This window comes from Turicibacter sp. GALT-G1, from assembly GCF_025594995.1.
Lineage (GTDB): Bacteria > Bacillota_I > Bacilli_A > MOL361 > Turicibacteraceae > Turicibacter > Turicibacter bilis.
Genome location: NZ_JAMQUS010000075.1, coordinates 1 through 46,070, shown reverse-complemented (window position 1 = coordinate 46,070; position 46,070 = coordinate 1). Strand labels below are relative to the sequence as shown.

Annotated in this window: 48 protein-coding genes; 39 read left to right on the top strand and 9 right to left on the bottom strand. The window is 32.7% G+C overall.

Annotated elements, in window-relative coordinates; all coding sequences use genetic code 11:
• The first annotated feature begins 307 nt into the window (after positions 1-307).
• From NEH74_RS12275 to NEH74_RS12250, 6 genes are all read left to right on the top strand, one after another.
• A complete protein-coding gene (locus NEH74_RS12275; protein ID WP_055305440.1) occupies positions 308-1,039 on the top strand; it encodes an ABC transporter ATP-binding protein in 732 nt (243 codons plus the stop codon).
• A gap of 13 nt (positions 1,040-1,052) precedes the next feature.
• Positions 1,053-1,877 (top strand): ABC transporter permease, encoded by an 825-nt coding sequence (locus tag NEH74_RS12270; RefSeq protein ID WP_055305439.1) that lies wholly within the window; start codon positions 1,053-1,055, stop codon positions 1,875-1,877.
• Positions 1,878-1,889: 12 nt separating this feature from the next.
• On the top strand, positions 1,890-2,663 hold the full coding sequence (locus NEH74_RS12265; protein WP_055305438.1) for an ABC transporter permease: 774 nt from the start codon (positions 1,890-1,892) through the stop codon (positions 2,661-2,663).
• Between the two features lie 15 nt (positions 2,664-2,678).
• A complete protein-coding gene (locus NEH74_RS12260; protein WP_055305437.1) occupies positions 2,679-3,377 on the top strand; it encodes a response regulator transcription factor in 699 nt (232 codons plus the stop codon).
• A 2-nt stretch (positions 3,378-3,379) separates the two neighbouring features.
• Entirely contained in the window at positions 3,380-4,795 is a 1,416-nt protein-coding gene (locus NEH74_RS12255; RefSeq protein ID WP_055305436.1) for a sensor histidine kinase, read from the top strand.
• Between the two features lie 127 nt (positions 4,796-4,922).
• Entirely contained in the window at positions 4,923-5,513 is a 591-nt protein-coding gene (locus NEH74_RS12250; RefSeq protein ID WP_055305435.1) for an HD domain-containing protein, read from the top strand.
• Between the two features lie 18 nt (positions 5,514-5,531).
• On the opposite strand, the gene NEH74_RS12245 is transcribed toward NEH74_RS12250, so the two are convergent.
• Together NEH74_RS12245 and NEH74_RS12240 are read right to left on the bottom strand one after the other, a co-directional pair.
• Positions 5,532-5,987, bottom strand: coding sequence for a threonine/serine exporter family protein (locus NEH74_RS12245; protein ID WP_055277194.1), 456 nt, complete (start codon positions 5,985-5,987; stop codon positions 5,532-5,534).
• 10 nt (positions 5,988-5,997) lie between these two features.
• Positions 5,998-6,753 carry a threonine/serine exporter ThrE family protein gene (locus NEH74_RS12240; protein ID WP_055241852.1) on the bottom strand — a complete coding sequence of 252 codons (756 nt, stop codon included), beginning with the start codon at positions 6,751-6,753 and terminating at the stop codon, positions 5,998-6,000.
• Positions 6,754-6,892: 139 nt separating this feature from the next.
• On the opposite strand from NEH74_RS12240, the gene NEH74_RS12235 reads away from it, so the two are divergent.
• The 5 genes from NEH74_RS12235 to NEH74_RS12215 all read left to right on the top strand — a co-directional run bounded on the left by NEH74_RS12235 (position 6,893) and on the right by NEH74_RS12215 (position 10,853).
• Positions 6,893-7,351: a MarR family winged helix-turn-helix transcriptional regulator gene (locus NEH74_RS12235; RefSeq protein WP_055305434.1), complete on the top strand. Its 459-nt coding sequence runs from the start codon at positions 6,893-6,895 to the stop codon at positions 7,349-7,351.
• 2 nt (positions 7,352-7,353) lie between these two features.
• On the top strand, positions 7,354-8,715 hold the full coding sequence (locus NEH74_RS12230; protein WP_055305433.1) for an MATE family efflux transporter: 1,362 nt from the start codon (positions 7,354-7,356) through the stop codon (positions 8,713-8,715).
• 298 nt (positions 8,716-9,013) lie between these two features.
• Positions 9,014-9,214 (top strand): cold-shock protein, encoded by a 201-nt coding sequence (locus tag NEH74_RS12225; RefSeq protein ID WP_055241847.1) that lies wholly within the window; start codon positions 9,014-9,016, stop codon positions 9,212-9,214.
• A 340-nt stretch (positions 9,215-9,554) separates the two neighbouring features.
• On the top strand, positions 9,555-10,025 hold the full coding sequence (locus tag NEH74_RS12220) for a nucleoside deaminase (RefSeq protein WP_172676269.1): 471 nt from the start codon (positions 9,555-9,557) through the stop codon (positions 10,023-10,025).
• A 27-nt stretch (positions 10,026-10,052) separates the two neighbouring features.
• Positions 10,053-10,853, top strand: coding sequence for a sugar phosphate isomerase/epimerase family protein (locus tag NEH74_RS12215; protein ID WP_055305432.1), 801 nt, complete (start codon positions 10,053-10,055; stop codon positions 10,851-10,853).
• A 26-nt stretch (positions 10,854-10,879) separates the two neighbouring features.
• On the opposite strand, the gene NEH74_RS12210 is transcribed toward NEH74_RS12215, so the two are convergent.
• Complete coding sequence (locus NEH74_RS12210) at positions 10,880-11,140, bottom strand: hypothetical protein (RefSeq protein WP_055277182.1); 261 nt, start codon at positions 11,138-11,140, stop codon at positions 10,880-10,882.
• Positions 11,141-11,298: 158 nt separating this feature from the next.
• On the opposite strand from NEH74_RS12210, the gene NEH74_RS12205 reads away from it, so the two are divergent.
• The 10 genes from NEH74_RS12205 to NEH74_RS12160 all read left to right on the top strand — a co-directional run bounded on the left by NEH74_RS12205 (position 11,299) and on the right by NEH74_RS12160 (position 23,127).
• Positions 11,299-11,478 (top strand): hypothetical protein, encoded by a 180-nt coding sequence (locus NEH74_RS12205; protein ID WP_055277181.1) that lies wholly within the window; start codon positions 11,299-11,301, stop codon positions 11,476-11,478.
• A gap of 12 nt (positions 11,479-11,490) precedes the next feature.
• Positions 11,491-11,754 carry a spore coat protein gene (locus NEH74_RS12200; protein WP_055241839.1) on the top strand — a complete coding sequence of 88 codons (264 nt, stop codon included), beginning with the start codon at positions 11,491-11,493 and terminating at the stop codon, positions 11,752-11,754.
• 203 nt (positions 11,755-11,957) lie between these two features.
• The gene (locus tag NEH74_RS12195; protein WP_055305431.1) at positions 11,958-13,220 is read left to right on the top strand and encodes a tetratricopeptide repeat protein; all 1,263 of its coding nucleotides are present in this window, start codon (positions 11,958-11,960) and stop codon (positions 13,218-13,220) included.
• A gap of 352 nt (positions 13,221-13,572) precedes the next feature.
• Complete coding sequence (locus NEH74_RS12190; RefSeq protein WP_055305430.1) at positions 13,573-14,496, top strand: ribonuclease Z; 924 nt, start codon at positions 13,573-13,575, stop codon at positions 14,494-14,496.
• 71 nt (positions 14,497-14,567) lie between these two features.
• Positions 14,568-14,945, top strand: a complete 378-nt coding sequence (locus NEH74_RS12185; protein ID WP_055305429.1) for a VOC family protein — start codon at positions 14,568-14,570, stop codon at positions 14,943-14,945.
• 279 nt (positions 14,946-15,224) lie between these two features.
• Entirely contained in the window at positions 15,225-15,812 is a 588-nt protein-coding gene (locus NEH74_RS12180) for a hypothetical protein (RefSeq protein WP_055241831.1), read from the top strand.
• Positions 15,813-15,996: 184 nt separating this feature from the next.
• A complete protein-coding gene (locus NEH74_RS12175; protein WP_055241829.1) occupies positions 15,997-16,443 on the top strand; it encodes a Dps family protein in 447 nt (148 codons plus the stop codon).
• Between the two features lie 616 nt (positions 16,444-17,059).
• Positions 17,060-19,489 (top strand): glycoside hydrolase family 31 protein, encoded by a 2,430-nt coding sequence (locus NEH74_RS12170; protein ID WP_055305428.1) that lies wholly within the window; start codon positions 17,060-17,062, stop codon positions 19,487-19,489.
• Between the two features lie 224 nt (positions 19,490-19,713).
• Positions 19,714-20,505 (top strand): HAD family hydrolase, encoded by a 792-nt coding sequence (locus NEH74_RS12165; RefSeq protein ID WP_070099787.1) that lies wholly within the window; start codon positions 19,714-19,716, stop codon positions 20,503-20,505.
• Between the two features lie 390 nt (positions 20,506-20,895).
• Entirely contained in the window at positions 20,896-23,127 is a 2,232-nt protein-coding gene (locus NEH74_RS12160) for an alpha-galactosidase (protein ID WP_055277393.1), read from the top strand.
• Positions 23,128-23,153: 26 nt separating this feature from the next.
• Here the strand turns inward: NEH74_RS12160 and NEH74_RS12155 are convergent, their stop codons facing one another.
• On the bottom strand, positions 23,154-24,029 hold the full coding sequence (locus tag NEH74_RS12155; RefSeq protein WP_055305427.1) for an AraC family transcriptional regulator: 876 nt from the start codon (positions 24,027-24,029) through the stop codon (positions 23,154-23,156).
• A gap of 353 nt (positions 24,030-24,382) precedes the next feature.
• On the opposite strand from NEH74_RS12155, the gene NEH74_RS12150 reads away from it, so the two are divergent.
• From NEH74_RS12150 to NEH74_RS12125, 6 genes are all read left to right on the top strand, one after another.
• Positions 24,383-25,711, top strand: a complete 1,329-nt coding sequence (locus NEH74_RS12150) for an FAD-binding oxidoreductase (RefSeq protein ID WP_262941416.1) — start codon at positions 24,383-24,385, stop codon at positions 25,709-25,711.
• A gap of 157 nt (positions 25,712-25,868) precedes the next feature.
• Positions 25,869-27,248 carry an MATE family efflux transporter gene (locus NEH74_RS12145; RefSeq protein ID WP_055305425.1) on the top strand — a complete coding sequence of 460 codons (1,380 nt, stop codon included), beginning with the start codon at positions 25,869-25,871 and terminating at the stop codon, positions 27,246-27,248.
• Between the two features lie 286 nt (positions 27,249-27,534).
• Complete coding sequence (locus NEH74_RS12140; RefSeq protein WP_055241815.1) at positions 27,535-27,915, top strand: desulfoferrodoxin family protein; 381 nt, start codon at positions 27,535-27,537, stop codon at positions 27,913-27,915.
• Positions 27,916-28,016: 101 nt separating this feature from the next.
• Positions 28,017-28,355, top strand: a complete 339-nt coding sequence (locus NEH74_RS12135; RefSeq protein ID WP_237252623.1) for an RpiB/LacA/LacB family sugar-phosphate isomerase — start codon at positions 28,017-28,019, stop codon at positions 28,353-28,355.
• A gap of 155 nt (positions 28,356-28,510) precedes the next feature.
• Entirely contained in the window at positions 28,511-28,993 is a 483-nt protein-coding gene (locus NEH74_RS12130) for a HugZ family protein (protein WP_070099786.1), read from the top strand.
• A gap of 164 nt (positions 28,994-29,157) precedes the next feature.
• Positions 29,158-29,952 carry an aminoglycoside N(3)-acetyltransferase gene (locus tag NEH74_RS12125; RefSeq protein ID WP_238581287.1) on the top strand — a complete coding sequence of 265 codons (795 nt, stop codon included), beginning with the start codon at positions 29,158-29,160 and terminating at the stop codon, positions 29,950-29,952.
• Positions 29,953-29,978: 26 nt separating this feature from the next.
• Here NEH74_RS12125 and NEH74_RS12120 read toward each other — a convergent pair whose 3' ends face one another.
• The gene (locus NEH74_RS12120) at positions 29,979-30,539 is read right to left on the bottom strand and encodes a 5-formyltetrahydrofolate cyclo-ligase (RefSeq protein WP_055241810.1); all 561 of its coding nucleotides are present in this window, start codon (positions 30,537-30,539) and stop codon (positions 29,979-29,981) included.
• A 73-nt stretch (positions 30,540-30,612) separates the two neighbouring features.
• Between NEH74_RS12120 and NEH74_RS12115 the strand changes: the two genes are divergently transcribed.
• On the top strand, positions 30,613-31,425 hold the full coding sequence (locus NEH74_RS12115; RefSeq protein WP_055277405.1) for a DUF4037 domain-containing protein: 813 nt from the start codon (positions 30,613-30,615) through the stop codon (positions 31,423-31,425).
• Positions 31,426-31,451: 26 nt separating this feature from the next.
• On the opposite strand, the gene NEH74_RS12110 is transcribed toward NEH74_RS12115, so the two are convergent.
• Complete coding sequence (locus tag NEH74_RS12110) at positions 31,452-32,177, bottom strand: helix-turn-helix transcriptional regulator (protein WP_055305423.1); 726 nt, start codon at positions 32,175-32,177, stop codon at positions 31,452-31,454.
• Between the two features lie 166 nt (positions 32,178-32,343).
• Here NEH74_RS12110 and NEH74_RS12105 point away from each other — a divergent pair, with 166 nt between their 5' ends.
• The 9 genes from NEH74_RS12105 to NEH74_RS12065 all read left to right on the top strand — a co-directional run bounded on the left by NEH74_RS12105 (position 32,344) and on the right by NEH74_RS12065 (position 40,346).
• Positions 32,344-33,087, top strand: a complete 744-nt coding sequence (locus NEH74_RS12105; RefSeq protein ID WP_055305422.1) for an AAA family ATPase — start codon at positions 32,344-32,346, stop codon at positions 33,085-33,087.
• 29 nt (positions 33,088-33,116) lie between these two features.
• Positions 33,117-34,040, top strand: a complete 924-nt coding sequence (locus NEH74_RS12100; RefSeq protein ID WP_055305421.1) for an ABC transporter substrate-binding protein — start codon at positions 33,117-33,119, stop codon at positions 34,038-34,040.
• A 2-nt stretch (positions 34,041-34,042) separates the two neighbouring features.
• Positions 34,043-35,023 (top strand): FecCD family ABC transporter permease, encoded by a 981-nt coding sequence (locus NEH74_RS12095; RefSeq protein ID WP_055305420.1) that lies wholly within the window; start codon positions 34,043-34,045, stop codon positions 35,021-35,023.
• Positions 35,024-35,025: 2 nt separating this feature from the next.
• Positions 35,026-35,811 (top strand): ABC transporter ATP-binding protein, encoded by a 786-nt coding sequence (locus tag NEH74_RS12090; RefSeq protein WP_055305419.1) that lies wholly within the window; start codon positions 35,026-35,028, stop codon positions 35,809-35,811.
• Between the two features lie 10 nt (positions 35,812-35,821).
• Positions 35,822-37,111 (top strand): nitrogenase component 1, encoded by a 1,290-nt coding sequence (locus NEH74_RS12085; protein WP_262941414.1) that lies wholly within the window; start codon positions 35,822-35,824, stop codon positions 37,109-37,111.
• Positions 37,098-38,306: a nitrogenase component 1 gene (locus NEH74_RS12080; RefSeq protein WP_055305417.1), complete on the top strand. Its 1,209-nt coding sequence runs from the start codon at positions 37,098-37,100 to the stop codon at positions 38,304-38,306. The genes NEH74_RS12085 and NEH74_RS12080 overlap by 14 nt, the downstream gene beginning before the upstream one ends.
• 9 nt (positions 38,307-38,315) lie before the next feature.
• Complete coding sequence (locus NEH74_RS12075; RefSeq protein ID WP_055305416.1) at positions 38,316-38,780, top strand: HugZ family protein; 465 nt, start codon at positions 38,316-38,318, stop codon at positions 38,778-38,780.
• Between the two features lie 127 nt (positions 38,781-38,907).
• Positions 38,908-39,663, top strand: coding sequence for a polyphosphate polymerase domain-containing protein (locus NEH74_RS12070; protein ID WP_055305415.1), 756 nt, complete (start codon positions 38,908-38,910; stop codon positions 39,661-39,663).
• Positions 39,657-40,346: a DUF4956 domain-containing protein gene (locus NEH74_RS12065; RefSeq protein ID WP_055305414.1), complete on the top strand. Its 690-nt coding sequence runs from the start codon at positions 39,657-39,659 to the stop codon at positions 40,344-40,346. Before NEH74_RS12070 ends, NEH74_RS12065 begins: the two co-directional genes overlap by 7 nt.
• A 699-nt stretch (positions 40,347-41,045) precedes the next feature.
• On the opposite strand, the gene NEH74_RS12060 is transcribed toward NEH74_RS12065, so the two are convergent.
• Complete coding sequence (locus NEH74_RS12060) at positions 41,046-42,860, bottom strand: carbohydrate-binding domain-containing protein (protein ID WP_055305413.1); 1,815 nt, start codon at positions 42,858-42,860, stop codon at positions 41,046-41,048.
• Positions 42,861-43,185: 325 nt separating this feature from the next.
• Between NEH74_RS12060 and NEH74_RS12055 the strand changes: the two genes are divergently transcribed.
• Positions 43,186-43,806 (top strand): YczE/YyaS/YitT family protein, encoded by a 621-nt coding sequence (locus tag NEH74_RS12055; RefSeq protein WP_055277411.1) that lies wholly within the window; start codon positions 43,186-43,188, stop codon positions 43,804-43,806.
• Here the strand turns inward: NEH74_RS12055 and NEH74_RS12050 are convergent, their stop codons facing one another.
• Positions 43,807-44,634, bottom strand: coding sequence for an AraC family transcriptional regulator (locus NEH74_RS12050; RefSeq protein ID WP_055245165.1), 828 nt, complete (start codon positions 44,632-44,634; stop codon positions 43,807-43,809).
• Between the two features lie 63 nt (positions 44,635-44,697).
• A complete protein-coding gene (locus tag NEH74_RS12045) occupies positions 44,698-45,237 on the bottom strand; it encodes a DNA-3-methyladenine glycosylase I (protein ID WP_055245167.1) in 540 nt (179 codons plus the stop codon).
• Between the two features lie 248 nt (positions 45,238-45,485).
• Between NEH74_RS12045 and NEH74_RS12040 the strand changes: the two genes are divergently transcribed.
• Positions 45,486-45,959: a hypothetical protein gene (locus NEH74_RS12040; RefSeq protein ID WP_055277460.1), complete on the top strand. Its 474-nt coding sequence runs from the start codon at positions 45,486-45,488 to the stop codon at positions 45,957-45,959.
• Positions 45,960-46,070 lie beyond the last annotated feature (111 nt).

Here is a 46,070-nt window from a genome sequence, read left to right as displayed (position 1 = left end):
AATTAATTGTAACCTATCCATTATTTATAATAATTTGAAGTAAGTGTATATATGATTTACCTTTGAATAAATTCACCTTTTTTAAATTTAGATAACCATTTGATTTAACTATTTGGAAACGATTAGATTCTCTATTTAGTATTGTGTTATGTTAAATAATGACTGCTTCTTATATAAACCATAAAAAAGATGTAACTTTACGGTTCATAGTAAAGTTACATCTTTTTTATGTGAAAGTTTCTTTATAAAATCTTTAAAATTTTATTATAAGATCCGCTCAGTTAAGAAGTTAAAGGAGTGATTATTAATGAATGAAGTGTTAGTTGTTCAAGACTTAAGTAAAAAGATTAGACGACGTGAGATTATTAAGGATGTTAATTTTCAAGTATCTAAAGGAGATATTTGTGGATTTATCGGACCAAATGGAGCTGGGAAAACAACGATCATTCGAATGCTGACGTCGCTTGTGAAACCAACATCAGGAGAGATTTGTTTAAATGGATACGATGTGATAAAAAATCGAAAAGAAGCACTAAAGCATTTAGGTGCCATTGTAGAGTCCCCTATTTTCTTTTCTCATATGAGTGGAGAAGAAGCTTTAATGAATTTAGCATTATTGATTCCCAATCAATCTAAAGTAAAGCGTCAGCAAAAAGTATCTGAAGTACTTGAGATTGTAGGGTTAAGTGAACGAAAAAAAGATAAGATTTCAACGTATTCTCTTGGAATGAAGCAACGTTTAGGTATTGCACAGGCGTTACTAAATGATCCAACAGTTATTATTTTAGATGAACCGGCTAATGGATTGGATCCAATCGGAATAGTTCAGTTAAGAGAGTTAATTTTGAAATTAAATCAGGAACATAACATTACTTTCTTTATTTCAAGTCACCTTCTAGATGAACTTCAGAAAATTTGTAATCGACTCGTCATTATTAAAAAGGGTGAGATTGCTTGGAAAGGAACAAAAGAGGATTTTTTAAACTTAGGTCAAGAAGGTGCCTCACTAGAGGAAGTATTTATTCAGCTCATTCAATGAGGAGGGACGAAAGATGAAATTACTCATAAAAAATGAAGCCATGCGCTATTTTAAAAAGAAGTCATTATGGGGCTTATATTTATCCATCCCTTTAATGGTAGCACTCATGGTGTCACAAGCAGTAAAGGCAAATGAAATAGTCTCAGTTGAAAAAGTCGCAACCTTTCATACATTTGCTTTATATATGCCGTTACATAAGATTTTTACGTTTTATCTATTTGCAATTCCTGTTATTATGACGGGAATGAGTATTGCTTCTGAGTATGAAAATAGTGAAATTCGGATGATTTTAATTAGAGGATATAGTACGAGACAAGTATATTTGGTTAAGCTTTTGATTCTCCTACTTAGCTTATTTCTTTTCATTGTAGCTTATCTGATTTGTTCTTATATTATTGGTTTTATCATGTTTCCTAAAGAAAATCAGATCATTAGTTTTTTAAGTCATGAAGCATTAAATCCAACTCAATGTTTATTATTAACGGTTAAATATTATATAGCGGTTTTACTGATTTTATCGGTTTTTACATTGGGAATCTCCTTGCTAGCGATAATGGTTTGTTCTGTTGTGACAACGACCGTGTTTGGAATGTTATTTATTTTAGGTGGCTTTGGGTTTTATTTAATTCTTCAAGTGATACAACCTTATCTATTCAGTTTAGACGTCAGTCTATTTAGTTTGTGGTCACTACCTATGATGCAATTAAAAGGAATTTACTCAATGATTACCGGACATCAAGAGATGTTACGTGAGAGTGTCATCGTTTTAAGTGTTTATTTAAGTGTTTTTTTAGGATTAAGTTATTACTTAACAGGAAAGCAAGATCAATTTATTTAATGAGGTGATAGTTTGAAAATATTAATACAAAGTGAATTGTCGCGTTTAGTTATGAGGCGACGAACAATTATTATTTTAATTTTAAGTGTTTTAGCCTTTTTATTTTTAGCCTTTTTTAATAGTTCCTTTGGGATTGGATTTTATGATCCTAACCAAACGGCAAAATTAGATGCATTAAATTTTGCCCCCTTTGTTCTAAGAGATTATCATTTTTATCTCGTGTTAGTCCTTTGTCCATTGTTAGTCGTTGAATCATTTAATCGCGAGCGTACAAGTGGTGAATATCGAATAGTCATGATTCGCCCTTACTCAAGAACACAGTTTTATAGTGCAAAGATCATTAGTTTAGCCATCATCATGGGAATCTTAATGTTCATACTATGGATCTTAGCGATGATTTTAGGAGGTGTATTATTGCCACAGACTCCGGCTACTTCCTTTTTTAACCCAGAGGTTTCGTATACGATGTCTGAAGCTATCTTTTTTAATTTCAAGTTTTATTTAGTCGAATATTTTATGTTGCTTGCAATAATTAGTGTGATTAGTAGCATTAGTTTATTGTTATCAAGTCCGTTATTAAGTTATGTAGCATCTATTTTCTTATTGTATGGAATAGGGTTTTCAATAGTACCATTTGAATTTTTAGCAACTTCGACACGTTCAATTTTTGATTTGTTATTAGGCATAGAAGCAGGAGGTCATGTTATACTAAGTTTAATAGTTATTTTAGGACTAGGCATGGGAAGTTCATATGTCATGTTTAAACGAAACGATTATTTATCTTAGGAAAGAGGGAGAACAATGAGTCAAAAGCTATTAGTCGTTGATGATGATTTAGAAATTTTACAGATGTTATATGATGCTTTAAGTGATGAGGGCTATCTTGTTTATCGAGCTCAAAATAGTAGCGAAGCTATCAAGCAATTAAAACAGCATCCTGATTTAATCATTTTAGATGTCATGATGCCTGGACAGAATGGGTTTGAGTTATGCAAAGCTATTCGAGACTCTGTGACATGTCCTATTTTATTTTTAACGGCTAAAGTTTTAGAATCAGATTTGATTGAAGGGTTAGCGATAGGAGGAGATGACTACATTAAGAAGCCATTTAGTTTAAGAGAATTAAAAGCAAGAATTACTGCTCATCTTCGTCAAGTGAATCGTCGTTCAGAAGTTGAACCAAGCTATTTAATGTTTCAAGATATTAAAATTAATTTAAAAAGTAAAGAAATTTTATATAAGGAAGAGTTGATTTCATTTACAAAGCGAGAATATGAAATTATCGAATTATTAGCACTTAATCGAAACCAAGTTTTTTCAAAAGAAAAAATTTATGAGAAAATTTGGGGATTAGAGGCAGAAGGGGATTCACAAACGATTGCGGAACACGTTAAAAAAATAAGAGCTAAATTTTTAAAAGTAGACCAACACTTTAATTATTTAAAAACGGTATGGGGAATTGGCTATAAGTGGAGTGAGGATCAAGAAGGGAAGTTTTAATATTGTTTAAAAAATATTCGTTATCAAAACAAATTAATTTAAGCTTTCTTGCCATTATTAGCTGTACATTTATTAGTACTATTGCTGGTTGGTTTATTATTTTTGTTATTGCACTTCATTTTCTTTACCCAGCGAACTATTATGATCAGCAACTTCCTAAATGGATTGATTATGTAAATCATCATTCGAGTGAATTGTTAAATGGACATGGAGAAGAAGAGTTAAATCAATTGCTCGACTTTGAAGATGTGACATATCAGGTTATTAATTTTGAAAAGAATGAAAGTTATGGAAATAGTGAAGTTAAGGAATGGACAAAACAACAATTACTTTTAAAAATAAATACTCGTGACATTGATTTTTATAATAATACGAAGCACTATATTCCATTGTTAACAAGTACGGACGAGCTAGGTGGATGCATCATCATCACGTATCCAATCCGAATGATTTCAATCCAAAATAACTCATTGATTTATAGTTTCTTTTCTTTATGTTTCTTATCTCTTCCATTTTTGTTCTTAGGCTTTTATATGTGGTTATTTGGTCGTAAACTTAGAATCAATATTTTAGTTCCTATACGAAAGCTTACATGGGCCGCTAAAAACATTAACAATAATAATTTAGAGTTTGAGCTTTCTTATGACTATCGAAATGAATTCCAAGATGTTATTGTTTCATTTGAACAAATGCGCCAAACATTAAAAGAGTCATTAAATGAACAATGGAAGATTGAGCAACAACAAAAGGAGTTAATTAGTTCTTTAGCTCATGATTTAAGAAGTCCATTAACGGTCATAAAAGGTCATGTTGAAATGCTTCAAGACGGAGCTTATCGTTATGAAGATCGATGTGTTAAATATTTAAATGTGTTAGAAGGAGCTACATCTCGGGCGATACTGTTAGTGGAAGATTTAAATCTATTATCTCAAGTTGAACAAGTTGACTTTAAATTGACAAAAGAAGGTGTCCTAGTGAAAGACTTTTTCTTAAGTCAAGTAAGCTTATATGAAGGATTAGCTAAACAGCGGAATATAAATTTAACGCTCAATTTAAAAGATATTAATCCTTGTTTACAAGTAGAAATAGATCGAAATCAAATAGCACGTGTCCTTGATAATCTTGTGATGAATGCTTTTAGATATGCTCCACATTCATCTACTATTACAATTCATCTTGATTCAGATGATTATAATTTGTATGTTGAAGTAATTGATGAAGGAGAGGGGTTCTCTGATTATGATTTAAAATATGGGATCAACAAGTTTTACCGAGGAAATAAAGCACGAACTAAAGATGGAGGTAGTGGATTAGGACTATATATTAGTAAACGCATTATTGATTTACATGATGGATCGATGAAATTAACTAATACGCTAACAGGTGGAGCACGGGTTATAATTACGTTACCTATTTGAATTATTTAATTGGAATCAATTGTTTTAGCTTTAGTTCTTATCAATAAAGCAAATAACAGATTGTAAATTCTCTCAATAGCTTCAGTAATTATTGTGTTATAATAATTAAAATAAAAGGAGGATTTATATGATGACCGACCGTTTTAAGAAGCAGTTAGATTTCTTTTTGGAGATTGATAAGGTTAAAAATATTTTACGTATGACTTCGATTGCAGACGGATCTCGTCGTGAAAATGACGCAGAACATTCATGGAGCTTAGCAATCATGGCATTTTTATTTGTAGAGTATGTGGATGAAAATGTTGACCTTTTAAAAGTGATAAAGATGGTGTTAATTCACGATTTAGTTGAAATTTACGCAGGTGATACCTTTTGCTTCGATGAAGAGGGAATGCAGGATAAAGAAGCACGTGAACAAGCATCAGCAGATAAAATTTTTGGTTTATTAGAAACTGATCAAGGTCAAGAGTTGCGTATTTTATGGGAAGAGTTTGAAGCATGTGAAACACCTGAAGCTGAATATGCAGCTATGCTTGATCGACTACAGCCATTAATTATGAATTATGTGAATGAGGGTGGAACTTGGGCACAGCATGAAATTTCTGTGGAGCAAGTTTATAAAAGAAATCAAATTACGCTTGAAAAAGGACCACAAGCCTTTAAAGATTTAATTCATCATGTTGTTGAAGAGTGTGTAGCTAAAGGTTATATTAAATAGAAAAAAGTCGCCGTTAAATTAACGAGCGACTTTTCTTTTGTTTTTATCTAATTTGATTCGATTAGTTAGACGAACGAGTGATGATACGAGTAGAATACCAAAGGCTAAACATCCTGCAATAGCAATCGTGTGGACAAATGTGGATAAAAAGGCGTCAATGTTTCCATCAATAAAGTGTTCCATTGTATAATAAATTCCGCTACCAGGAACGAGAGGAATTAAAGCAGCAATTAAGTAAACTGTGACAGGTACTTTATGCAGACGAGCCATAATTTCAGCATAAAGAGCAATTACAACGGTTGCGATGAAATATTGACTTAAATCAGTTCCAAAAAATGCTGATAGCTCAAACGCAAGCCACCCTAAAGCTGCACCAAATGAGGCAAAGAAGACCATTTTTCCACGAATATTAAAGATGACACAAAAACCAATCGTAGCTACGAATGAATATAAACAAGATAGCAAGATTTTCATCGAATTCCTCCTAGAAGTATGATGCTAAAGATAAAGCGATCCCAGTTCCGAGTGCAATAGAGGTAGCTGTTAGTAACGCTTCTGTCATTTTTGTTTGGCCAGCAATAAAGTCACCTGCAATGACGTCACGAACTGAATTAGTAATCGCTACTCCCGGAACTAATGTCATGACAAGACCGATAATAATCTTATCCACTTGTTGTCCTATTCCAAGATCACAAGCAAATGTTGTTAAAAAAGCGCACATTAAACTACACAAGATGGTAATGAAAAATGGATTTGTTCGGAATCGACTCAGATGAGATGAAACAATCTTAATGAGCGGTCCAATTAAAAGTGCACAACAAGCGTCCAGAAGTGTTCCACCGAAAAAGAGGGTAAAAGTTGAGCACGTGATGGCATAGGCTAATAATTGAACTCTGAAGCTATAAATAGGACGATTTGCAATGACCTCTAATTCTTCTTTAACTAATTTCAACTCTGGTGTTGTTTGACAGATTTGTCGACATAAATTGTTTAATCGTTCAACTTTATCTAAGTTAGTTGAGCGATCATGAATCCTTTTTGTCTTTGTAATATTAATATTTTCTGGCGTTGTAATCGTGATAATAATGGTCGTTGGGACAGCGTAGACATCGACCTCTTTAGCACCGTAAGCTAGTCCCATCCGTTGAATCGATTCTTCGACGCGATATATTTCAGCTCCATTTTCAAGAAGCATTTTTCCTAATTGAGTACTTACATTTAATAATTTATTAAAATCCATATTTAACACCTCACGGAAAGTATAACACAAGCAAACGAAATAATGACAAAAATCTTTGAAATTGACAAATCTAGTAATTAATTATATAAAATATATATGTTACATATATATTTAGATTAAATAAAATAGGAGAAACTTGATGAGAAATGAACAGTTAATCAGTGATTTAGTTGATATGTTTTTCGAAGCTAAAAAAATTGTTGAGTATTTACCAACGTTACCAGGAACTCTTCGAAAAAGTCATTTGCAAGTTTTACAAATGATTGAAAAGTTAAAAGTCACTCAGGAGGAAGTCAAAGTAACTGATATAAGTAAGCGATTAAAGATTAGTTCACCTAATATTACGAAATTGGTGAATGAGCTTCAGGAAATGAACATGGTAACTAAATGTCCATCTCTAAAAGACAAACGTATTGTTCAAGTTGACTTAACGGAAAGAGGGAAGGAGACATTGACACATTATGTGATGAATTATCATCAGCACTTGGATCAATTGATTGAGAAGGTTGGAGCTGAACGTTGTCAATTAACGATTGAAACCATGAAGGAAATATCAAAAGAAATGAAGCAAGCTTCAATTAAATTTGGGGAGAAATAAAAATGAAGGTAATGAATAATCCGATGGAGGAAAGTAAAGCATTTCCTCTTATTATGACTTATTCTACACCAGCTATTATTGCATTATTGATTAGTGCGATTTATAACATTGTCGATCGAATGTTTGTTGGAAATTATGTTGGAGATTTAGGTTTAGCCGCCTTATCAGTTTGTTTTCCGATAACTTTTATTATGATTGGAATTGGACTTTTAGCAAGTGCCGGTGGTGGAACATTGTTTGCTTTAAAACTTGGAGAAAAAGATATGGAAGGGGCAAATCGAGCATTTGGAAATGCCTTTAGCTATGTGTTAATCTTAGAATTAGTTGTGACTGTTTTATTACTTTTAATAGGTCAAAAATTTTTACGACTACTTGGTGCAAGTGATGTTGTGTACCCAATGGCTAAACAATACTATGACATTGTTGTCTTTGGGTCTGTTTTTCAAGGATTAACATTTGTATTGAATGATTTTACTCGTGTTTCAGGAAAAGTTTTTTTAGCCTTATTGATTACTGGAAGTGGCGCGATTGTTAATATTATTCTAGATGCGATTTTCGTTATTGGTTTTGGATGGGGTGTTCAAGGCGCTGCATTAGCAACGGTCATTGGACAAGTTATCTCGACTTTAATTGGATTATGGGTCATCTTTGGAAGAAAGACGATTTTAAAGCCGAAAAAAAATGATTTTAAATTAGATCCGTCAATCATTCAAGAAATTACGAAATTAGGGGTTGCTTTATTCATTGCACAGTTTGCCTTTGGATTCATTAGTTTAATTTATAATGTGTATCTTGGAAAGTATGGCGGAGATTTAGCCATTTCTGTTTACGCGATTATCTCAAGTATTATGACTTTCGTTCTTATGCCAGCGAGTGGACTAAGTCAAGGGATGCAACCGATTCTAGGATGTTGTTATGGAGCTAAATTATATCCTCGTGTCAAATATATGATGAAAACAGGGTGCTTAATTTCCATCGTTATTACAACGATTATTTGGATACTGGTTCAACTGTTCCCATCTCAGCTTGTTTATTTATTTGGTGGTGGACAAAATGAAGATTTAATGTCTTTAGGGGTAACAGCCTTGAGAGTGAACTTTAGTTTGATTCCGATTGTGGGATTTGTGCTCTTATGCATCACCTTTTTCCAAGCGATTGGAAAAGCTAAACCTTCTATTATTTTAACGCTTGTAAGACAAGTGATTGCTTTAGTTCCATTTATTATTATATTACCAATTTTCTTTGGAGTAGAAGGGATTTTCTTTGCTCAACCTATTAGTGATCTAATTACTTTACTGATGTCAACTATTCTTTTAAGAGCAACGTTTAAAGAGTTAGATCAACAAGAATCAGGGCAATCTTAAGATTAAGCTTGTGAGTGTTATAGGTACCAATCAGTTGAATGGACATATAATATATAGAATATATAAAGTGGATAAGAGATTAATTAAAAGCGACCGTTGTCGAAAAATGACGGTCGCTTTATTGTTGAGGAAATCTTTTTAGATTGCTTATTTTTTCTGTGTATGATACAATTAATTTAACTTAATAGTCTTTTTTTATTTAAATTTGAACCACTGTGGTAGTGTTGAACTCGAACATTGATTGAAATTTTTTGAAATATGGCATTAAGAAATAAAATATCTCAGGAGGTACTTGACTATGACTACAGGTACAGTAAAATGGTTTAACTCAGAAAAAGGTTTCGGATTCATCACTGTTGAAGGTGGAAACGATGTATTCGCTCACTTCTCAGCTATCCAAGGTGAAGGATTCAAAACTTTAGAAGAAGGTCAAAAAGTTTCTTTCGAAATCGTTGAAGGTGACCGTGGACCTCAAGCAGCTAACATCGTTAAATTATAATTTTTAACTCATTAGCTTAAAGGCTGTGAATAGAGAATCTATTCACAGCCTTTTTTTATTTGATTTGGTTAGTCTAAAATTGGAGTTATGTGTATATATTTAATATAGGGCAATAAATACAGTGATAGATATTGGAAGATTTGATGGGATTGAAAATAATGGAGCTTTATTTTCATTATATAAGATAACAAAGAGAGGGGAGGGGCTGTTCCTTGATGATTGACGAAAGGGAAATAAACTCTTTTAAATGAGCTGAATAAGTGAATCGTTAACTTTTAAAGGGCTACTAGTGACAACTTTCGATAAATATAGATGTCTATGTATCAAAGGAACAGAGAAAATGATGAAAAATATTATGAGATTATGTATTCAAGAGGCGGTGAACGGCGTTAATAAAGGTGAAGGAGGTCCATTTGGTGCCGTTATTTTAAAAGATGGCGAACTGATAGCAGTCGCTCATAATACGGTCATAACAACAAATGATCCAACGGCACATGCTGAAATCAATGCGATTCGTCAAGCTTCACAAAAACTACAAAGATTTGATTTAAGTGATTGTATTTTAGTGACCTCATCAGAGCCCTGTCCGATGTGTTTATCTGCTATTATGTGGGCAGGAATTAAAAAGGTCTATTACGGATGTAATGTTCATGACGCGAAAGAAATAGGATTCGCAGATGAATTTATTTATCATTATTTAAAAAATAAATCACTAACTGAACCACCTATTATTCTTGAAGAATTATTAAGAGATGAAGCGCTAGAAGCTTTTAAAATTTGGTATCAAAAAGAAGATAAAGTACCCTATTAAGGAGGTATAAAGGAGGGGAGCTATCTTATGCAAAGGGTGAGTTATGGTATGCCCCAACTCATCGAGTTAAACTCGGTTGAAGAAAATGTTCGACTTTGCTCACAGTTGGGGCTTGATTTTATTGAGTTAAATTGTAATTTACCATCGTGCCAACCTGAAACGATGAATGTTCATTATCTAAACTTATTGAAAGATCAGTATGGGATCAAGTTTACTTTGCATTTACCTGAAGATTTAGACTTAGGACATTTTAATCGTCATGTCCGTGAAGCCCATTTGAAAGTTTTAGAGGAGGCGATTGGGGTTGCTGATCGCTTAGGATGTAAAATTTTAAATATTCATATGAATCCAGGCGTTCATTTTACACTTCCAACAGAAAAAATTGAGTTATACGGTAAATATCAACAGCAATATTTATCAAATATTAAATCTAGTCTAGAATTGATTGATATTTGGCTAGGGGGAACAGGCGTTCATATCTCAATTGAGAATACCGGTTTGTTACATCGGCCTCACATTCAAACAGCTGTCAATCAATTGCTTAAAAGCGGGCGTTTTTGTTTAACATGGGATGTGGGTCATGATTATATTTCATCACACGCGGATCGAGAATTTATGTTAAATCATCGTTCATCTATTAAGCATATTCATCTTCATGACGCAAAAGAGAGAAATGATCACTTAGAACTTTATACAGGAGAAGTTGATTTAAATGAAAAATTACAAATAGCGAGTGAAAATCAGGCAAGTGTTTTAATCGAGGTTAAGACAAAAGAGTCATTAATTCATTCAGTGGCGAAGTTAAAAGAAAAGCATATTTTTAAATAATAAAACCTCCATATTGGAGGTTTTTTTCATTGTGAAAATTCTGATTCAAAAAATTCGATTTTAGCTTGTAAAATTCGTTCAAGTCCCGAAATTGCTTGAGAAATCTCATCTAAGCAAAGTTTTGCATTGTATAACTCATCTGGGGTTATCCCCTGGGAATTAACGATATTATTTAATCGTTGTGATTCATTGTAAATGACATCTGAAAAAAAGGATTCTTGTAAAGCGATAGAGGCAATCAAATTATTAATTGCTTGATTGTGATTTGATTGATCAGACGATAACATATAAATTTCCTCCTTATTACGATTGTTAAAAATTAAAGATACTTATATTTTATGTTATGCGAGGAGAATCTAAGGTGTTATTGAAAGACAATGATTTTATCGCGTATAACTAGAGTTATTTGATAAATACTAAAGATAATCCATGAGGAGGTGAAACAATGAGTCCAAAAGAACTTTTATATATTCAAGATGCGTTAGGACATGCTCAGCATATGGAGAAAAAATGTCGTCAATGTGCGACTCAAATTCAAGATGAAGAGTTAAAAGTAGTAGTAGAGCGTTTAGCTAATAAACATAAAATGATCTTTGATCAATTTTATCAACTATTAAATCAGTAAGGAGGGATTAGTATGAACGATCGTGATTTAATGGAAGATGTACTTTTAGTCGTAAAGGGTGCAGCTGACCTTTATTTACACGGAACAATTGAGTCATCAACATTAAATGTTCATTCAACATTCGAAAAAGTTTTAAATGATACATTATGTATGCAAAATGAAATTTATAACTTAATGGCACAAAAGGGTTGGTATCCGACACAATCTGCTGAGCAACAACAAATTGATCAAGTTAAACAAAAATATGCTCAAGCTGCTGGACAGGGTCAAAACTAACCAAAAAGATTCATCTTAAAATGATGAATCTTTTTTATAAAGAGTAAATAGTAATTATTATAGTTTTTAATTTTAATGATTATATGGTCTAATAAAGGGGAAATATAAGAATAATTGTTGGTAAAAATTTAGAAAGTATGTTATTTTTATTAATGATATAGAAACGACCTAGTGAAAAATTAAATAGTTTAGGAGTGAATTCGTTGTTCTTAACAGTTGGAGAAAAAATACGTCAAGCTAGACAACAATTTAATTTGAAACAGGGGAGCTTTCGTAATTTTGGGATTACGCAACATTATTTGAGCATGATTGAAACAAATAAGCGTCAAGCACCAGAGCAGACGCTAAGGGATATCTATGATGCTTTCATCAATTTAACGAACGGTGAAATAGAATCTTTTTATACCTTTGAAGAATTTTGTTTACCTATTGAACTACAAGTTAGCCGTTGGTTAGATCAACAATTGAATTCAGAAACATTACCCCAAAGGTATGAAGAACTTATGCTAATTGTTGAAAAATATTCATTAGGCGAGTATATGATATTTATTGATGAGCGAATGGGTGAATATTATTTTAAAGCCCAAGATTATTCAATGATGGCATATCATTATCGTCGTGCCATTGGTAATTCGAGGAAGTTTAAATTAAATCCATCGTCTTTATATTTTGAATTTGGAAGGCGTCTAAGAAAGATTGGAAAATATGACGAAGCTGTATTGGTCTTAAGTTTAGCCTTCTTAGTAGCTAAAGAATTATCGCCTGATTCTCTGTTAGTTTGCGATGCACAAATTTATTTAGCGCTAACATATCATCGTATGAAAGAGTATCGATTAGGACTTGAAGTTGTTAATGAGTTATTGAAGAATAAAGATAATTTAAAAGAAGGTCGATATGTAGGAACTTTGATTGTTAAAGAGTTATGTATGAGACGTTTAGAAGGTGCAGAAAAATCAAGAAAATACTTATATGAGTTATTAGATTCTGATATACTAAATCAATTTCCTAGTTTCTCTCATTATGTGTATCATAGTTTAGGATGGAATTATCTTGAGTCTCAAAAATATGAGAAAGCATTGGAGGCTTTGCAAAAAGCATTACCGTTGCGGCCTAAACAATTAGATAAGGCCATAACAACTTTATTAATTGGTCGTATTTACTTTGAAATAGGTCAGTATGAAGAAGCACAAAAATATTATAGTGAAACGAAAGAGACTATTCTGATGTCAGAAAGTCTTCGTACGAAGCTATTATGGATAGATGAACAATTAGATTTATATTGCAAACTAAATCAAATCCATCAAGTTAAAGAATTGTTTATTGAGTTAAAGTCCTTAGTAGATATTGATAAGTTTCCAGAATCAATGTTATATGAGCTAAAGACAAGTATGTATAAAAGATTTGAAGGGTTATCATCCCTTCGAAGAGAAGAATATCTTTTTTTATATAATTTCTTTGCCTCTTAAAAATATCACAAAATATCACATACTTATGTGATATTTTTTTTGTTTCTTTTACTATAGTTATATAGTATTATAGACATGTACAAAGGGTAATGTACACAGGGACTAATTCTGAGTTATTTAATTTGGGAGTAAATAGCTTAGATAAGTAGACTTATTTAAAAGGTGGGAATTTTAAATAAGTTATATATGGGTAGAGATTGTTCTCATTCTTTTTATAAAATTTAAATCATCGTAGGGGTACGTTGGTTGAATCTAAAAATCCGTTTAATGTGGGAATTAAACGGATTTTTTTTATTTTAAAGGAGAAACTATATATGATTAACAACTTTTAGATTGATTTTGGAGGGCGACTATGCTTGAGGTGACACTGTTAGGCTGTGGAGGAGGAATGCCTTTACCAACTCGATATTTATCAGCAATATTGCTTCAATATAAAGGAAGAAAGATTTTAATTGACTGTGGAGAAGGTACACAAGTATCAATGCGAGAAATTAATAGTGGTTTTAAATCAATAGATATTATTTGTATTACGCATATTCATGGTGATCATATAATTGGTCTTCCTGGGATATTGGGTACGATTGGAAATAGTGGTCGTCAACAACTATTATATATTATTGGACCAGAGGGAATTAAAGAAGCTGTTGCAGCAGCGAGAGTTATTGCTAAATATTTACCTTATGAAATCATCGTGATTGAGAATCCTCGAACTCTTATTGAAGGATTAACTGATGAATTGAAGGGACAAGTTGTCATTGAAACGTTAGAGGTGGAGCATTCTTCCCCATGCTTAGCATATAAAATTCATATTAAAAGACGGCCAAAGTTTGATGTGGAGAAAGCAATAATGAATCAAGTCCCTCGTTTATTATGGAATCGACTTCAACAGGGCGAAGATATAATTGAATATGAGGGAGTAACCTACGTTAAAGAGATGGTGCTAGGTAAACAACGAAAAGGCATTCAAGTGACAGTAGTTACTGATACTCGTCCAATTAATCAAATTATTCCTTTTATCCAAAAAAGTGACTTATTCATTTGTGAAGGAACATATGGAAGTTTAACAGATATTGATAAAGCCATTAAAAATAAGCATATGACTTTTGAAGAAGCGGCAACTTTAGCTAAAAAAGCGGAAGTTGATCAACTATTACTGACACACTTTGGCGCTGCTATGACTGATCCGGCGGATTACAAAGAAAATGCGACTTCAATTTTTGAACAAACCATTATAGGAGAAGATCACTACTCGATACAATTAAATTTCAAAGACTAGAACACATGTTTGGGATTTCTAAAAAGGATGTGGTAAAATAATAGATATTCCAAATGATGGAGGTTAGTATAATGATTAATTGTATTGGAAAAGTTACAATCTATGTAAGCAATCAAGAAGAAGCAAAGCAATTTTGGACAGAGAAAATGGGATTCGTTTGTCATGAACAACCAATGGGACCTAATTTTAAATGGATGGAAGTTCGTCCAAACGAAGGAGCAGTTACATCATTCATTATTTATGAAAAAGAATTAATGCAAAAACAAAACCCAACTGCTAATGTAGGACATCCAAATGTTATTTTAAGCACTCAAGAGATTGAAAAAGCTTATGATCAAATGAAAGAAAATGGAGTAGAAGTTGGCGAATTACAAGTCATGCCATATGGTAAAATGTTCTCATTTAAAGATCAAGATGGGAATGCTTATTTACTTCGTGAAGATAAATAATTTATATAGACTATATAAGTCCAGATAAGTTTTTTACATCGTAAAAACTTTTAGCTGGACTATAGTCTGCCTTGAACGGCATGATCATCCCATATTTCGGTTGCTGTATTAAACGTAGAAAACATTTCTGTTTGTATATAGTTATCTTAAAGGGTGCTAGTCTTTTTTTATTTTTCTTAGAATTTGTTAGGGGGAAAAGCATAACATATTTTTAGTATTTGGAATATAAGTAGATAAGTTGGTAATTCTAATAAGGTACCGTTTGAGGAGGTAGATTATATGGAAAAAAAAGTGCGACTTATTAGTGCTATTATTGTACCAGCAGTATTGTTTGTTTTATTTACTACTACTTATCAAAATTATCTTCCACAAAGAAATGTAATGGAGTTATTGGATAATTATAAATCATTACATTATGATTCAGAAAATGTTGCGATTAGATTATCTACTGATTCATCAGTCGAAACAGTTCTTTTAAATAAAGTGTTACCAAACATGAACTATAAAATTTTAGAGAGTCATATTGATGGAGATACAGCAATCGTTTCTCTACAAATAAGTAATATTAATTTGGATCATATGCTTAATGATTATCAAGCTAGTTTAGTTAAACAAACATTGAAACCTGTGCAAGATCAAAATTTACAGTCAACTGCACAGATTGACGACTTTGAGATTAGTTTATTAGTTAATTTAATTGATGATCCATCGATTAAAAAAGAATATGTCAGCCAAGATATTGAGCTAACACTTCATAAACAAGACGGAATTTGGGTACTAGAGGATAATGAAGCTTTTTTTAAAGCGGTTATGGGATATCAATCTGATGAGATTACATTCGAACATCTACTTCGTGAAGTTCAGTAGAAATAGAAAGCTATTTTGATTATAACAATCAAAATAGCTTTTTTTATAAGACAGATTGTAATATTAAGTGTAACACATAAAAAACCCCCTCATTTAACTGGGTAAATGTATTGAGAATCACCAAATTTACTTTTAAACATAAGATAAATTGGGTTATTTAATTGATTAGATGGAGGGATTTAAAATGGATCAAAATCTTTATCGTGCACTGAATCAACTGTTACAAGATTTAACTGTGGCAGAGCGAAATGTTCATATTCTTCACTGGAACTTAATTGCTGAAGGTTTTATCTATTTACATCCTTATTTGGGCGATGTTTATAATCAAATTTTTGAGTATATTGATATTACCGCTGAACAAATCCGTTTTCAAGAAGCATTGCCCGAAGGAACATTACAAGAGGCTACTTCCCATACTCGTTTAAATAGCATTGACTCAAAGCGTACTTATTCTAGCCAAGAAGCGATTACTATTACAATTTCGAATCTTGAGTATTTAAAAGCATTTACAAATAATATTATTACTTATGCCGATGAAAATAAATATTGGGATATTGTTGATGTTTTTACTGCACAGGTGGTTTACTATGATAAAGTTCTATATTTCTTAAGAAGCTCTCTAGAAAAATAAGCTTTAGTTTTATATGTTAATTTATTGTAAACGAACTCATTGAACTCAAAGCATCTCATCGCGTTACTTTTTACAGTTGTTTTAGTTGATAGTTTCCTAAAGCAGTTTATTATTATTTTATTTTTTATGAGTAATTGTATCTATCTTTCATAAGTTAAGATGAGGTTAAGACATGGATGTTCCCCCCTTTCATTTAGTTGATAATGAATGAGGGCGAGCATCCATGTCTTTTTATTGTTAGAAAATACTTTTAAAGCTACTGTAACTCAATAATATAAGTTAGATGTTAAGTGGAAATTTTTTTGGAAAGCGCTATTTTCAAAAGTTGATCTAACTGGTATTATTAGGTATAGTATTAAACTTTAATTAGGATGAAATCGGAGGGGATAAATAAATTAAGATTTAAAGAAGGATTTATTATCTTAAGTCGTTGATATAATCATCATCATTGATAAATATCTTTATGGAATATTGAAGAAAAATATTGCAATTCGATTAGTTAATGAACGATAAAAAATAGATGATGTGACGACTTATTACTACAACGATTTATTTGAGGGATGGCGGTATTAGCCGTTAAATGAGAGAGATTGAATATGAAGAATGGAGAGTAAAAATGGAACAGTACATTAGTGAGCAGTTTAAAGTGACGTTTAAACCGATGGCAAATTCAGGGGCGGTCATCGAAGGAGAGCGATATCGAATTTCTTTTTTAACCTCGCGTTTAATTCGATTAGAATATGAGGAGAATGGATGTTTTGAAGATCATGCCAGTCAAGCGTTTTGGTATCGTGAACAAGAGGTACCAGCATTAAAGATTAAAGAAACAGAAGATATCATTGAAGCATCAACTGAACATTTACGTTTACGATATGTGAAAAATCAACCTTTTAGCGTGGATACTTTATCAATTGAGTTAAAATATTCATGTAAAATTTGGCGTTATGGAACGGAAGAAGGTCAAAATTTAAAAGGAACGGCTCGAACATTAGATGAAGTGAACGGGATGTTACAACTTGAAAAAGGGTTAATGTCAAGAGATGGTTATGTTATTATTGATGATTCAAAATCACTTGTTTTTAACGAATCAGGTTGGCTACAGCCACGCACCGCATCAGGAGTTGATTGTTATTTCTTTGGATACGGAACAGATTTTAAAGGATGTCTAAAAGATTATGCCAAAGTTTCAGGAAAAACGCCTTTAATTCCACGTTTTGCACTTGGAAACTGGTGGAGTCGTTATTGGCGTTATTCTGATGAAGAGTTATTAAAATTAATGACTCGCTTTGAAACGGAGGAAATTCCATTGTCGGTTTGTATTATTGACATGGATTGGCATCAAGTTGCCATTGATCCGAAATACGGAAGTGGCTGGACCGGTTATTCATGGAATCGTGACTTATTTAAAAACCCAACGCAATTTTTAAAACAATTACATGATAAAAAGTTAAAAACGTCTCTTAATTTACATCCAGCTGATGGAATTCGAGGCCATGAAGATTGTTATAAAGATGTGGCTGAATTTATGGGCGTGAATGTTGAGGAAGAACAAGCCGTTCAGTTTGATATTTCAAGTCCAAAGTTTATGAAAGCTTACTTTGATAAAGTTCATCAACCAATGGAAGCTGATGGGGTAGATTTTTGGTGGATAGATTGGCAACAAGGTCAAAATTCAAGTATGAAAGGGTTAGATCCACTGTTCTTTTTAAATCATTTACATTATCTTGACTTAGGACGTGACCAATCTAAACGTGGCTTTACTTTTTCACGTTGGCCAGGTCTTGGTGGACACCGTTATCCCATTGGATTTTCAGGCGATACGATTGTAACATGGGAATCTCTTCAATATCAGCCATACTTTACAGCAACCGCTGCTAATGTAGGTTACGGTTGGTGGAGTCATGATATTGGTGGACATATGCAAGGGTTAGATGATTCTGAACTTTATGCGCGTTGGGTTCAATATGGAGTCTTTAGTCCAATTAATCGCCTGCATACGTCAAGTGGGATTTTCAATCGCCGTGAACCATGGAAACATTCTCATGAAGCATTCAAGACGGCTAAACAGTATTTAAATCTACGTCATCAATTAGTGCCGTATCTTTATTCAATGGCTTGGCGAAATGAACAGGAAGGTCTTCCATTAGTTACACCACTTTATTACGATCACCCACATGAACAAAAAGCATATGATTATAAAAATGAGTATTACTTTGGTAGTGAATTATTAGTGGCTCCACACTTAACAAAACGCTCAAATGTGACAAATCGTAGTTATACAGAAGTTTGGTTACCAAGTGGAGATTACTTTAACTTCTTTACAGGAGAGCCTTATAAAGGAAATAATGTTTATCCGATGTATGGGAAATTAGAGGAGATGCCTGTATTTGCGAAAGCAGGAGCGATTATTCCTTTAGCAAAACATGATGATAATTCCATTGAAAATCCAGCTAAGATGGATATCTTAATTTTTGGAAAAATTCAAAATTCATTTAACTTATATGAAGATGATGGAGAAAGTCGTCAATACGAACAAGGGGCTTATGCAATTACAACGTTTGCTGTGGATGCAAAAGGAAATGATTTAACATTTAACATCTTACCGGTAGCGGGAGACGTATCCGTTTTACCAACACAGCGTGAATATTGTTTAAAATTTAGAGGTGTGAGTCAAGAGGCAGATATTGTCGTTAAGATCAATGATGAAATCATCAAGGCAGAAGCCTCTTACGATAAAGTCACTTCAACACTAAGTGTAGAGTTACCAAATTATTCGTATACGGATGTAGTTGAAGTTTTCATCACAAGTGAAGATTTATATGGTTATCATCATGATGTGAATGAAGCAATTATTGAGCTAGTTCAAGATTCAACGATCCCAATGACGGATAAACAAAAGTTTGAACCATATTTCTACGGAATTTTAGATGAGAACTTGACGATCAATGAACGAATGATACGTACACTAGCTATGCCAATTCATGAAGAAGTCAAACAAGCTGTACTATCTATCTTATTGAAAGCAAAAATGGATGACGAAAAATAAGATTAAAACCTTAGAGATGAAGTGAAATTCATTTCTAAGGTTTTTTGATTTCACGATTAAATTGTGGTGTTTTTCCCTCTAAAATAGCATGAGACTTTAATTTCATGTATAAATATCGTAAAAACTGTCGCATTTATATTGACAATTCGTTATAAAAAAATGGTATAAAGAGAAAGGATATACAGTTTGATTGAGAAGGATTCATAAAAAAGGAGAGAATAAGAATGATTAAATTAATTGCGACAGACATGGATGGAACATTATTAACAAGTGAAAAGAAGTTTCCTCCACATATGTTTAATATAATTGATCAGTTACATGAACGTGAGATTAAATTTGCGGTAGCTAGTGGACGTCAATACTATACGTTATTAAAAGATTTCGAGTCTGTAAAAGATGAAGTAACATTTATTTGTGAGAATGGAGCGCTTGTCTTTGATAAAGGAGAAAATATTTTCTGTGATGCAATGGCATATGAAGATATTGTGAAATTGATTGAAATGATTCGTCAAATCAAAAATGCTTATCCAATTCTATGTGGAGTAGAATCAGCTTATATTGAGGATACTCATGAAGAATTTAATGAAAATGCAGATATGTATTATGCTCGTTGTGAACGTGTGGATGATTTACTTGAAGCTGCAAAGAGAGATAGAATTTGTAAAATAGCTATTTTTGATACAGAGGATGCGCAAATAAATACTTACATGCATGTTAAACATTTGAATGATAGCTTTAAAGTTTCGCTATCAGGACATCAATGGGTAGATATTATGAATCCGACGGTTAATAAAGGTGAAGCCATGCGTCTAATCCAAAAGAAATATAATATCTCTTATGATGAGACAATGGCTTTTGGAGATTACTTAAATGATTATGAGATGATGCAAACTTGTTATTATAGTTATGCTATGGAAAATGCCCATGAAGATTTAAAAGCTATTTGTAATTTCAATGCCCCATCCAATGATGAATTTGGAGTGATTACGACAATAGAACATTTTTTAAAAAAATAAAAAGCATATTATTTGTCTAAAAAAAAGTCGTGTGAGATAATGAAAATGTCTCAGAGAGACAACTGTAAAACAATACAATAAAGTCCTTGCCAAGACTTTTTTTAAACAGTAATTTATCCCCTCAAGAGTATTTAATAATTACCCCCTCAAATAATTATTAATAACCTCAAAAACTTGATCCGGTTACCTTTTGTAACTGGATCTTTTTTTGTTCTTAAAGATATTGGCTTGGAATTGTGTAAAAAAGTAAATTTTACTATAAAAGACCATACATTTAACCATATATCTATAACATCTAAACATGGTAAGAAAACGGTTCCTCGTTTATAATGAAGGCATGTTCAGGACAATCTGAAAGATTAGATGAATGAAGAATAAGGAGAGGGAACCATGCCGATTTTATTTAACGAGCAAACGAAAGAGTTTCATTTATACAATGATGAAGTAAGCTATATCATGAATATCTTACCAAATCACCAATTAGGGCAATTATACTACGGTAAAAAAATTCGTCATAATGACTCATTTGCACATTTATTAGAAGAACGTCCACGTCCATTATCAGCCTGTGCGTTCGAAGGAAATATGAGCTTCTCAATGGAGCATATTAAACAAGAGTATCCTTGCTATGGAACAGGTGATTTCAAATATCCTGCCTATGAAATCTTACAACAAAACGGAAGTGACATTACAAACTTTGAATATGTTTCACACTGTATTTATAATGGAAAACCAAGACTTTCAGATAAATTACCTGCAACATATGTTGAAGTTGATGAAGAAGCAACAACAGTAGAAGTTACATTAAAAGATGAACTAATTCAAACTAAATTAGTATTAACTTATACTATTTACGAAACACGTCCGGTTATTACTCGTAATGCCCGCTTCAAACATTTAGGAGAAGAGCAAATCACATTAACAAGTGCGATGAGCGCATCTGTTGATTTACCAGACTATGATTATGAAATGATTGAATTAACAGGGGCATGGTCAAGAGAGCGTTATGTTAAAAATCGTAAATTAGAACATGGAATCCAAGCTGTGTATAGTATGCGTGGAGCTAGTAGTTCAAACTATAATCCATTTCTAGCCTTAAAACGTCCACATACAACTGAATTTGATGGAGAAGTTTATGGGTTTAGCTTAGTTTATAGTGGAAACTTCTTAGCACAAGCAGAAGTTCATACATATGGCACAACTCGTGTAATGATGGGATTACATCCAAATCGTTTTAACTGGGTACTAAGTCAAGGTGAAGAGTTTCAAACACCAGAAGTTGTCATGGTATATAGTGAAAATGGTTTAAATGGAATGAGTCAAACTTATCATGAGTTATATCGTACACGTTTATGCCGTGGATATTGGCGAGATCGTGTGCGTCCAATTCTAGTGAATAACTGGGAAGCCACATATTTCGATTTCAATGAAGATAAAATTGTGTCAATTGCCAAAGATGCAAAAGATTTAGGGATTGAATTATTCGTCTTAGATGATGGATGGTTTGGTAACCGTGAAGATGATACAGTAGGATTAGGTGACTGGTACGTTAAAAATTTTGAAAAGTTACCTAACGGAATCACGGGACTTGCAAATCGTGTCACTGAATTAGGGATCAAATTCGGATTATGGTTTGAGCCAGAAATGGTAAATAAAGATAGTGACTTATATCGTGCCCATCCAGATTGGATTTTAACAACACCAAACCGTCGTGCCTGTCATGGACGTAACCAATACGTTTTAGATTTTTCACGTCAAGAAGTTGTAGACTATATCTATGAAGCCATGGCAAAGGTATTAGGGGAAGCTCCAATTTCGTATGTAAAATGGGATATGAACCGTAACATTACAGAATGTTTCTCAGCAGTAGCTAATGCTGCCGATCAAGGGAAAGTATTCCACAAATATATTTTAGGAGTATATGATTTATATGATCGTTTAACGACAAAATTCCCTGAAATTTTATTTGAATCATGTGCAAGCGGAGGGTCACGTTTTGATCCAGGTATGTTATACTATGCACCACAAACTTGGACAAGTGATGACACAGATGCGATTGAACGTTTAAAAATCCAATACGGAACATCAATGGTATACCCAATCAGCAGTATGGGATCACACGTGTCAGCTATTCCGAACCACCAATTATATCGTCATGCACCATTATCGACGCGTGCAAATGTCGCTTACTTTGGAACATTCGGATATGAGTTAGACTTAAATAAGTTAACAGATGTAGAAAAAGAAGAAGTAAAAGAACAAATTAAATTCTTTAAAGAATACCGGGAAACAATCTTCAATGGAACATTCTATCGCTTAGTAAGTCCGTTTGAAGGTAATGAAACATGCTGGATGATGGTTTCACCAGACCAAAAAACAGCATTAGTTGGATATTATCGTCCACTAAATGAAGTGAATGTTGGATTCCGTCGTGTGAAATTACAAGGATTAAATCCTGACTTTAAATACCATGTTTCAATTAATGAGACAACTCACTACGGTGATGAGTTAATGAATGCTGGTTTAATTACATCAGATGGTTCATGTGGTGAAAATAAAAATCCATACGATGGGACAAATGGAGACTACCAATCACGTATCTACGTTTTAACAGCGGAATAATAAAAAGATGTAGAAGGATTTACTTTCTACATCTTTTCTTTTTGGTGAGGATCTGTATCTCGTTTATAATAGTTTTCGGTATTAGATTTCCGATATTGAGTTGGCGTTAAGCCAGTCACTTTTTTGAAAGTTTTTGAAAAAGCAAGTGGGTCTGTGTATCCACAAGAATGAGCAATAGTATTAATTGAAAGAGTCGTATTCATTAATAATTCGGAAGCTTTCGTAATACGAAATTTAAGTAGAAATTGTTGAGGTGACAGATGCATCGTTTGTTGAAAAATGGTTGTTAAATAGGTTCGACTAAGTGAAACATAATTTGCGATATCTGCAACTAAAATAGGGTTCTGATAATTTTTTTGAATGTATTCAATGGCTTTACTAATATAGAGATTATCAATTTCTACATCTTCTTCGTATGGAATTTCAGCTGATTTGGCAAGAGCAGCAAAGAATAAAAATAATAATCCTTGTAAGGAAAATTCATTATAGTGGCTCAATGTATCGTGCCTCATCATTTGATCGAGATAAGACTTTAACAAATCAGAATCATTGCAAGAGAAAGTATAAGTCTTTTCGTCCAATCCACTATATTTTAGATACGTTTCAGCTTTACTACCATCAAATCCAATCCATAAATAAGTCCATGGCTCCTCTTCATCCGCTTGATAAAATGTTAACTCCTTTGGTCGAATTAAAAATCCTTGATTTGCCTCAATCGTATACTTACGCTCATTCACATAGTAATAGCCTTTTCCTTTCAATACATAATGAATGAGATAATTAGGTCGAACTGCCGGTCCAAAAGAATAAGAAGATGGACACTCTTGATGTCCACAATATAATAAATAGAAATCTTCAAATGTTTGATCCTTAAATTTTAAAAATGAATAACTTAGTGACATACAATCCCCTCATAATTACTAAGACATCTTTACTAAGATTATAGCGTAAAAGATGGTAAATAGATAAAAAATAACAATAAAATTGGAGAAAAAAATATGATTATGATATGCTTAACAAAGATATATAAGTTCATCTAAGTTTTTTACATTGCAAAAAGTTAACCCCCTAGCAGTGGAGGAATAGATTTCTTTCAGAAATCGCTAGGTGACCCACGGCATAACTATCAAATATTTAGGTTGCCGTAGTAAAAGTAGATTTTATTTTTGTTTGTATATAGATTTTAAGTTTAATTACGTTAATTAGAGTAATGATTATTAGAATCTTATAACATAGTTAAAGAGAGGTATTAAATATGGATTTTAATGCATTGAGTGGAGTCGTTGTCACTAAGGAAAGTCCTAATTATGAAGAATGTTGTTTATCTTGGAATCGTGCGATTGAGAAACACCCATTAGTTATTGTGTACTGCCAAGAGAATCAAGATGTTATTCAGGCAATCAAGTGGGCAAAGCAATACGGAGTTCCATTTCGAATTCGTTCAGGAACTCATCATTATGAAGGTTATTCAACAGGGGATCAATTATTAGTCATTGATGTTAGTTGTATGAACCGCATTGAGTTAAATGAAACAACCGTTAAAGTTCAAGGTGGCGTTCGTAATCGTGAATTGTATGAGGCTGTTTGTGGAGCGGGTTATCCTTTTCCAGGTGGTGGGTGTCCAACGGTAGGAGTTGCTGGCTATACACTTGGTGGAGGCTGGGGATATTCTAGCCGATTATTTGGATTAGGCTGTGACCAATTAATTGAAGCTGAGGTTATTACTGCAGAAGGGCAATTAATCGTGGCAAATGCTAATCAACATGAAGATTTATTTTGGGCGCTTCGCGGTAGCGGTGGCGGAAACTTTGGAGTGGTGACGTCATTAACGTATCGCTTACCAGAAAAAATAGAAATGGCAACATTAATCAATATTGATTATGAACACGTTGGATTTGCCAAAGTGGTTGATGTCGCGCTTCGTTATCAACGATTCTTTAAAAATTTAGATCGTCGTTTGAATTTAAAGATGGCGATGTATAATTCTGAAACGAAAGGAAAAGGCGTAAAGTTAACAGGACTTTTCTATGGTTCAAAAGAAGAAGCTCAAGACTTGCTATCCTTATTCCAAGATGCTACTGATTTTGATTTTTACTATATGACTGTTTTACAAGCGAATCGTGAGATTCAAGATAGCCATCCAGAGTTTGAAATGTACCGTTCAGGTGGACGTTTTATTCATCGTGATTATAGTGCCGATGAATTATTAACCATGTTAGATTTAATTGATGAACGTGCACAAGGTTCATTATATACAGCAATTACGTTCTATGGATTAGGTGGTGCCATTGCTGATATAGAAAAAGATGAGACAGCTTTTTATTATCGTGATGCTTCCTTTATTCTTGGTTTCCAATCGGTATGGGAAGATCCAAAGTACCGAGCTATTAATAATGAATGGGTATTAGAACGTTTTAATGTATTAGCAACCTATACACGAGGATCATTCATTAACTTCCCGATTGTGCAACCGGGTGATTATGAAAAGAACTATTATGGAGATAATTTAGAAGCTTTAAAAGCAGTTAAAAGAAAGTATGATCCTGAAGGGATTTTTCACTTTGAACAAGCCATAAAACCATAAAAAAGCGGATAAAGTATCCGCTTTTTTTGAGTCAAAATGACAGTTTTAAAATAAGACAAAATCACATTGACACTCATCCCTTGGACTGATAAGATGATAAGGAATTTTGAAGTGTAAAGTTTAATCATTTTAACGCTAAAAAGGAGAGATAAATGTCATGATGACGGATATGACTAAAGGAAATGCAACAAAGTTAATTCTTGCTTTTACGGTTCCTATTTTAATTGGGAACTTATTTCAACAACTTTATAGTATGGTTGATACAGCGATTGTTGGGCAGTTTGTGGGGGTGCAGGCTTTAGCAGCTGTTGGATCAACAGGCGGGTTAATTTTTTTAGTACAAGGATTTGTTAATGGATTAACCCATGGATTCTCAGTGATTGTTTCTCAACGATATGGAGCGAATGATGAAGAAGGAATAAAAAAAGCAACAGCAACGTCGATTTATTTATCGGCTATTGCAACTGTTGTTTTAACGATTATTTGTGTACTTGGGGCTAAGTCTATTTTACAGTTGATGAATACGCCAGCCGATATTATGGACGAGGCCTCGTTATATGTCATCATTTTCTTTGGGGGATTAGTAGCGACGATTGTTTATAACTTACTAGCTTCATTATTACGTGCATTTGGAGATAGTAAAACGCCGCTTTATTTTTTAATCTTAGCATCAATTACCAATATTGTTTTAGACCTTATCTTAATTATTAATTTTAAGATGGGAGTAGCTGGAGCTGCCATTGCGACTGTTGTCTCACAAGGACTATCCGGCTTTTTATGCTATCTCTACATGTTAAAGAAATTTGACATTTTGGCATTGAAAAAAGAACACTTTAAATATGATCCATTACTTGTCAAAGAGCTAATGTTTGTATCATTACCAATGGCACTTCAATACTCGATTACAGCGATTGGAGTAATGATTTTACAAGTTGCTGTGAATAGTTTTGGATCAACAACAGTAGCAGCTTTTACGGCAGCAAGTAAAGTGGAGCAGTTAGTTGTTCAACCAGGGATTGCACTGGGAATGACAATGGCAACATATTCAGCGCAAAACTTAGGAGCACGACAAATTGAACGTGTTCGTCAAGGAGTTCGCCAATGTACATGGATTACCTTAATTACAAATGCTTTAGCTGGGGTAATCGTTGTTTTATTTGGTAGCTATATCGTCCAATTATTTATCCCATCTGAAAATATGGATGCCCTCCCATTATCACAACAATATTTAAACACTGTTTCGATTTTCTTCCCAATTTTAGGATTATTATTCTTGTATCGTTTTACATTACAAGGAATTGGGAATACCGTTGTTCCAATGTTTGCAGGGGTCATGGAATTAATTATGCGTACATTAGTCGCCTTTACTTTACCAGGATTATTAGGTTATCAAGGGGTTTGTTTGGCTAGTCCATTCGCATGGATAGGAGCCACTGTTTGGTTACTATGGTCATACTTTAAAACGATGCCAAAGCTGCAAGCTAAACATGACGCACAATCAATAGAATTAAAAGAATTGAAATTAGAGAACAGTTAATAAAATAGATGTAAGTCCAGCTTCTTATTTCGAAGTTGGATTTTTTCTAAGGTAAATGTTTATAATAAAAAAGGAAACCTAAATATGATGTGACTTATTATTTAAATGGATAAAAGTAAACAGGTGATTCCAATAATAAACCATGATTTATATATTCATGATTTAAACTTTCGTGAATCCCTGACTATTAGATTGGAAAATAAAGTGCATTATGTTTGAAGAAGAGATAGTTAATGGTTATAATATAAGTATATTTAGAGTTTCAAAATTGAATGGAGGAATAACAATGAAATTTTATATTTGCCCTGAAAGTCAAACAGTTGTTGAAGTAGTAGCGGGACAACCTGCACCGTTAACTTGTGATGGAAAACCAATGGAAGAGTTAGTACCAAACTCAACTAATGCTGCTGTTGAAAAACACATGCCAGTTTTATCAGCTGAAAATGGAGTATTAAAAGTATGTGTTGGTGAAGTTGAACACCCAAGTATCGAAAAACACTGGATCCCATTTGTAGCTGTTAAAGCTGGAGATTTAGTATTACGTCGCTCAATCAACGCAACTGAAAAACCAGAAGCAATCTTCCCATTAGGAGATTTCAAAGGAGAAGTTGAAGTTTACGCTTGGTGTAATTTACACGGAATCTGGAAAGCTACAATCACATTATAATTTTCATGAATAGATGAGAGTCGGATTGAATCCGGCTCTTTTTTTGTATAAAAGTTTGTAAAATACAAAGTCTAAGACAGAAATTAAAGTGAGGTGTTTTTATGAAGATAGGGATGGCCTGTGATCATGCAGGTATCGAATTAAAAGAAGAGATTAAAATCTATTTACAAAATGAAGGACATGAGGTTATTGATTTTGAAACGAATCATGAAGAATCATGTGATTTACCAGATTACGTTTATCCCGCTTCAGTGGCTGTTAGTGAAGGGCAAGTAGAGCGTAAAATTTTAGTAGACGGCTTAGGCTATGGAAGTGCAATGATTGTAAATAAACTTCCTGGAATTTTTGCAGCTGTCTGCCAAGATCCCTTTTGTACGAGCTTGGCACGTTCGCATTCAAATCCCAACGTTATTTGCCTTGATGGTAAATTTATTAGCTAGGCCCTTGCTCTCGAGATTGTTAAGACCTAGCTCTCTACTGACTATTTATCGAACATCAAAAAATATACAACACGTGTGGAGAAAGTCATCCAGATTAATCAAAAACATGTGCGAGGCTAATAAGAAGTGATGAACTAAAGAAAGGTGATAATTAAATGGAAGAATTATTAGCACGTCAAAAGACATTAATGTTAAGTACATTAACGAGTAATCACAGTCCATTCATTAGTTATGCGCCCTATATTATGAGAGGCCATGATATCTACATCTATATTAGTCAAACAGCAGAACATTATCATAATCTAGTGGCTAATCCAGCCTGCGCTATTATGATTATCGAAGATGAACATGAGGCAAAAAATATTTTTGCAAGACAACGCGTCTCTTTTGTTGCTTCTGCTACTTTAGTAGAAGAGGAGGAGGAAGTTTATGAATGGTTTAAAGAAGCCCATGATCATAAAATGATTGAGCGTCTTCGTACCATGGATTTTGGATTCTTCAAATTAACATTAAAAAAAGGGCGATTAGTCAAAGGATTTGGACAAGCTTTTGATATTAATTATTCAAATGGTATCCCAAGTTTAAGTCCAGTCGGTGGAGAAGGGACCGCTCATCAAGTACATCTCCAAAAATTGTGAGTAATTAGACTCTTTTCAATTAAAAAGTTTTTATGTAAAATAACAGTAATAAGTTAGCAGTGGGGTATTAGCTAAACTTATCGATGGATTAAGATTTAGAAGAGAAGAGAATTAAAGGTGATGGTATTTTAATCATATCATCACAAGGGAAGGATGGAGTCATCATGAAATCGACAGACGTAATTAGTAAAACAACAAAGCCAGTGACAAAGGCAGATTGGTTAAAGCTTTTAAAACAATTAAATCTTGCTAGTGAAGAGTTATTAATTGTTTATACAGATTTAAAATCATTTGATTACGTTATTGGTGGAGCACAAACCATTATCGAAGCAATCTATGAGGTGGCAGGTTATCATACAACGATTATTATGCCGGCTCATTCAATTAACCAAACATGTCCAACTTTCTTTGATGAATCATTACCAAAGAAATGGAAATCGACTATTTATAAACACACACCAGCCTTTGATTCGGAAGTGTCACCGATTTTAGCAGGAGATGTTTCAGAAACTTTCGCAAGAAATCGAAACGTTTGTCGAAGTGAACATCCAATTGCTTCTTATTTAGCGTCAGGAAGAAAAGCAGATTGGTTTATGGCTAATCATCAATTACAATCAATGTTTGGGGAAAATTCACCGTTACAAAAATTATATGCACAAGATGCCAAAATTTTATGTTTAGGTGTAGATTATACTCAGTTAACAGCACTTCATTTAGCTGAATATTTAGCTAATTGTCGTACAAAAACAACTCATGAAGCAGTAATTCTTGAAAATGGAAAACGTGCATTAGTAGAGTTTGAAGATTTAGCGTTAGATTCTAGTCAATTTAATGAGCTAGGAGCGGCTTATGAACAAATAACTAATGTACAAAAGTATTCAGTTGGTGGAGGAAGTTGCTTCTTACTAGATTATCGATCATTGATAGACTTTGCTACGGATTATTTAAAATTAAATTAAAATTAGGGAGTAGGACATGAAATGTCTTATTCCTTTTTTTTATAATAAATTTGTGATTCTGTTATGACAAATTGCGGATTTACATCGTGTGATTCGGTTTCTATTTGATCAACGATTTGTAAATCAAATGCTAGTGCGATTTTATCTAAAGTAGGATAACGATTTAAATAACGATCATAAAAACCTTTTCCATAACCAATTCGATGACAATTAATATCAAATACGACACCTGGCATAATCATAAGACCCTCGTTATTAGAGATACACTCATTCGTCACAGGCTCTAATATTCCAAATGTACCAGTTGCTAAATCATCAAAGGTGTGAATCTGATAAAATTTCATTTCACCTTCAATAATTTTAGGGACAGCAATGATTTTATTCAATTTCCAGGCTGTTTCGATGATTAATCTTGTGGATACTTCATGACGATAATCGATGTAAGTATAAACGATTGGTGCATTCAAAAAAGAAGGATGATGGCAGACCTTTTGTTGGATTTGTTTACTTTTTTCTAAGATTTCAGTTGCACTTAATTGGAGACGTTGAGAGATAATTTCTTGGCGTAGTTGCTTTTTACTTTTCATATTCTCACCTCAAAAATTGATTATGCTCATTTTATGTTCAATCAGTTCGTATAATGTAAGTAGGAGGGATAGGATGGAAGAGATAATAAAGGAAATTATTTCAGAATATAAGAAACTTGATGAAGTGGAGGCCATTACATTAGCTGGTTCACGAGCAGCAGGCCGAAATGATCAGCAATCTGATATTGATCTGGATTTATTTATTACATGCCCAATTTCAATTGAGAAACGTCGTAGCATCGCATTAAAATTTGCTGATCAAATGGAAATTGGAAATGAGTTTTTTGGAAGTTCTGATGAATATATTTTAAGAGATTTTAACATTGATATAGATATTTGTCTATTTAATTTAGAAGACATTGTGAATAACCTTCATTCGGTGATGAATGAGTATCATGCTAGTACAGGGTATACAACTTGTTTTGTTCATAATGTTGTTAATGCTAAGCTTTTATATGATCGTAATGGCTTACTCAAACAGTTACAAAAAGAGTATCATCGACGCTATCCACATCAACTCAAACAAAATATTATTAACATGAATTATCCGATTTTAAGAGATGCTTTTTCATCTTACTATCATCAAGTCGAAAAGGCGATTAAGCGACAAGATTTAAATAGTCTGAATCACCGAGTGACTGCATTTTTAGCTAGCTATTATGATATTATATTCGCAATTAATGAAATGCTGCATCCGGGTGAGAAACGATTACTGTCAATTATTGAGCATTCTTGTCCTATTTATCCACCTGACGCTCAGAAACAAATTGAGCAATTAATTAGAAATATAGGAATTAATGATGAAGTTGTATTAAAGACAATGAATCAGTTAGTAGATGAACTACAAAACATGTTACCCAATGAATTGTTAGATAATAGACAGTAATGAAGATGCAAAAAAAGAAGCTTCTATTAGGAGAGAGCTTCTTTTTTTATTTGATGTTGTTGACGAAATTCAATTGGAGTAAATCCCGTTAATTTTTTAAACATCATTGTATAGTAGTTGTGGTTATTAAATCCAACAGCAAGTGCAATTGATAAAATCGACTCATTATTTTGAATTAGATATTGCTTACTTTTTTCGATGCGTAGTCGATTCAAAAATTTTGAGAAGGTCATTCCTGTCTCGTTTTTAAAAATACAACAAAAATAACTTTTATTTACGTTTAAATCTTTACATACATCTGTCAGTGTAATGTTTTTGTCATAATTTTTATGAATATAGTAAATTCCTTCTCGAACATAGGTGTTAAATTTAGGGGCTGAAAATAAATGTTGCCTCATAATATTTTCAAATAGCTTTCCAAGATAAGAGAGGCAATCAAAAGGTTTATAAGCGAATTGATTGTCCTTACCTAGATTAATAGATTGAAAAGGACCCGCAATAAAATAACCTGTTAGTTGGCGATAATTTTGCAAAGGAAGAACAATAAAATGGATATTTTCAAAATAAGTCAGTGTGGTTAAAGCATCTATTCCTTGTTTGAGATCGTGGTACAAAGAAGTTGAGTTAATAAAATCTTTTATAGACTCCTGAATATCAATATTAAAAATAGAGTTAAAGGTTTGATCGAGAAATTGTACGGGGATGTGGACACAAGTATAAAAATCTAGTAATACATTTTCAATTGATTTCATAAATTTCATCTCCTGTATTGAAATAGATTTAGTGAAGGAAGCGAATATCGTTATAGAAAAACAATATATAGTTTAAGCATTCAGTTTCATTATTGACTATAATATATTCATTGATAATGGTTATCAATTGATAACTCTATTATGTTACAAATAAAGGAGAAAAGCAATGAGAAAATTAGCAATTTACGGAAAAGGTGGGATTGGAAAGTCAACAACGACATCTAACTTATCGGCTGCATTATCTATGTTGGGGCTCAAAGTTATGCAGATTGGATGTGATCCCAAAGCAGATTCAACTAAAAATTTAATGGGAGGAAATTTTATACCAACTGTTTTAGAAGTAATGAATAAAAAAGGGGATAACATTACATTAGAAGATATTGTTTTTGAAGGATTTAATGGGGTGTTATGTGTTGAAGCTGGCGGACCTACTCCAGGGGTTGGTTGTGCAGGAAGAGGAATTATTGCTGCCTTTGAAAAATTAGCTGAATTAAATGCATTTGAAGTTTACCAGCCAGATATCGTTATTTATGATGTGCTAGGTGATGTTGTTTGTGGTGGATTCTCGATGCCAATTCGTAATGGATATGCTGATGAGGTTTATATTGTGACCTCGGGGGAAATGATGTCGATGTATGCTGCAAGTAATATTTCAACAGCAGTTAACCAATTTAAAAATCGAGGTTATGCCTCTTTAAAAGGATTAATTTTAAATGCTAAAAATGTGGAGAATGAATATGAGCTTGTTCAGAAGTTAGCTACTGAAATAAATTCAACAATTTATCACTATATTCCACGTGATAAAGTTGTACAGTTATCGGAAAATGATGGAAAAACCGTTATTGAAAAAGAGAGTAGCTGTGAGATGGCAAGTGTGTATTTAGAGTTAGCAAAGAAAATAATCGCTTAATTAAGAAAAAAAAACAGGAGGAAGAGAAAATGAAAGTTAAAAATTTATTAAGTATGATGTTAGTAGCAGGGATGATGTTAGTTGGTTGTCAAAATGGAGGGCAAGCTGTTGATCAATCAACAGAAAATCCACAACCAGATCAAGCAGTTCAAGAAGAAACTCCAGCTGAGGCAATAAAAGTTGTGTCTGCAACTGTATCTGCAACGAATGTGTTAGCGGAATTAGATGCTGAGGTAGTAGGGGTACCAACTACATCACAACCTTTACCAGCACAGTATGCTGATTTACCAGAGGTCGGTCAAGCAATGAGCCCAGATTTAGAAATAGTTGCTTCATTAGAGCCGGATTTATTTGTTATGGATTCTAATTTTCAAGCTAGTGTAGAAGAGAGTTTATCACAATATGGATTAAATACTTTCTTTTTTGAAACAGGAAGTTATTCTGATTTTACAAATAGCATTAAACAATTAGGAGTAGAGATTAATCGTGAGGATGAGGCTAAAAAGCTAGTTAGTGGAATTGAAGCATCAGTTACAAAAGCTTTAGAGAAAAAAGGGGATAACTCGCCAACAGTTGCTGTAATTTTTGGAGCAGGTGAGAACTTTATGCTAGCTACAGATACTTCATATTTAGGAGATTTAGTGAAGACATTAGGTGCAACAAATATTACATCAAAACTTGAAGGAGATATGAGTTCAGCCTATGTTCAATTTAGCTTAGAACAAATTTTAGCTGAGAATCCTGACTATGTATTACGTTTTGCACACGGAAACATTGAAGAAACAGCGAAAATGTTTGATGCAGCATTTGACAGTAATGAAGCTTATCAACAATTAGATGCTGTAAAGAGTGGAAAAGTTTATGATTTAGATCCAACGATTTTCAATGTGTCAGCAAATTTAGAAATTACAACGGCAATTGAAACACTTGGAGAAATTTTTTATGGTAACTAATCATGAGTTTAGATAGAAAATATCTTATTATTGGAGGAACAGCACTTGTTTTAGTAATTTTAGTGGTATTATTTTCAACTATTGGAAGTGTCAACTTAAGTTTAGGTGAAATTATTAGTTCGCTAATTCATCAAGATAATAGTATGGTCATGACAATTGTCTACAAAATGCGACTACCACGAAATATTTTAGCGGTTTTGATTGGCGCTAATTTAGCCGTATCTGGTGTTTTATTACAATCTGTTATGAAAAATCCACTTGCTGACCCTGGAATTACCGGGGTTTCAAGTGGAGCTAGTGTGGCAGCAATTATTATTTTGTTATTAATGCCTCAACTTTCAGGCGCTTTACCCTTATTCGCCTTCGTTGGAGGAGCAATTGCATGTGCACTTGTATTTATAATGGCGTGGAAAAATGGTTTAAGACCAGAGCGCATTGTTTTAGCTGGTGTTGCGATTAACACAATTTTAGGTGGATTTATTTCTTTATTATCAACTCTATTTAGTGACAGAATTCAGAGTGCGATTTTATGGTTAAACGGAAGTCTTGCAACTAAAACATGGTCACACGTAGATATGCTGTTTCTCTATTCATTAATTGGTCTAGGACTTTCATTATTTTTGATTCGTAGTGCGAACGTCTTACAACTTGGTGATGAATCAGCAAAAAATCTAGGATTTAATGTAAGTCGTACAAGGCTTGTTATTTCTGCAGTGGCTGTTTTTTTAGCAGCTATTTCAACAGCTGTTGTTGGAATTATTAGCTTTATTGGATTAATTGTTCCTCACATTGCACGTCTGCTAATGGGAAGTGATCATAAATACACAATTCCTTTTAGTATGGTACTAGGAGCTATTGTTTTATTAATTGCAGATACATTAGCAAGAACTATTGGGGGATCGATTGAAATCCCAGTTGGTGTTATTACATCAATTGTAGGTGGACCATTTTTCTTATATTTATTAAGAAAGAGAGGGAACTAGTCATGCTTTGTGCAAAGGATTTAAAAGTAGGATATGAGGATAGAATTATCATTGATAACTTAAATTTATCAATTAAACAAGGTGAAATTGTTTCGATTATTGGTCCTAATGGATGTGGAAAATCAACACTATTAAAAACATTATCTCGTATGATTAGTCCGATATCTGGTAAGGTGTATTTAGAAGGAACTGAATTAAAATATTTAAAAAATAAATTGATTTCTCAAAAAATTTGTTTATTATCTCAACATAATCAGGCACCAAATGATTTAACTGTTGAACAACTTGTTTATTATGGACGTCTACCACACAAAAAATGGTATGAACATAAAAGTGAAGAGGATAAATTATTTATTGATTGGGCTATTGAACAAACAGGGTTAACACGATATAAAGATAAACCGATTGGGTCATTATCTGGTGGAGAGAGACAACGTGCCTATATTGCACAAGCTTTATGTCAAAAACCAACGATTTTATTACTAGATGAACCAACAACCTATTTAGATATTTCATATCAATTAGAATTAATGGAACTCATTCAAGAGATTAATAAAAAATTAAATATTACAGTTGTGATGGTTTTACATGAATTAAATCAAGCGAGTCGCTACAGTAATCGACTTATTATTATGAAACAAGGGACCATTATTTCAGATGGGGCACCGAATGAAATTATTGACCAACAAACAATTGAATCAGTTTATCAAATTCAATGTGAGATTGATTTAGATCCTATTTCGAATAAACCACGTATTCACCCAATTCAAACAATTAAAAGTGCATAGGGGGTAAGGTATGTATACATTAGAAACTTTAAATCGCCTGAGTGAGATTCAAAGTGACCAAGATATTAAAAGTTTATCACATGCAATCTTTCCAGGAACACATTGTCCACTATTTGGCGTTGCTTTAACTGCCTCATATATTCAAAATATGATAATCGTTGTTATAGGAACAAGTGAATGCACTTATTATACAAAAAACTTTGCTTATCATCGCCAAAAGGGAAAGGATAGTGTTTATTCATTAGTTCTTGACGATAACGAAGTTGTATTTGGTGCAGTAAATCAAGTTGAAAAAGCAATTAAAGAAATTATTGAAATTGAAAATCCAGATGCGATTATGTTAGTAACAACGTGTGTTCCAGAATTAATTGGAGAAGATTATACAGGAGTTAAGTACAGTTTAGAGCAGGAGGGTAATATTCCTATTTTTGTTGTACAAACCGAACATTTTAAATGTAATTCTCATATTCCAGGAATGTCGCGAACGCTCAAATCATTTGCACAAGCAATGCAGCCATGTGCTCAAAATGATAGTATCAATATTTTAGGACATCGACAAGATAAAGTAGATGAAACAGAGTTAGTGCAGTTATTAACTAAGCATGGAATCACGATTAATACAGTTATTCCATCAAAATGTACAATTGAACAAATTAAAGAAGCACCTCGTGCAAAATTAAATATTGTGACTGATATGATTGCTCTTGACCTAGCAAAAGAAATGAAGCATCGCTTTAATATTGATTATATTTATTTTGATAAACACTTAAATCATAAGATTATTGATGAAAATTATAAACAAATTGAAGGATTATTTGGAATCTCATTACAAGAAGATCTAGAGCAGGTTAAGTTAGAATATCATCAATTGTTTAATCGATGTCAGACACTGTTAACAGGGAAGAAATTAATTTATGGGAATACACCAATGATGGCATTTGAAACAGTAGATTTCTTAAGTGATTTAGGGCTAGTTCCTGTATTTGTTCAATTACGTGAATTATATGATCAAGATATTAAATTTCAAGACAACCTTTTAAGTAAAGGATATGATCCATATATTAGTCGTATTGCAAATATTGCCCCATTACGTAAGCTATATGACACGATTAGCGCAGACTTATATGTTGGTCATGAAAGTCCAATGTTATTAAAGCAAAAAGGGATGTTACAAATAACGTTTGATGTTCATGCACAAAAAATTGGATATGAACTTTCAATTGGAATGATGAAGGATATGATTAAGTTATTTGAAATGGAATCAATGCCAATGGGAGGAATGATACATGCAGCTATGTAAATATTATCCTATCGCTAATGATCGGATGGGAGCAATTTGGACACTGGCATCTATTAAAGGAGCATGTGTTATTGAATTTGGACCGGCCGGAACTACTCATTATGCAATTGAAGGAATTGGAAGTTTAAATGGAAAACATGAAGCTAATATCTATTCCACTCATATGGATCAAAGTGATGTGACTTTTGGAAAGTATGATCGTCTCGAACAAGCAATTATGGAAGTTGATGAAAATATTAAACCAAAATATATTTTTGTTATGGCTTCTTCAATTTCATCTATTATTGGAGCAGATGTAGAAAGTGTTTGTTTTGAATTAGAGTCTAAAGTTAGTGCTCAATTAATTCCAATAACAACAGGGGGATTAAAACACCATTATCATATTGGTGTTGAACAAACATTGTTATTACTTGTTAAGAATTTAGTCAAGCCTGCTCAAAAAGATCCAATGAAATACAATATTCTAGGATTTACAATGGATAGATATAATTATTTATCTGATGTAGAAGAACTAAAGCGTATGATGACTTTATTTTTTAATAAACAATTAAACGCTGTTTTTACTTGTGAAACTAGCGTTGAGGATTTAGAGAATGCTGCAACCGCTAGTTTAAATATTGTTGTCCGACGCGAAGCATTAAAGGCTGCACAGTATTTAGAAAAAACATATGGAATTCCGTATATTTATCATTCATTACATGGGTTAGAGAATACGATGAAATTTATTCAAAAACTAGCTATATTTGAGGGATATGAATTAAATGAAGAAAAATATGAAGAAGAAGTTACTCAAATTAAACAACAAATGTTTACAGTGAAACGAAAATTCTTTTTCTATAAAGAAACAAAAAAATGTGCTGTCTTTGGTGATTATGATACTGCAGTCGGAATGAAGCAACTACTTGAAGAGTTAGGATTAGAAGTTAATCGAGCTGAGATTTTATATCAGACAGAGGTAGAGGAACCATTAGTAGCAGGTGGGACTGAATTTGACCGAATGAAGTATTTAAAGCAAGAATCTTTATTGCTGCTATTAGGTGATGGCGCAACAATTGAGATGGATTATACCGCTAAATCTAGTCATCAAGTAAGCAATCCTAATTTACATCATATAATGATTTATCCATATACGCCTTTTATTGGATTTAGAGGGATGTTGTATTGGATAGAGAAAATTTTAAATATTAGTTTATAGGAGCTTAAAATGGAGAAGTTATTAGAACAAAAAAGTCTCATGATTAGTTCATTAAATCATCAATTATTACCGGAAATCAGCTATGCACCATTTATAAGAGATGGAATTGATTTGTATATCTATATAAGTAAGGCTGCTGCTCATTATCACCATTTATTAATGAATCCAAACTGTTCAGTTATGCTGATTGAAGATGAAAAAGATGCGAAAAATATTTTTGCGAGGGAACGACTTTCTTTTAATTGTAAGGTAGATTTGATGAAAGAAGTAGAGGAGGATATCTTTAAAAAATTTGATGCTAGCCATGGGGCATCAATAATGAGTGTTTTAAAGAAACTAGATTTTGATATATTTAAATTAAATATCCAATCTGGACGATTAGTTAAAGGATTTGGAAAAGCATATGATATTACTATTTGTGACGATCAATTAATAATTAGTGAAGGATCTGTCATGGGACATAAGATGAAATAAAATCACCAGTTTAACTGGTGATTTTTTTAAAATTAACAAAAAGTTAACAATCCTTAAGATTGGTTTAAGGTGTATCAATATAATGGAAGTATAAGATATTTATTCAATCTAATTGGAGGTTATTATAATGGCGATTAAATCATTTAAACGGTATGAGAAAAAATTTTTATTAACGAATCAACAATATGATGCACTAATTCCTAAGTTGTTAGATTACATGGAACCGGATCATCACTGTTTAGATGGAAAGAACTACAGCATCTATAACATTTATTACGATACGATTCATTCTGATGTCATTCGTCATTCAATTTCAAAACCTTATTATAAGGAAAAGCTAAGGTTGAGAAGTTATAAAATTCCTAAAAAGCCAACAGATAAAGTTTTTCTAGAATTAAAGAAAAAGATTAATGGAATCGTCAATAAACGCCGTGTGATTTTAACTTTAGAGGAAGCAAGAGATTTTGTTGAGCAAGGAATACGACCTGAAACATGTGACTATATGAGTGAACAAGTCATCAATGAAATAGCTTATTATTTGAGTCATGAATCTGTAAAGCCATCTGTTTATATTGGCTATACTCGTAAAGCATTTTTTGCTAAAGATGATCCGGAATTTCGTTTAACCTTTGATTCAAAAATACTGACAAGACGTGAAAATTTAACACTTGAAGGGGGATATTATGGGGATGATATTCTTGAAGAAAATCAATATTTAATGGAAGTTAAAATTTTAGGTGCCATCCCGGTTTGGTTTACGAAGATTTTATCAGAATTAGAGATTTACAATACTCATTTTTCAAAATACGGTCAAGAATTTATGAAGTATTGTGCCCAAGATAAGGATGAAATAGAAGAGAAATGGAGAGATATCGCATGTTAGAAACAATTATTCAATCAACAGATGGAAGTTCATTTACATTACTTAATACGTTAATTGTCATTGCAGCTGCAATCATTTTAGGGTTCGTGATCAGTTTAGTTTATATGAGGACAACTAAAAAAGCTGGATATAGCCCAAGCTTTACGATTACTTTGATTATGTTGCCAGTTATTATTTCAATCATTATTTTATTAGTTGGTAATAATGTTGCTCGGGCATTTAGTTTAGCAGGAGCCTTTTCATTAATTCGATTTAGAAGTGCCCCTGGGGAACCAAAAGATATTGCATATGTTTTCTTTACTTTAGCAGTAGGTTTATGTTGTGGGATGGGCTATATTGGATACGCCGTTATTTTTACTATCTGTTTATCACTAGTTATGCTAATATTAGATGCTACAAAATTTGCAATGCCTAAAACAAAAGCTATGAATTTAAAAATTATTGTCCCAGAAGATTTAAATTATGAAGGTATTTTTGATGAAGTTTTAAATAAATATTCAAGCAACTATCATATTGAAACAATTCGTACTCGTGATTTTGGTGCTCTTTTTGAACTAAATTATTCAATTCAATTGCTTGAAGGAGCGAATCAAAAACAATTAATTGATGAATTAAGATGTAGAAATGGAAACTTAAATATTACATTAACTTTAAATGCTCAAAATGAAAAAGTATATGTTTAAAAATATAGCCAGCAAGTTCTGAAAATTTGCTGGCTTTTACTATGTAATTAAGTGGCTGTTGACTAAGAGAGAATAACATAAATTCTTCAAGCTGTTTATTCCTAACTAAACAATCAGTCCTACTCATTTATGAGATTTAAGATATACCCAAAGGGGGCGTCATTTCAGGTGCTGAAATATGATTCTAAGAAGCCTCTTGGTTTTAACAGTTTTCGATAATGTAGCTTTGTTATTATAAATTATAAGCCACTGTTACTTTTTGAGGGGGGACTATTAGAGTTTTTAATAAAAGTTTTTTTGTTGTTTTAGTTTGTTTGTTATTGGCTTATCTTTTTCTATATACAAACAGAAATGTATTTTATAATTTTGAATTATTCTTAGTTGCTTAACCGCTTTGAGACGAAAGCTCCCTATAGTCCAGATAAAAGTTTTTGCCATGTGAAAAACTTATCTGGACTTATATAGTTATAATTGATATCATTAGTATTTATTCATCTCATCTTTAAATGAAGAGTAAGGTTCCTGAATGCAGTAACTCTTTAGTAGATAAAAATGAAGGTGAGAACACGTTCTCTGATACAACTGCTTTAATATTTATTATGAGATACTTTTCTTATGCAATCCAAATCTTCAAAATAAAAAGGGTATGAAATCTAGATTTCATACCCTTTTTTTATTAATTAATTGCTTGAAGGTTATTTAAGGTCTCCCCATACCACCAGGACCACCCATACCATTATTTAAATTTCCATTGCTTGTGATAGAGCTTGAGATAGTTAAGGTCGCTACATTTGAGCCCCCACTATATGATCCGCCTTTGTATAAGCCATCTATTTCTGTTCCAGTTGAAGTACCACCCGTTGAAATCGTGTATGTTTCACCTGTTTTAAATTCAGGGGAACTAATCATAATAACTTGTGATGATTTAGAAGGTGCATAAGTAATCAAATCTGTTCCCGTACTGTCTTGAATATTAATCAATGTATGACTTGAAGTATTACTGCTCACGACGATTGTATTTTGGCTAGATGATGAACTTGGGGTTTGAAGCATAGCATTACTTCCGGATGCAATTAATAATCCCCCACTAATATTAAACGTTGCGTCATAGTCTAATGCACCATTTCCGCCATCAGTTGGTCCATCAACAATAACGGTTCCACCTGACATTTCAATCGATCCATTTGCATCAAGTCCATCACCAGAAGCATTGACATAGACATATCCACCATTAAAGTAAATCATACCTGAAGTCGATGAGAAGTTATTTTGTCCAGGACGTCCATTCATGGCAGAACCATCATTTCCACCCGCTGCATTAATTCCATCATCACTTGCGATGAGATGAATTGTTCCATCGTTTATCGTAATCGTTGTACTTTCTAATCCTTCATATGATTTTGTAATATCGATTGTTCCACCATTAATGTCTAGTGTTGTATCCGCATGAATCCCATCATCGCCACTAGCTATAGTGAATGATCCACCATTAATGACGATACTATCGTTTGTATGAATTGAATCATCGGAAGAGTCAATATTAAAGCTTCCATCTTCAACCGTTAAGTTAACACCTGCTTTTAATGCTTTTGCACTTGTTGTTTCTTCACTACTAGAAGATGAAGTTTGAGCATGTCCGGGTATTCCCCAAACGCCCCAACTCGATGATTTCGAACTACTGTTTTCACTACCACCACCTGTTTCGATAGTAAAAGTTCCACCATTAATTAATAAATCTGTTTCAGCTTGAATACCATCACCTGTTGCAGTTAGATTAAAGGTTCCATTATTGATTGTAATCCATCCTTTAGTTGTATCTGTTGTATTATCTGATTTAATAGCGTCACCACCGCTGTTAATCACAAAGGTTCCGTTATCAATTTCAATAGAATCTTTTCCTTTTAATCCATTGTTAACAGCGTTAATTGTAATATCTCCATTTTTGATATCTAAGTCATCTTTACTCGCTATTCCATTGTTATAGTTTGCATTCACAATTAAAGAACCTGTTCCATTAATTTTTAAATCATCTTTGCTAAAAATAGCGGCATTTGGTTCATCCACTGTTGCATCTTCATAAACATATGATTCTGCATCCGTTATGACACTTTCTGTTCCTTCAACTAATGTTAAAGTCGTTTTATCAGCATTCATAACGTAAATAGGAGCACTTGTTGAAGACGTTAAATGAACACCATTTAATAAGATTTCAACTTGATCTAAATCACCGGCATTCACAATAACTTGCCCGTCATCTAGTGTTCCACTTAAACTATAAGTCCCGCCTTGAGTGATAGTGACTATGTTTTCATCGACTGTCACACCAGTTCCATTGACTGTAATACTTGATCCAAATTCAATCGTTGTATCGGCAGCTGAATGATCTTGATTCGTTGATTCAACGATATTTTCTTGTATTGCCTCATCAGAGGTGTTAGGTTGCTGCTTAGAGCACCCGATTAATGTACTATAAATTGATAAAGCTGAAATGAAAAAAGTCAGTTGCTTTTTCATTGTAAACGCCTCCTGTTTAATTTTCTCTCTTTTTTTGATTTTTAATATAAAGAAGATAAGACAAAACTAGGTAGAAAACGCCTAAATGATAGCTTTTAGGAATGGGGACACGATCTCTACGCTAATGATTGCCTTATCTGAGATTAATATAACAAGTGATTCTTAAAATATCCTTAAATTTCTAAAGGTAATGAAAGTAACATGCTTTATAAATGATATTAAAAAACAGACATTTAACCATACCTATCTAACATCATGAAATGTATTATATTCGGCTCAGGACTTATAATGACAATAGATAAAAAGGAAAGAAGAAGGTGTAGATGTGAAACGAAATAAAATGGATTATGTTCAATATGTTGGAGGTATTGTGTTATTAACACTAGGGGTTGCTTTTAGTTCAAAGGCAGGATTAGGAACAGGATCGTTAGACTCTATTAACTTTGCTTTAGCTGATCGTACAGGATTAAATTTATCGATTATTATTCTTCTCATGGCGTTTGTGGCTATTATAATTTCAACAGTTATTCGTCGTGGAAAACCGAATTTCAAACCATTAATGACTGCTATATTTATGGCGATTTTTACTGAGGGATGGGTAAAAGTCGTAGATATGATTACTGTAGATACAATTGTTCATCAAATTATTATTTTTACTGTAGCCATTTTTTGTGCTTCGGTTGGAATTGCTATTTATTTAAGACCGAAATTTCCAGCTAATCCAAATGATGATATTACCGTTGCTTTAAATGAGGTTTTTAAACTGAAAATTGGGACGGCTAAACTTTTAATTGATCTAATAGCTATTATTATAGCTCTATTATTAAAAGGACCAATTGGAATTGGAACTATTTTAATGACGGTATTAATAGGACCAGCTGTGAATCTAGCTAATTCATTAATTGATAAATGTGCTTCGTCTTCAAATGAAAAAAGTGTAGTCTAGCTACACTTTTTTCATTTGAAGACGAAAATCTGTTGGAGATAATGATTTAATTTTCTTAAATGATTTTGAAAAAGCAAGTGAATCATTATATCCACAAGATCGAGAAATATCAGCAACTGAAAGATTAGTTTCAACTAGTAACTGAGCCGCTTTCGTAATACGGAATTGAATTAAAAATTGTTGGGGAGACATTCCTAAATATTTTTGAAATAATGATGTTAAATACGTACGATTTAAACATAAATAATTAGAAATATCACTTACTTTAATATAGTTAGAATAGTTATTTTGAATAAATTCGATCGCTTTACTAATATAATGATTTTCATTTTTATGCTCGGTTGTTACTTTAATATCTGATGACTCGGCTAACTTAGCTAAAAATAAATATAATAATCCTTGATATTTTAATTCATTAGCTTGAGTTAAACTATTATAACTTAGCATTTGTGTCACATAGTCTTTGAGTTCCTCACAGTGTTCATATTGGCGAACTAATCGATCGTCACAAAAACCTGCTGCCTCTAAATATTTCTGAGCCATTTCCCCATCAAAACCAACCCAAACATAAGTCCAAGGGTCATCTTTATCTGCTTGGTAAAAAGTGAGTTCATTTGGCCGAATTAAAAAACATTCATTTTCCTTTACTTCATAACAATTATCATTTAAATAATAATTTCCTTTTCCTTTAATAACGAAGTGAAGTAAATAATTAGGTCGAATGGCAGGACCAAATGAGTGAGAAGGTTCGCAATCATGAATTCCACAAAAACATAAATATAAATCACGAAAATGTTTATGGTTAACTTCTAAACTAATATGTGACATAAAAATATCCCCCAATGCCTTATGTATGTTATTATAACACATTTGAAAGCGCATAAAAAACATCTATTCTTTATAAATACAAACTTTTTTAGCATAAATAATTCCTATTTCATGGATGAAGCTTAGGATCGTTTTAGGACCGACAAACTTAAAGCTTTCTTTTTTTAAAGCATTAGAAATCATCGTAGCAAATTGTAATGGCGATAATAAATGAGCGTCTATATCATAATTTAACGTTTGATTCTTACTAAACTGCCATAAGTAAGTCGAAAAGCTTTGATAATTATTTTGAAGACGGATGATTTGGTTCGCATTATGAATGATTGCGCGTATCTTTCCTTCATGGCGAATCATATTTTTGTTATTTAATAACTCTAAGATTTTAGACTCATCATATTGAGCGATTTTTTTAATATTAAATTGATCAAAAGCTTTTTCTATCTCACGTTTTTTATTAGCAATCACTTTTTCATTGAGCCCTGTTTGTAAAATTTTATAACAAAGAACTCTGAATAGCTGCTCATCATCATAAATTGGAGTTCCAAATGATGATTCACGATATAATTGATACAATTCTTTTTTACATCCTGTACATTGACGCATAAATATCACCTAGTTTGATTTTCTCTTATTATCTTCAATTTGATGAAAATGAATGTCTCTGAAGTTTGAGGTAAGGATAAATTGGAACGAAAGAGTAGTAAAGATAGTAGTTTTAGGAATGTATTTTAATAAAGATTGATTTTTGGAAGAAAAATCTATAATGAATGTATTTTGATGAGAATTTGAGAATACTAATATTGGTTTCATTAAGTTGAAACAATTGTTGAGATTTAAAGGAGGTATTTAAGATGTCTACCTATAATAAATCAACTCATCAAGAAGAGTTTGGTGAAGAAGTTGTCAAAGGTACCGAACATGTTGCACATAAAATGGCACATGAAGTCAAAGACATAGCAGAAGATGTTGAACACGGAGCAAAAAAAGTGGCTCATGGTGTGGAAAATGTAGCTAAAGATGTGGAATATGGTGCGAATAAAGCAGTTCATGCAACAGCACATGGAGTTAAAAATGTTGCAGAAGATATTGCTCATGGTGCTAAAAAAGTAGTTAATGGTGCAGAAGATGTGGCAGAAGATGTGGCTCATGGTATTGCTAAAGGAATGAAAAATGTTGCTGAGGGCACTGAAAAAGTAATCCATGAAACAGCAGAAGGTATTGAACATGTCGGTGAAAAAATTGAACATGGAGCAAAAAAAATTGTTGATAAAGCAAAAGAATTTGTTGATGAAATCCGACACCCAAATGATCATCTTGAACAATAGTAAAAAAGGCTATCGCAAAGCGGTAGCCTTTTACTTTTATCGTAAAAATAGTGATTTTTTCTGATAAAAAATCTATTTTAGTAAAATGAACGTAACTATTCAGCCTAGTAG

Coding starts and splice junctions, on each gene's coding strand:
- NEH74_RS12215 (WP_055305432.1), top strand. CDS start 10,053: ATGCAAAGGGTGAGTTATGGTATGCCCCAACTCATCGAGTTAAACTCG.
- NEH74_RS12185 (WP_055305429.1), top strand. CDS start 14,568: ATGATTAATTGTATTGGAAAAGTTACAATCTATGTAAGCAATCAAGAA.
- NEH74_RS12230 (WP_055305433.1), top strand. CDS start 7,354: ATGAAGGTAATGAATAATCCGATGGAGGAAAGTAAAGCATTTCCTCTT.
- NEH74_RS12075 (WP_055305416.1), top strand. CDS start 38,316: ATGGAGAAGTTATTAGAACAAAAAAGTCTCATGATTAGTTCATTAAAT.
- NEH74_RS12090 (WP_055305419.1), top strand. CDS start 35,026: ATGCTTTGTGCAAAGGATTTAAAAGTAGGATATGAGGATAGAATTATC.
- NEH74_RS12180 (WP_055241831.1), top strand. CDS start 15,225: ATGGAAAAAAAAGTGCGACTTATTAGTGCTATTATTGTACCAGCAGTA.
- NEH74_RS12100 (WP_055305421.1), top strand. CDS start 33,117: ATGAAAGTTAAAAATTTATTAAGTATGATGTTAGTAGCAGGGATGATG.
- NEH74_RS12040 (WP_055277460.1), top strand. CDS start 45,486: ATGTCTACCTATAATAAATCAACTCATCAAGAAGAGTTTGGTGAAGAA.
- NEH74_RS12270 (WP_055305439.1), top strand. CDS start 1,053: ATGAAATTACTCATAAAAAATGAAGCCATGCGCTATTTTAAAAAGAAG.
- NEH74_RS12050 (WP_055245165.1), bottom strand. CDS start 44,634: ATGTCACATATTAGTTTAGAAGTTAACCATAAACATTTTCGTGATTTA.
- NEH74_RS12275 (WP_055305440.1), top strand. CDS start 308: ATGAATGAAGTGTTAGTTGTTCAAGACTTAAGTAAAAAGATTAGACGA.
- NEH74_RS12130 (WP_070099786.1), top strand. CDS start 28,511: ATGGAAGAATTATTAGCACGTCAAAAGACATTAATGTTAAGTACATTA.
- NEH74_RS12260 (WP_055305437.1), top strand. CDS start 2,679: ATGAGTCAAAAGCTATTAGTCGTTGATGATGATTTAGAAATTTTACAG.
- NEH74_RS12170 (WP_055305428.1), top strand. CDS start 17,060: ATGGAACAGTACATTAGTGAGCAGTTTAAAGTGACGTTTAAACCGATG.
- NEH74_RS12105 (WP_055305422.1), top strand. CDS start 32,344: ATGAGAAAATTAGCAATTTACGGAAAAGGTGGGATTGGAAAGTCAACA.
- NEH74_RS12210 (WP_055277182.1), bottom strand. CDS start 11,140: ATGTTATCGTCTGATCAATCAAATCACAATCAAGCAATTAATAATTTG.
- NEH74_RS12045 (WP_055245167.1), bottom strand. CDS start 45,237: ATGCGTCAATGTACAGGATGTAAAAAAGAATTGTATCAATTATATCGT.
- NEH74_RS12190 (WP_055305430.1), top strand. CDS start 13,573: ATGCTTGAGGTGACACTGTTAGGCTGTGGAGGAGGAATGCCTTTACCA.
- NEH74_RS12080 (WP_055305417.1), top strand. CDS start 37,098: ATGCAGCTATGTAAATATTATCCTATCGCTAATGATCGGATGGGAGCA.
- NEH74_RS12205 (WP_055277181.1), top strand. CDS start 11,299: ATGAGTCCAAAAGAACTTTTATATATTCAAGATGCGTTAGGACATGCT.
- NEH74_RS12200 (WP_055241839.1), top strand. CDS start 11,491: ATGAACGATCGTGATTTAATGGAAGATGTACTTTTAGTCGTAAAGGGT.
- NEH74_RS12160 (WP_055277393.1), top strand. CDS start 20,896: ATGCCGATTTTATTTAACGAGCAAACGAAAGAGTTTCATTTATACAAT.
- NEH74_RS12115 (WP_055277405.1), top strand. CDS start 30,613: ATGGAAGAGATAATAAAGGAAATTATTTCAGAATATAAGAAACTTGAT.
- NEH74_RS12125 (WP_238581287.1), top strand. CDS start 29,158: ATGAAATCGACAGACGTAATTAGTAAAACAACAAAGCCAGTGACAAAG.
- NEH74_RS12165 (WP_070099787.1), top strand. CDS start 19,714: ATGATTAAATTAATTGCGACAGACATGGATGGAACATTATTAACAAGT.
- NEH74_RS12145 (WP_055305425.1), top strand. CDS start 25,869: ATGATGACGGATATGACTAAAGGAAATGCAACAAAGTTAATTCTTGCT.
- NEH74_RS12250 (WP_055305435.1), top strand. CDS start 4,923: ATGATGACCGACCGTTTTAAGAAGCAGTTAGATTTCTTTTTGGAGATT.
- NEH74_RS12140 (WP_055241815.1), top strand. CDS start 27,535: ATGAAATTTTATATTTGCCCTGAAAGTCAAACAGTTGTTGAAGTAGTA.
- NEH74_RS12070 (WP_055305415.1), top strand. CDS start 38,908: ATGGCGATTAAATCATTTAAACGGTATGAGAAAAAATTTTTATTAACG.
- NEH74_RS12150 (WP_262941416.1), top strand. CDS start 24,383: ATGGATTTTAATGCATTGAGTGGAGTCGTTGTCACTAAGGAAAGTCCT.
- NEH74_RS12240 (WP_055241852.1), bottom strand. CDS start 6,753: ATGGATTTTAATAAATTATTAAATGTAAGTACTCAATTAGGAAAAATG.
- NEH74_RS12060 (WP_055305413.1), bottom strand. CDS start 42,860: ATGAAAAAGCAACTGACTTTTTTCATTTCAGCTTTATCAATTTATAGT.
- NEH74_RS12220 (WP_172676269.1), top strand. CDS start 9,555: ATGATGAAAAATATTATGAGATTATGTATTCAAGAGGCGGTGAACGGC.
- NEH74_RS12065 (WP_055305414.1), top strand. CDS start 39,657: ATGTTAGAAACAATTATTCAATCAACAGATGGAAGTTCATTTACATTA.
- NEH74_RS12135 (WP_237252623.1), top strand. CDS start 28,017: ATGAAGATAGGGATGGCCTGTGATCATGCAGGTATCGAATTAAAAGAA.
- NEH74_RS12175 (WP_055241829.1), top strand. CDS start 15,997: ATGGATCAAAATCTTTATCGTGCACTGAATCAACTGTTACAAGATTTA.
- NEH74_RS12085 (WP_262941414.1), top strand. CDS start 35,822: ATGTATACATTAGAAACTTTAAATCGCCTGAGTGAGATTCAAAGTGAC.
- NEH74_RS12225 (WP_055241847.1), top strand. CDS start 9,014: ATGACTACAGGTACAGTAAAATGGTTTAACTCAGAAAAAGGTTTCGGA.
- NEH74_RS12155 (WP_055305427.1), bottom strand. CDS start 24,029: ATGTCACTAAGTTATTCATTTTTAAAATTTAAGGATCAAACATTTGAA.
- NEH74_RS12095 (WP_055305420.1), top strand. CDS start 34,043: ATGAGTTTAGATAGAAAATATCTTATTATTGGAGGAACAGCACTTGTT.
- NEH74_RS12120 (WP_055241810.1), bottom strand. CDS start 30,539: ATGAAAAGTAAAAAGCAACTACGCCAAGAAATTATCTCTCAACGTCTC.
- NEH74_RS12235 (WP_055305434.1), top strand. CDS start 6,893: ATGAGAAATGAACAGTTAATCAGTGATTTAGTTGATATGTTTTTCGAA.
- NEH74_RS12110 (WP_055305423.1), bottom strand. CDS start 32,177: ATGAAATCAATTGAAAATGTATTACTAGATTTTTATACTTGTGTCCAC.
- NEH74_RS12245 (WP_055277194.1), bottom strand. CDS start 5,987: ATGAAAATCTTGCTATCTTGTTTATATTCATTCGTAGCTACGATTGGT.